Below are 57671 nucleotides of genomic sequence, written 5' to 3' on the forward strand. Positions count from 1 at the left end.
CCTCGAAACCCCGCCATTCGAGCGGACGGACGGACAGCAGGCGTACGTGGGGCTGGACGTCACACTGGCGTACGCGCGGGACGCGCTGCCACGCCGACGGACAACCGTCCGTCGCGCCACCGCCATGTCCGCATACGTTCGTCCCGCTGCGAGCCGCCGGACCAACGGCGGCTCCTCACACGGGAGATCGGGGGTGCACACGTGCGCATCGGACTGCTTACAGAGGGTGGGTATCCGTACGTGAGCGGTGACGCCAGGCTCTGGTGCGATCGGCTCGTGCGCGGGCTCGCGCAGCACGAGTTCCACCTCTACGCGCTCAGCCGCAGTGAGCACCAGGAGGACGAGGGCTGGGTTCCGCTGCCGCCCCAGGTCAGCCGTGTGCGCACCGCACCGCTGTGGGGCACCGAGGACGACGGGGTGGTGTACGGGCGGCGCGCGCGCCGGCGCTTTGCCGAGTGGTACGGCGAACTCGCGGACGTCCTGTGCGCGGGCGGCGCCTCCCGGGACTCGTCCGGCGCCTCCCGGGACTCGTCCGACGTCTCCCGGGACTCGTCCGGCGCCTCCCGGGACTCGTCCGACGCCTCCCGGAATCCCGCGGCCTCTCAGGCGGACCGTTTCACCAGTGCGCTCTACGGCCTCGCCGAACTCGCCCGCGACGAGGGAGGACTGACCGGCGCGCTCCGCTCCGACACCGCCGTACGCGCGTTGGAGCGCGCCTGCCGCGCACCCGGTGCGACGCGCCCCGCTCGCGAGGCGCGCGTGCCGGATCTCCTCGCCACCGCCGTGCATCTCGAACGCGCCCTGCGCCCCCTCTCGCTCGACTGGTACGGGCACGACGGACTCGGCGCGGTCGACCTGTGTCACGCGGCCTCCGGCGGTTCCGCCGCCCTGCCCGGCCTGCTCGCCCGGCACTTCTGCGGAGTGCCCCTGCTGGTGACCGAGTACGGCGTGCACCTGCGTACGCACTACCTGACCGCCCCGGAGTCCTCCCCGGCCGTACGGTCCCTGCTCGCCGCCTTCCACGGCCTGCTCGCCGCCGAGGTCTACCGGCAGGCCGCCCTCGTCACCCCGGGCAACGCGCATGCCCGCCGCTGGCAGGAGCGCTGCGGAGCCGACCGGGCCAGGATCCGCACGGTCTACCCGGGTATGGACGCGTCCCCCTTCGCCGAGGTGGGAGAGGCCCCGGAGCGCGCGGACGCGGACACCCTCGTCTGGGTCGGCCGCATCGAGCCGGCCAAGGACCTGGTGACCCTGCTGCACGCCTTCGCCGAGATCCGCGAGGAAGAGCCGAAGGCCCGGCTGCGGATCATCGGCGTCCCCGCCGGACCGGAGGGCGCCGCCTACCTCCGCCACTGCCGCGAGCTCGCGGACCGGCTGTTCCCCGGCGCGCCGCGGGATCCGCGCGCCGTCGGCGGCGACCCGGTGTCGTTCGAGGAGATCGGCGGACCGGAGTTCCCGGCACCCGCCGACGCGTACGCCGCCGGGGCCCTGGTCGTCCTCTCCAGCGCGGTCGAGGGCTTCCCGGCCGGCCTGGTCGAGGCCATGTTCTGCGGCCGGGCGACGGTGTCCACGGACGTCGGCGCGGTGACGGAGGCCATCGGCGGCACCGGACTCGTCGTCCCCTCGGGCGACCCGCGGGCGCTCGCCAAGGCGTGCGTGACGCTGCTGCGCGACCCCGAGCGCCGCGCGCGCCTGGGTGCCGCCGCGCGCTCCCGCGCCCTCGAACTGTTCACCGTCGAGCAGAACATCGCGGCGTTCCACGGCATCTACCTGGAGATCGTCTCGCGCGCCCCGGTCCGCCGTGTCCTCCTCGACGACACCGGCGAACCCCTCCCGTTCGCCACCCCCGCCGAGGCCCACGTCCTCGGCCACTGGGCCGGCTCCGCCTCCTCCGCGGCGGACCGGGGCGGCCCTCGCTGGGCCACGTATCCGCCGGTCGCCGCCACCGAGGGGGCGCGATGAGCGACCTCGGCGAACTGAACCGCTTCGGCGCCTCGTGGCGTCGCGGTGCCTCGGGTCATCCGGGTTCCTCGGGTCATCCGGGTTCCTCGGGTCATCCGGGTACCTGGGACGGCCGTTCGTGGCAGGGCCCGGACGACCGCCGTGCCCCGGACACCCGACCGGTCGGCGACCGCACCGCTGCCGCCTCCCGCCGCACCTCCGCGGACCCCGTAAAAGCACTGATGGAGCGGCACCGCGCGCTCTGTGAACGGGCCGTGGACCCGCTGGAGATCGCTGCGGGCCTGGAGGCCCACGGCATCACGGACCGGACCGCCGCACGCTTCCGCCACCGGGACGTCTTCTCCCTCGCGGAGGAGATGTACGCCCGCACCCCGCGCGGCGGTGCCTCCCGCCCGCCCACAGTCCCGCCGGCGCCCCGGACACCTGTCACCGCCTGGCTCGTCCTCACCCTGCTGCCCGGCGTCCTGTGTGCCGCGGCCGTCATCGGCCTGCGTCTCACCCACGGCCGGCCGCGCCTGGCCATCGCCGTCGCGGGTGTCCTCGCCGTCGGCCTGGCCGCCCGCGCGGCCGTCCGCCGCGGACCGCTCCGCGCCCCCGGCCGGCCGCAGCCCACCGGCCTCTGCACCTGGTGGCTCGCCGGCTACGCCCTCCTCGGCGAGGGGCTGCTGCGCACGGCGGTCGCCGGGGGCCCCGACGGCTTGCCCAACGGCACCGCCGACGGCCCCTGGCCGGTCACCGTCGCCCCGTTCCTGGCCCTCGCCCTGGCCTGCGCGCCCGCGGCCTGGACAGCCCATCTCTTCGCCAGGGGAGCACGCCGCAGACTGACGTCCAGCCGCGGCCTGGACGACTTCGCCGCCGCCGTACGGCCCCTGCTCCTGGGCGCCCTCGCCGTGTTCCTGGCCGCCCTGACGGCCCTGCTCGCTCTGACGGGCGCGGTCCTCGGCGAACCCGCCGCCTACCCGCAGGCGCTCACGCTCGGCGCCCTGCTCCTGCTCGCCCGCCTCCTCGCCGCCCACGGCTTCACCCACGCCCCCGCGGTCGTCCTCGCCGCCACCGCCACGGCCCAGGCGGCCGCCCTCGCCCTCCTCTTCACCGCCCGCCTCCCCGGCTGCGACGCCCTGGCCGCCCCGGTGGAAGCCCTGATCACCGCCTGGGGCCCCGCCGCGGTCCCCGCGACGACCTGCGGCATCGGCGCCCTGACGCTGTTCGTCCACGCGAACCGCCGCCTGGTCACGGCATCGGCCCACGCCCGGACGGAGTCCCCGTGCTGAAGGCACCTACGGGCAGAACGGCCCCGGTCCGCGCAGTCGCCCACGGCGGACAAGGGACGTTCCGGAGGACGCCCGCCCGCAGCGGCCGGCACGCCGGCCCGGGCACCTCTTCGGACGACCGGCCCCGCGCCGTCCCGACGACGTACATCCCCTGGCGCGACCCCGCACCACCCCCCTTAGGAGAACCCCACATGACCCCCACCCTCCCCGCCCCCACGGCCATCCTCCGGGGAGCCGCCCGATGAGAGTCCTGCTGATCGGAGCCAACGGTTACATCGGCCGTTTCGTCGCCGACCGTCTGCTCGCCGACCCGGCCGTCCAGCTCACCGCCCTCGGCCGGGGCGACGACGCCGACGTCCGCTTCGACCTCGCCACCGGCAGCCCCGGCGCGCTCACCCGCTTCCTCGACGCGGTCCAGCCTGGCGTCGTCATCAACTGCGCCGGCGCGACCCGGGGCGGCGCCCGGGAACTCACCCGCCACAACACCGTCGCGGTCGCCACCATCTGCGAGGCCCTGCGCCGCAGCAGTTGCAGCGCCCGCCTGGTGCAGATCGGCTGCAGCTCGGAGTACGGTCCCAGCCAGCCCGGCTCCTCCACCGCGGAGGACGCCGTCCCCCGCCCCGGCGGTCCCTACGGCGTCAGCAAACTCGCCGCCACGGAACTGGTCCTCGGCTCCGGCCTGGACGCCGTCGTCCTCCGCGTCTTCTCGCCCGCCGGGCCCGGCACCCCCGCCGGCTCCCCCCTGGGCCGCCTGGCGGAGGCCATGCGCCGTGCCATGCAGTCCGGCGACGGGGAGCTGAGGCTCGGCGGTCTCGGCATCCAGCGCGACTTCGTCGACGTACGCGATGTGGCCCGCGCCGTCCACGCCGCCTCGCTCTCCGCCGCGCAGGGCGTCATCAACATCGGCTCGGGCCGCGCCGTCCGCCTCCGCGACGCCGCCACCACCCTCGCCCGCGTGGCCGGTTACGGAGGCGCCCTGCACGAACTGGACGGGCCGCACGGCAACCCGCTCAGAGCGGCCATCGGCCACCCGCGCACCGAATCCCTGAGCCACCGCGCCGAGCCTCTGACCCACCCCCGCTCCGAACTCCTCGGCCACCTCGGCCACCCGGGACAGTCAGGCCACCCGGGCCACCCAGGGCATCCAGGACACCCGGGTCACCCCGCGGGCCCTCGCGCCGACGCCGACCACCCGATCGCGCCCCCGGCCGCCCACCCCTACCCGGACGGCTGCGGCAGCTGGCAGCAGGCCGACGTGCGCACCGCGCGGGACCGTCTGGGCTGGCGGCCCCGGATCAACCTCGAAGAGTCCCTCGCCGACATCTGGATGGAGGCGGCATGCCGTATCTGACCGGTGCGAGGGCGGGCACGTCGAAAGCCGGCGTCCGTACCGGCTTCGGCGTCCCCGGCCTGGCACATCCCCTCGTCGCTCCCGGCGAATGGGCCGGACTCGCCCACCCCGGCACCCCCCTGCACTGGGTCGTCCTGAACGTCGCCGACGGCCCCGGCACCCGCCCCGACCCGCAGTGCCTGGAGGCAGCCGGCCGTCTGCGCAACGCCGGCACCCGGGTCCTCGGCCACCTGGACACCGCGTTCGGGACCCGCCCCTTCGGCGAGTTGGCCTCCGAGGCGCACCGGTACGCCGACTGGTACCGAGTCGACGGATTCCTGCTGGACCGCTGCCCGTCCGGGCAGACGGAGCTCGCCGGGATCCACCGCACGGTCGCCATGCTCCGCGCGGTCCGTGACCACGCCCACATCGTGCTCGGCCACGGCATCCACCCCCACCCCGGCTACGCCGAGACCGCCGACCAACTGGTCACCTTCAGCGGGCCGTGGAGCGACTACCGCTGGTCCCAGGCGGCCGCGTGGACCACCGGCCACCCGCCCGAGCGCTTCTGCCACCTCGTCCACGGGGTACCCCGGCGCCATCTCGACGAGGCGCTGCGCATCGCGCGCCGGCAGGGAGCCGCGACGATCTACTTCACCGACCGCACGGACCGGGGCACGCGCGCGGACGGCTCCGACGGTGACGGTATCGACGGGTATATGGGGCACACGGGTCGCACGGGGCACACAGGTCCCATGGGGCACGTAGGACCCGTGGGGCGCGTAGGACCCGTGGGGCACGTAGGACCCGTGGGGCACGTAGGACCCGTGGGGCGCGTAGGACCCATGGGGCACGTGGGTCACACCACTCCCTGGGAGACCATGCCCGGCTACTGGGACGACATCGTCTCGCGCATTGGAACAGGTGTCTCGGAATGAAAAAGCCCATGGCAGTGTTACGGGGAGAACAACCGTAATGACTGACCGACCAACGGAGTCCCCGTGTCGCTGCCACCCCTGGTCGAGCCGGCCCCCGAGCTCACCGTAGACGAGGTCCGCAGGTACTCCCGCCACCTGATCATCCCCGACGTGGGGATGGACGGGCAGAAGCGGCTGAAGAACGCCAAGGTGCTCTGTGTGGGCGCCGGCGGCCTGGGTTCGCCGGCTCTGATGTACCTGGCCGCCGCGGGCGTCGGCACGCTCGGCATCGTGGAGTTCGACGAGGTCGACGAGTCGAACCTGCAGCGCCAGATCATCCACAGCCAGTCCGACATCGGCCGTTCCAAGGCGGAGTCCGCCCGTGACACCGTCAAGGGCATCAACCCGTACGTGAACGTGGTCCTTCACGAGGAGCGGCTCGAAGCCGACAACGTGATGGACATCTTCAGCCAGTACGACCTGATCATCGACGGTACGGACAACTTCGCGACCCGCTACCTGGTCAACGACGCCTGCGTGCTGCTGAACAAGCCGTACGTGTGGGGCTCGATCTACCGCTTCGACGGTCAGGCCTCCGTCTTCTGGTCCGAGCACGGTCCCTGCTACCGCTGCCTCTACCCGGAGCCCCCGCCCCCCGGCATGGTTCCCTCCTGCGCCGAGGGCGGCGTGCTGGGCGTGCTGTGCGCGTCCATCGGTTCCATCCAGGTCAACGAGGCCATCAAGCTCCTCGCGGGCATCGGCGATCCGCTGGTCGGCCGCCTGATGATCTACGACGCCCTGGAGATGCAGTACCGCCAGGTCAAGGTCCGCAAGGACCCGAACTGCGCGGTCTGCGGCGAGAACCCGACCGTCACCGAGCTCATCGACTACGAGGCCTTCTGCGGCGTCGTCTCCGAGGAGGCCCAGGCGGCGGCGGCCGACTCGACCATCACTCCCAAGCAGCTCAAGGAGTGGATCGACGACGGCGAGAACATCGAGATCATCGACGTCCGCGAGCAGAACGAGTACGAGATCGTCTCGATCCCGGGCGCCCGGCTGATCCCGAAGAACGAGTTCCTCATGGGAACCGCCCTGGAGACGCTGCCGCAGGACAAGAAGATCGTCTTGCATTGCAAGACGGGTGTCCGCAGTGCGGAAGTCCTGGCGGTCCTGAAGAACGCCGGTTTCGCGGACGCCGTGCACGTGGGCGGCGGCGTGATCGGCTGGGTCAACCAGATCGAGCCGCACAAGCCGGTGTACTGATCACCGGTCCGGCTCACCAGCGGGACTGAAGAAGCCCACGGCTCCGACCAGGTCGGATGCCGTGGGCTTCTGTCGTTGTCGGCCGGTGTTGAGCGCCCCCGCACCAAGCGACGACCGTAGTTCAGCTCACCCCGATCACGATCGGGATCGCGTCCGGTCGGCCGTAGGTGAGGATGCGCGTGAGTGCCTCTCTCATGTGAGCTACGTCCGCGGCCGGTGCATGTAGCACTGCCTCGACTACCGGATCATCCAGAAACAGGGCTTCCAAGGAATCGGGGTCGAACGTGACCCGCAGGATGTCTCCTTCCAGTTCCACCGTGCGCACGCATCCGTACGCGGTGCCTTGGTCGGGGGTGACAACGCAGTACGAGTCACAGCCGTTGCGGATGTTCTGCGCATCGGGCTCCTCGAAGCCGCACTGGAACTCAAGCGCGAAGCTCTCTTCGCCTTCCGACTCGGCAACTCCGGCAGTCAGGGCATAGATGTCTGGCCCCGGTTCGTGCCACCCGTAGGCGACATGCGCAGTGAATCTGTAGGTCACACGCGTGTTCTACCAGGGCCTGCAATAGCCGACCGCCCAGCCGTACCGGGTTTCTCTCCTTCGCCCGCATGCACGCAGCGCGCCGCCGGGCGCGGCCGGCCGGGGCGGCGACAGGGGGGCGGGCCGCGTCGTAGAGGCGGCGCGCGCCCGCGCCGTGCGCGGGCCTTGATGAAGTAGAGAAAGTTCTACCGCGCACCCATGGGACGCAGTCAGAGGTGCCACGTGCTGAGCTTGCCAAGAGCCTCGGCGCGCTCCTCGATGACCTTCATACGGGCGCGCCGCTCAACGTCGTCGTGATGCCCGCTCTGCGCGGTGCTCTGGCCGGGCCATTTGCGGTACAGCAGACCGCATTCCTCGATGAACCATCCGGTACTTACCGCGTTGAGGGCCATGAGGAGACCCGTGTCCTCCGAGGAGGGGAGCGCCATCCATCCGCCCAGCGCGGTCACCAAGTCGCGACGCGCGCACAGCGTCGCCGGGTGGACCTGTGCCCTGTAGTCGTGCGCCCGCCACCGTTCCAAGACGGCACCTTGTGCGATCGGCCCTGCCGGCGGATCGCCCTCGAAGCCGACCGTGGAACCGTCCGGCAGAAGGTCGAGAACACGCGAGGTCGTCCATGCGACGCCGTTCTGCTCGGTCAGGACCTCGATGTCTCGCCGCAGGGCTCCGGGTGTCAGTACGTCGTCGGCATCCAAGACCTTGATCAGGTCGCCCCGCGCCCGCGCGAGCGCCAGAGTCCGGGCCATGCCGGCGCGGCCCTGCCGTCCCTGCTCGAAGCTGATCCGCGGATCCGAGGGGACGTGTGGCCGTACGTCCGCCGTCTCGCCGTCCTCTTGGATGATCCATTCCCAGTCCCAGCCCGGAGGCATCTCCTGGCCGATGAGGGAAGCGTGGGCCTCCGTGAGGTAACGCGCGCTCGGCCCGTGGACCGGCGTGATCACCGATACGAGGTTCGTCATGCGCCCCTTCACCACCTTTCCAACGTGGTTACGCACTTCACGGCGTAGCGGTCTCCGGGTAGCACGACGTCTGCCACTTCCACGATCCGGCCGCCGGTGTCGTAGAGAGTCTTCCGGACGTCCATGACCGACACACCCGGCATGAGGCCGAGCTCCTCGATCTCCTCGGAGGTGGGGGCCGCGCGGTCACGACTTCTTCGAATCGGTCGATCTCGATGCCCACGGTGTGGAGTTGGTTCATCGTTCCGCCGGGCCAAGGTTCCTGCGCCGGATCGAGCAGGTCCGGGTTCTGCTGGGCGATCTCGTAGGGGATGTAGGAGCGGGCCACGTTCAAAGGCTCGTCCTCGTTCACGCTGCGCGTCCGGTACATCCGGTACGTTCGGTACGTCCGCTTCAGGACGGCATCGCCAGGCTCAAGGTTCAGTGCGGCGGCAAGGTCTTCAGGGGCTTCGATCTGCTCGTACTCAGCGTGGAACGCCAGCTGACCGTCTGCCAGTGACTGTTCTCTGTTCAACTGGCAGGTCACCGTGCAACTGTCCGGAGTGAACGGGCGGTTCGACCCCAGGGGGTGCACGGTGGCCTTGTCCCGGCATGGCCTGCTTCGCCTGCTTGCGTCGCTACGTCCGGCAGACGGTCTTGATACTCGTCCGCAGGGGCACGGAGGTGTGCGGCCGCTGGTCGACCGATACGCACGCGGCTCTGGGGGCTGTCCGGCCGCCGTGCGGGGAAGACTGGTACAAGGCCGTGACCGGCCTGGCAGGATAGAGCGACGGCTGAAGTCGTCGGCCCAGGGCGGTCAAGTCACCGCCTCCGGTACGGCAACGCACGAACTGACCGGCGCGGAACGTCCTCGACCGCGCTCACACAGCGGCGAACTGAAGGCTGCCAGCTTTGGCAGGGGAGCCACATGGAAGAGAACGTGTTAGTGGCGGTTATGGGTGCAGCCGCCGGTTCCTTGCCCTTGATCTTGACCACGATCAGAAAGTGGCTGCAAATGCGGCGACTGAATTCCGTGAACGTGGACAAGTCGGGCCTGAAAGTAACGGTTACCACACACCGACACGATCCCATCGAACTGGATCTGACCGACGAGGACGACGCGAAGCGGCTTAAAGATTACATCGATCGATACGACTCGCGAAGTGCCGGGTGATGTCGTGACGATCCCACCCCAGAGAAACGGCATCACCCAAGCCGGGCCACCTGTCCCCACCGCATTCAGAGCAGACAAGCTCATCGCGTCCCTCAGTGGCGCAGGTGCAGGGATGGCTCTAGCGGCCGTATTGAGTACGCAGGCCGCAGAAGAGACGCTGGGTAAGGTATTCCTCATCGCGTGCCCACTGCTGGCGGTTGTACTTTCCGCATTAAGTGAATGGATGCTCATTTCGATGGAGCGAATGAGTCGTGCCAAGAAGGCGAGAATCAGACACAAGCTCGTACAGGGCATGCTCACTCAACCCGCCCTGACTCCCGAGAGGAAAGAGGAGCTGACTCGGGAGTTGATCGATATTCAGAACGAAGCCCTCCGGTGGGGGTTCGCATTGGAGTGAACATCCACGAAGCAACGTCACCGGCTCAAGCAACTATTCGCTGGCGTGCGGGATTTGAACTACGGCCTCATCCTTATCGGGTCGACCATGCGCTGTCGGAGCGTCGGCCAAGGCGCTTCGTGCCTCGCCTGATCGTCCGCTGCTGTCCGGCTCGGTTCCCTGCTGTTCGCGCTTGTTGGTGTCAGCGGCTGATGTCAGCGCGGAGGGGCAGCCCTGACAGACCTGGCCTGGTGGTCCATGAGAACGGCGTATCTGAGTACCTGTGCTCATGTGCAGTGCCCGCTCGAACACCATGCTGATTGCATGCACTTGGCAGAACGTCACTTCAAGACGGGACGGCAGTTGGCATGGGGCAGGCGAATGAGCCATCAACCGGTCAGCAGATCGGAGTCAGCGTGGCGCTACTCGTCATCGACTTCCTGGTCATCGCCTGGACGGTGTACAGCTACGGGATAGCGGGATGGGCTGACAGCTACGACAGTGACAGTGCCAGTCCGTCGAGTGCGTCGGGGGTGGCATCGCAGGCATCGTGGCTATTGGTAGGCGGAGCAGTGGTCACAGGCGGTGGCCTCCTCGCCCTGGGCTGGCGTATTCCTGGCATCGTGCAACTGGTTGTCCTCGGCGGCGCGGCGGCACTGTTCTCCTCTGCCGGTGGATAGCGCGCGCCTGACCATCCGGAAAACCCCATCGCTCTCCCCGGCCCCCATCCCGTCCGCCGTCGCCCCACACACCGTGGAGCGGGCGTGGTCCCCGGCGTCCAGGTGGAGCGCGCCACTGTACGAACGATCTGGACGCCCTGGGCCGCGTCTGCTCGGCTCTGCCTGGGGCGGCGGTGGACGGGATGGGAGCTCCCCGCGCACGCCGCAATGTGCCCGCAGTCGGCGACGGTGCCCTGACGGGCGGGGCGGTTACGAGCAGACCGTGCCGTCCTTCGGTACCGCTCCGTTCAGCAGGTACGTGTCGACCGCCGCATCGACGCAGTCGCTGCCGCTGCCGTACGCCCCGTGTCCGTGGCCCTTCCAGGTGAGCACCACACCGACGTCCTCGCCCAGTTCGTCCGCCATCCTGCGTGCTCCCTCATAGGGCGTGGCCGGGTCGCCGGTGTTGCCGATCACCAGGACGGGCGGTGCGCCGGGCGCGCTGACCTCGGGGGTCCGGTGCTGTCCGGGGACCGGCCAGTCGTGGCACCAGCCGGCGGTGTCCCAGCCCATGAAGGCGCCGAAGACGGGCGAGATCTTCTCGAACCCGGGCAGCAGCCTCTTCGTCTCCTCCACGGTCGGCCGCCGCTTGTCGTCCAGGCACGATATGACGCGCTGTGAGTGGGCCGTCGTGCCGTAACGGCCCGACGCGTCGCGTTCGTTGTAGCCGTCGGCGAGCGCCAGCAGTTCCGAGCCGTCGCCCTCCTCGGCCGCCTTCAGCGCGCTGGTCAGAAGCGGCCAGCCGTCCTTGCCGTACAGCGGCAGGGCGATGCCGGTGACGGCGAGCGTCTGGGTCAGCTTCCGTCCGGGCGTGGACGTCGGCAGCGGCTTTGCGTCGATCCGTTTCAGCAGGCCGGCGATCTTCCGTGTGCCCCGGTCGGGGTCCTGGCCGGTGGACTTCAGGTAGTCGTCGAGCGCGCGCTGGAATCCCCGGGCCTGGTGCTCGGCGTGCCCGATGGTGTCGGCGGTGGGGTCGACGACCGCGTCGAGGACCATCCGCCCCACGTTCCGCGGGAACAGGTGGGCGTACACGCCGCCGAGTTCGGTGCCGTAGGAGATGCCGAGGTAGTGCAGCTTGTCGTCGCCGAGCACGTGCCGCATCAGGTCCATGTCGCGGGCGGTGTCCGTGGTGGAGACGTGCGCCAGCAGCTTGCCGGCGGCCTCCTGGCACCCCTGGCCGAAGTCCGCGGCGTTTTCGAGGAAGGCCCGTTCCTCCGCCGGGGTGTCCGGCGTGACGTCCACCGACTCGGCGGCCTGGATCTCCCGGTCGTCGCGGCAGCGGACGCCCTCGCTGGCGGCGACCCCGCGCGGATCCCAGCTCACCAGGTCGTACCGCTCCCGCAGCCGGTCGGCGGTGCCGGCGTACGACGGCATCATCGACACGCCCGAGCCGCCGGGGCCGCCGAAGTTGAACAGGAGGGAGCCGATGCGGTCGTCACCGCGGGCCTCGGCCCGGATCAGCGCGAGGCCGATCGTCTCGCCGTCGGGCTTCGCCCAGTCCAGCGGCACCTTGAGCGTGGCGCACTGCCAGTCGCGGCCCGGCGGGTCCGAGTCCGCGCCGGCCTCGCAGCGGCCCCAGTCGAGCTTCTGCGACACCAGGGAAGCGGGCAGTCCGGGTGGCGGGGCGGCCGAGGTCCGCGTCTTCCCGGGAACCCCCGGAGTCCTGCTGCCCGTACTCCCGCCGTCCTCGCCGCCGCCGGACGAGCCGCTGCAGCCCGTCACCAGCAGGACGGCCGCGGCCGTCACAGCCGTCCAGCGCATGAGACGCGCCATGGGCACTTCTCCCCCCACCTGGCCCTCCGCCGTGCCGCGGATGGCGGTCCTGCCATGGTAGGCGGACGCGTCAGACGCCCGTCGCGGCCTGTGGATAACGCATTGACCTGCTGTTTCGGTGGTGTCGTGTGGGGTTGAGGAGAGGGGGAAGGGGGTGGGGGCGGGTTTCCGGGTCAGGAGCACACGGTGTCGGCCGCCGGGACCTTCCCGTCCAGCAGATAGCCGTTCACGGCGTCCCGCACACACTTGTTCTTGCTGCCGTACGCGCCGTGCCCCTCGCCCCGGTACGTCAGATGCACGCCGACCCCCTCGCCCAGCGCGTCCGCCATCTTCCGGGCGCCCTCGTAGGGCGTGGCCGGGTCGCCGGTGTTGCCGATCACCAGGATGGGCGGCGCGCCGGGCGCGCCGACGTCGGGGCGGTCGGCGGCACCCTTCACGGGCCAGCCGGTGCAACCGAGCATGCCCCAGGCGAGGTGGTCGCCGAAGAGCCCGGACGCCCGGCGGAACTCGGGCAGCTTCCGCTGCACGTACGCGGTGTCGTAGCGCGGCTTGTCGTCGGCGCAGTTGATGGCCACGTTGGCCGCGGTGAGGCTGCTGTACTCGCCGTTCCGGCCGCGCCCGTTCATCGAGTCGGACAGCATCATCAGCATCTGGCCGTCGCCGTCGTACGCCTGCGCGAGGCCCGCGGTGAGGTACTCCCAGAAGTCCTTCGAGTACAGCGCCTGCGCGATGCCGTTCGTGGCGGCGGTCTGGGTGAGCTCGCGGGGGAAGATGCCGGGGATCGGGCGGGCGTCGAGGTCCTTCAGCAGCCGGGCGATGCGGTCCTCGACGTCCTGGGCGGTGTTCCCGACGGGGCAGCCCTCGGCCTTCGAGGCGCAGTCCTCGGCGTAGTTGTCGAGCGCGCGCTGGAAGCCCTCGGCCTGGCCGAGCGCACCCTGCTCGGACGTCTGCGTCGGGTCGACGACCGCGTCGAAGACGGCGCGGCCCACCTTCTTCGGGAACAGGTGGGCGTAGACGGCGCCGAGTTCGGTGCCGTAGGAGATGCCGAAGTAGTGCAGCTTGTCGTCGCCGAGCACCTGGCGCATCAGGTCCATGTCGCGGGCCGCGTCGGTGGTGCGCACATGCGGGAGGATCTTCTGGGAGTTCTTCTCGCAGGCCGCGTTGAACTCCCGGGTGTTCTTCAGCAGCTCGGCGCGTTCGGTGCCGTCGTCGGGGGTGGCGTCCTGCTGAAAGTAGGCGTCGAGCCGCCGGTCGTCCAGGCAGCGCACGGGGGCGCTGCGGCCCACACCGCGCGGGTCGAAGCCGACCAGGTCGTAGCGGGTGCGCAACTGCGCGTAGTCCTGGCCGAAGGCGGGCAGCGTGGTGACGCCGGAGCCGCCGGGGCCGCCGAAGTTGAAGACGAGGGAGCCGATCCGCCGGTTCTCCCCGCCGCTCGCCCGGGCCCGGATGAGTGCGAGGCCGATGGTGTCCCCGTCGGGCCGGTCCCAGTCGAGGGGGGCCTTCATCGTGGCGCACTGCCACGCGTCGCCGCCCGGCAGGGGCGAGGGGGAGGCGCCTCCGCCCTGGGCCGGGGACGGGGCCGGGCAGTCCTTCCAGTCGAGCCGCTGCCGCGTCAGGTCCTCCTCGCCGCCGGCGCCGTCGCCGCAGCCCGCCAGCAGGGGTGACAGGACGACGGCGGTGGCGGTGAGGACGGTGGCGCTCAGGCGGCGGGCGTTCCGGCGGCGGGGGTGCGGCATGGGTCCATCGTGCGGCCCGGTGCGGCCGGGCGCGCGGGGCCGGGGCCGTCTGTGGGACGGTCGAGGCAGTCTGTGGGACGGTTGAGGCAGTCTGTGGGACGGGGCCGTCCGTGGGCGGGCGTCACGGAAGAGAGGACACTCGCGCGGGTGCCGGGTGCCGGGTGCCGGGTGCCGGGTGCCGGGTGCCGGGTGCTACAGGGCTTCCTTCCGCGTCAGGTGGTTGAAGGCCAGCCAGCCCGGCAGCACCGGGAGCCAGAGCGTCAGCAGCCGGAACAGCAGGACCGCCGGTGCGGCGACCTCCTTGGGGAGGCCGACGGCGATCAGGCCGACCGTCAGGGTGGCCTCCACCGCGCCCACGCCGCCCGGCGTCGGCGCCGCGGAGCCGAGCGCGTTGCCCGCGAGGAAGACCACGGCGACGCTGGCGATGCTGATCGACGTCGACTCGTCGCCGAAGGCGCGGATCGAGGCGTCCAGGCACATCACGAAGCAAGCGGTCAGCAACAGCATGCCGCCGATGCCGGTGATCAGCTTCTGCGGGCGCTGGAGCACGTCGAGCATGCGCGGCACGACACCGGCGAACAGCGACCTCACGCGCGTGACGACGAATTTCCGCAGGAACGGCACCGAGGTGACCACGAGGACCAGGACCGCCACCGTCAGCAGACCCGCGATGACCGTCCGGGACGGCGACAGCGACGGCGTCTTCTCCGTGCCGGTCAGATAGCCGAAGGACAGCAGCATCAGGATGTGGCAGCCGAGCCCGAACAGCTGCGAGGCACCGACGCTCGCCACCGCGAGCCCCGGCCGCACCCCCGCGCGCTGCAGGAAGCGCGTGTTGAGGGCGACGCCGCCGACCGCCGCTGGGGCGACGATCTTCACGAACGACCCGGCGACCTGCGCCGCCACGGTCCGCAGGAACGGCACCCGCTCCGGCACGAACCCCAGCAGCGCCATCGCCGCCGCGAAGTAGCTGCCCGCCGAGAACAGCACGGCCGCGATCACCCAGCCCCACTCGGCGTTGGCGATCAGCGGCCCGAACTCGATGTGCGTGAGCTGGGTGAGCAGGAAGTACGCGCCGATCGCGCCGGCGATGAAACTGATCAGCGTCCGCGGACGCACCCGCTCCAGCCGGGCCGGCTCGATCGGCGCCTGCGGCCTGATCCGCAGCACCTCGTACCGGATCTGCGTGAGCAGGTCCTCCTCGCGTGCCTCCTCCAGCGCCTCGTCGATGGCCCGCTTCTCGGCCCGCTGCTCGGCGCGTACGGCCTTCTTGTCCTGCTTGTCCGGCTTGTTCTGCGCGGCCTCGGTGTCGGCCCCGGCCGCCTCCAGGCGGGCCTGCTTGGCCTGCCGCGACGCCTCCAGGACCGCGTCCCGCTCGCGCTGCGCCCGCTCCCGGGCCAGTCTGCGCAGCGTCGCGCGCGTGGAGCGGCTGAGCGCGATGGGCTGGAGCATCGGCAGGCAGTCGGCGACGGCATCGGGACCGAGCACGCTCACCGCCGAGGCCACCGCCCGCTCCGCCCCGACCCGCAGGCCGAGCGTCACCAGTAGCTGGGAGACGTCCATGCGCAGCAGCAGGTCACCGGCGGCGATCTCGCCGGCGCGCAGGTCGGTGAGGATCACCGTGCCGGAACGATCCACCAGGATCGCGTCGCCCACCAGCCTGCGGTGCGCGATCCGCCGGGACTGCAGCGCCCGCACCTGGTGCCAGGTGTCGCGCAGCAGGTCGTCGGTGATCTCCTCGTCCGCCAGCGAGTCCAGGGTGCGTCCGCCGGTGTGCTCGTAGACCAGCATCACGGCGTCGGGGCCCAGCTCCGAGGTGGCGATCAGCTTGGGCGCGTGGGCGCCGGCCGCGATCGCCGCGTAGGCGAGCAGCGCCTCCTGCTCCAGGGCCTGGCGCAGTGACGGGAGGCTGCTGCGGGTGGCGAAGCCGCGCAGGGTCAGGTTGCGCCACGCGCGGTAGAAGAAGCCCTGCGCCTGCTGTTCCCGGTCGACGACCGTCACGTCCAGCGGAGGCCCGTCCTCCAGGGTGACGAAGTAGCGCCGGCCGCGGTCGCCGCTCTCGGCTGTGTCCGACGGCACCGCCTCCACGCGGGACGCGGTCACCGGGTGGAAGCCGACGGTCCGCAGGCCCGCCATGAGGGTCCGGCCGGTGGGCCGGACGTTGGGGGAGCCGACCGCGTACAGCGTCCCGTAGGCGACCGTCCAGCCGATCAGCACCGTCAGGATGATCGAGAACGGCGTGGTGTAGCCGGTGACGAGCATCGAGAAGGCGTCGAGGAGCAGCACGATCCACAGCACCGCGCGCCAGCGCGGCCTGCGTGACATGCCCACCGCCGTCATATAGGCGATGACGGGGGCGAGGTAGCCGTGCACGGGGTCGGTGAGGGCGTGGATGTCGCCGGGGGAGGGCTGGGTGAGCGCCTCCTGGATGGAGTCGGGGGCGGCCTTGGCGACCCAGAGGTCGGTGGCGAGGGTCACACCGTGTGCGAGGACCGCCGCGAGGACGCCGTCGGCGATGCGCAGCCCGTCCCGTTTGATCAGGCGTTCGATCGCGAACGCGACCGGTACGAGGAGGATCGCGATGCTGGAGGCCAGGCCCGCGATCTTGATCAGCAGGTCGGGCGCCTGCCCGGTGCCCTTGTTGATGTCCTGTTCCAGGCCCGAGGTGGTGCCGTGCGCGAACGCGGCGATGGCCAGCAGCACGACGACGGCGAGGACGCCGATCAGCAGCCGCATCAGGTCCGAGGGGCGGTGCACGCGCGCGGGGAGCAGCGGTTCGTCGCCCTCGACCTCGTCGATGTGCGTGATCTCCGCGTGCTCGGCGTCCGGTGGGGTTCCGCTCCCGGCGGCTTGATCGTCGGTCGTTCCGGCGGTGACGGGGCGCGGCGAAGCGTCAGAGGTACCCTCCGTGCTCCCAGGGTCCCCGGGCTGCACACCCTGCTGCTTCATCGTCTCTTCTTGCTCTCGTATCACTGGTCACCGCCCGCATGATGGTGGCATGCCGCACCGACACACGGGGGCATCAGGGTGCGCACGCGGGGCCGCACAGTCTGCCCGAAGCGCTGCTCGCGGGCGAGAGCCCGGCACGGCCGGGAAGGCGCCGCGTTGTCGGTGGGGTGGTGCAGGATGGGGCGGATGAACGAGGAGCGCCTTCCGGACGACGACGCCCGCGCGGACGACGCGGGCGCCCTGCCCGAGTACGCCGAGCGGGTCCTCGAGGTCACCGAGCTGATTCCGCCGGGCCGGGTCATGACGTACGGGGACGTCGCCGAGTGGCTGGGAGAGGGCGGCCCCCGTCAGGTCGGCCGCGTGATGGCCCTCTACGGCGGGGCCGTCCCGTGGTGGCGCGTGGTCCGGGCGGACGGCGTGCTGCTCGCGGGCCACGAGCTGGAGGCCCTCGACCGCTACCGCCGGGAGGGCACCCCGCTGAAGGAGGCCGGCAGGGCCGCGGAGGGCCACCTGCCGCGCCTCGACCTGAGACGCGCCCGGTGGGACGGTGCTGCGTGCGCGGAGGGTCACACCTGACAGCTTCCGCCATCGGGCCGACCGGTGTGTGACGCGTGATCCGTATGAGGGAACCGGGACATTTCGGAGACCTTCGTGGCATGACGTACGTTCGTGGGTCGAGGGACACACGTGCCGTGAGGAGCCTGAGGGTTCTGAGAGACCTGAGGGTCCTGAGGGAAGAAGGGGAAACCCTGCTTCCGCCTCATCCATCGGCGTAGCGTCGGCTGCGCGTGCCACCCTCACCCCGCGGCCACCGCACTCCCCGAAGGGCGGTCGCACTCCCAGCACACCCACCAGGACCGGCGAACCACGTGAGCTCCTCCTCCACCACCAGGCGCCCGCCGCACCCCCAGGCGCGGCGGGGGACCCGTGGCGCCTACCGTCTGGTCCGTACCCCGCCCGCGCGGGTGGATCCCCCTCGTCTGGACGCAGCGCAGCGCGCCGTGGTTGACCACAGGACCGGGCCCCTGCTGGTTCTCGCGGGGCCCGGCACCGGGAAGACCACCACGCTCGTCGAGTCCGTGGCGGCCCGGATCGACCGGGGCGGCGACCCGGAGCGGATCCTGGTGCTGACCTTCAGCCGCAAGGCGGCCGTCGAGCTGCGGGACCGCATGGCCCTGCGCATCGGCGCGGCCCGCGCCCCCCGGGCGACCACCTTCCACTCCTTCGGCTACGCCTTGGTCCGCGCTCACCACGGCGGCGACCGGTCCGCGGAGCCGCCGCGGCTGCTGTCCGGCCCCGAGCAGGACGTCACCGTGCGCGAGCTGCTCGCCGGCCAGACGGACCTGGAGCGGCTCGGGCTCGCGCACGTGCGCTGGCCCGACGAGCTGCGTGCCTGCCTGACCACCCGCGGCTTCGCCGACGAGGTCCGCGCGGTCCTCGCCCGCAGCCGCGAGCTCGGCCTGGGCCCCGGCGCCCTGGACGCCTTCGCGCGGCGCATCGGCCGTCCCGACTGGCGGGCCGCCGCCGCCTTCCTCGCCGAGTACCTCGACGTCCTCGACCTGCAGGGCGTCCTCGACTACGCCGAACTGGTCCACCGCGCGGTGCTCCTCGCCCGCCGCCCCCAGGTCGCCGAGCGGCTCGCCGCGCAGTACGACGCCGTCTACGTCGACGAGTACCAGGACACCGATCCGGCCCAGGTACGGCTGCTGCGGGCCCTGGCCGGCGGCGGCCGCACCCTGGTCGCCTTCGGCGACCCCGACCAGTCGATCTACGCCTTCCGCGGCGCCGACGTGAACGGCATCCTGGACTTCCCGCACGCTTTCCCTCGCGTGGACGGCCGCCCCGCCCCCGTGCAGGTCCTGCGCACCTCCCGCCGCTCCGGCGCCGTCCTGCTGGACGCCACCCGGCGGCTGGCCCAGCGCATGCCGCTGCCCCGGCTGCCCGCCGACAAAGCGCGCGCCCACCGCGAGCTGTCCCCCGTACGGGACGGGGGCCGCGTCGAGGCGTACACGTACCCGACGCCCGGCACGGAACTGGACAACATCGCCGACGTCCTGCGCCGGGCCCACCTGGAGGACGGCGTCCCCTGGAGCGAGATGGCCGTCCTGGTACGCGCCGGCTCCCGCATCCCCACGCTCCGCCGCACCCTGACGGCGGCCGGCGTCCCGCTGGACGTGGACGGCGACGACCTGCCCCTGCGGCACGAGCCCGCGGTGGCACCGCTGCTGACGGCACTGCGCGCGGTGGCGACGGCGGAGGCGGCGACGGCGGCCCGGCGGCCCGGCACCGGCACCGGCGGGCCCGGATTTGGCGCCGACGGCCCTGGGGCGAGTGCCGACGGTTCTGGGTCGGGTGTCGATGGTGCTGGGCTGAGTGTCGACGGTGCTGGATCGGGTGTCGATGGTGCTGGGTCGGGTGTCGACGGTTCTGGGTTGGGTGTCGATGGTGCTGGGGCGGGCGTAGATGGTCCTGGGTCGGGCGTAGATGGTCCTGGCGGGTTGGGCGTTGATGGCGCTGGGGCGGGCGTCGACGGTCCTGAGCCGGGCGCCGATGGTTCCGGGCCGGTTGCCGACGGTCCCGAGCCGGGCGCCGATGGTTCCGGGCCGGTTGCCGACGGCCCTGAACCGAGCAGCGAGGGTCCCGGAGCCGACGCCTGCTGGCTCGACACCGAGACCGCCCTGACCCTGCTCACCTCCCCCCTCGCCGGCATGGACGCCGCCGACCTGCGCCGCCTCGGCCGGGCCCTGCGCGACGAGGAGCGCGCGGCGGGCAATCCGCTGCCGCCGCCCTCGGACGAGCTGCTCGCGCGGGCGCTGGCCGAGCCCGAGCGTCTCGCCGTGCACGACCCCGCGTACGCGCGGGGCGCCCAGCGCCTCGGCGCGCTGCTCCGCACGGCCCGCGAGCGCCTCGCGGCCGGCGGCACGGCCGAGGAGGCGCTGTGGGACCTGTGGGAGGGCACGCCGTGGCCCGGGCGCCTGGAGCGGGCCGCGAGGCGCGGCGGCGCGGCCGGGCGCAACGCCGACCGCGACCTGGACGCCGTATGCGCGCTGTTCGCGACCGCCGCGCGCGCGGAGGAGCGCACCGGCGGCCGGGGCGCCCTGAACTTCCTGGAGGAGATCGAGGCCCAGGACATCGCCGCCGACACCCTCACGCGGCGTGCCCTGCGCCCCGAGGCCGTCCGCCTGATGACCGCCCACCGTGCCAAGGGCCTGCAGTGGCGCCTGGTCGTCGTCGCGGGCGTCCAGGAGGGCCTGTGGCCGGACCTGCGGCGCCGCGGCTCCCTGCTGGAGGCCGACCGGATCGGCCGGGACGGACTGGCCGAACCGCTCACCCCGGGCGCGCTGCTCGCCGAGGAGCGCCGCCTGTTCTACGTGGCCGCCACGCGCGCGCGTGAGCGTCTCGTCGTGACGGCGGTGAAGGCACCGGCCGACGACGGCGACCAGCCCTCCCGCTTCCTGGCCGAGCTCGGCGTCGAGCCGAAGGACGTCACCGGCCGCCCCCGCCGCCCGCTGTCGGTCGCGGCACTCGTGGCCGAGCTGCGCGCCACCACGGTCGACCCGCACGCGTCCGACGCCCTGCGGGAGGCCGCCGCCCACCGGCTCGCCCGCCTCGCCGCGCTCGCCGACGAGGACGGCCGCCCCTTGGTGCCGGCCGCCCACCCCTACCGCTGGTGGGGCATGTTCGAGCCCACCGAGAGCAAGGTGCCGCTGCGCGACCGCGACAAGCCCGTCGTGCTGTCCGGCAGCGCCCTGGAGCAGCTCGCGCGTACCTGCGCCCTGCAGTGGTTCCTGGGCCGCGAGGTGAAGGCCGACGCGCCCGCGACCGCCGCCCAGGGCTTCGGCAACGTGGTGCACGTCCTGGCCGACGAGGTCGCCTCCGGGCGCACCCCGGCCGACCTCGACGTCCTCATGGAACGCCTGGACTCCGTGTGGAACGCGCTCGCCTTCGACGCGCCGTGGAAGTCGGCCCAGGAGAAGGAGAACGCGCGCCTGGCGCTCGAACGCTTCCTGAAGTGGCACGTCGACGCGAACGGCGCCCGCGCGGGGCGCAGGCCGGTCGCCACCGAGCACGACTTCGACGTGACCCTGGAGGCCGGCGACTACGAGGTGCGCATCCGCGGCCAGATGGACCGCGTCGAGACCGACGGCGAGGGCCGCGCCTACGTCGTCGACTTCAAGACCGGCAAACAGGCGCCCAGCGCGGCCGACGTGGCCCGCCACCCGCAGCTCGCCGTCTACCAGCTCGCCGTCCGTGAGGGAGCCGTCGACGACGTCTTCGACGGGGTGCGCCCCGAGCCGGGCGGCGCCGAACTCGTCCAGCTGCGCCTGGGCGCGGCCAAGAAGGACGGCGGCGAGACGCTGCCCAAGGTGCAGGCGCAGCAGGCCCTGGAGGGGGAGGCCGGGGAGTGGGTCGGCGAGCTGCTGGCCACGGCCGCCGGCAAGGTCCTGGATGAACGGTTCACTCCCGCCACGGGCCAGCACTGCACGCACTGCGCCTTCCGGGCGTCGTGCAGCGCGCGGCCCGAGGGCCGGCACGTCGTGGAGTAGGGCAGTGGAGTAGAGCGGCGGAACGCGGAGCCCCCAATGGGCGGAGAGCCCTCAATGTGCGGGGAGCCCTCAATGTGCGGGGAGCCCTCAATGTGCGGGGAGCCCCCAATGGGCGGAGAGCCCCCAATGTGCGGGGAGCCACCGGTGCGCGGGGAGCCACCGGTGTGACGGATGGCACCACCCGTTCCGACCTGCGCTTGTTCCCGCTCCCGAGGCCGCCGCGGCCTCCCCTGTCAGTGGCCGCGGCTAGCCTCTTGGACGTGCCCGCCCGTATCACCGATCCCGAGCAGCTCAAGGAGCTCCTCGGGATCCCGTTCACCCCCGAGCAGACGGCCTGCATCACCGCGCCGCCCGCTCCGCAGGTGATCGTGGCCGGCGCCGGGTCGGGCAAGACGACGGTGATGGCGGCGCGCGTGGTGTGGCTGGTCGGCACCGGCCAGGTCGCGCCCGAACAGGTACTCGGCCTCACCTTCACCAACAAGGCCGCCGGCGAGCTCGCCGAGCGCGTCCGCAAGGCACTGGTCAAGGCCGGCGTCACCGACCCCGACGTCATCGACCCGGACAACCCGCCGGGCGAACCGGTGATCTCCACCTACCACGCCTTCGCCGGGCGCCTCCTGGCCGACCACGGCCTGCGCATCGGACTGGAGCCGACCTCCCGCCTGCTCGCCGACGCCACCCGCTACCAGCTCGCCGCGCGGGTGCTGCGCGAGGCCCCCGGCCCCTACCCGGCGCTCACCCGCTCCTTCCCCGACCTGGTCGGCGACCTCCTCGCCCTCGACGCCGAGCTCGCCGAGCACCTCGTACGGCCCGAGGACCTGCGCGCGTGGGACGCCGGGCTGCTGCGCACCCTGGAGAGCGCCAAGCTGACCAACGCCGACCTGCGCAAGGTCCCCGAGGCCGCCGCCGCCCGCCGGGAACTCGCCGACCTGGTGATCCGCTACCGGGCCGCCAAACGCGAACGCGACCTGCTCGACTTCGGCGACCAGATCGCCCTGTCGGCGCGGCTCGCCGCGGTCCCCGAGGTGGGCCGCATCCTGCGCGACGAGTTCCGCGTCGTCCTCCTCGACGAGTACCAGGACACCTCGGTCGCCCAGCGCATCCTCCTCGCGGGCCTCTTCGGCGGCGGCACCGGCCACCCCGTGACCGCCGTCGGCGACCCCTGCCAGGCCATCTACGGCTGGCGCGGCGCCTCCGTCGCCAACCTCGACGACTTCCCCGAGCACTTCCCCCACGCCGACGGCCGCCCCGCCACCCGCCAGGCGCTCAGCGAGAACCGCCGCAGCGGCGGACGCCTCCTCGACCTCGCCAACGGCCTCGCCGAGCCCCTGCGCGCCATGCACGCGGGCGTGGAGGCCCTCCGCCCCGCCCCCGGCGCCGAACGCGACGGGACGGTCCGCTGCGCCCTGCTGCGCACCCACGCCGAGGAGATCGACTGGATCGCCGACTCCATCGCCCATCTCGTACGGACCGGCAAGGCACCCGGCGAGATCGCCGTCCTGTGCCGCACGGCCACCGACTTCGCCGAGATCCAGGGCGCCCTGGTCGCCCGCGACGTGCCCGTCGAGGTGGTGGGCCTGTCCGGCCTGCTGCACCTGCCCGAGGTGGCCGACCTGGTCGCCGTCTGCGAAGTCCTCCAGGACCCCGGCGCCAACGCCGCCCTCGTCCGCCTGCTCACCGGTCCGCGCTGGCGCATCGGACCGCGCGACCTCGCCCTCCTCGGCCGCCGCGCCCGCCTGCTCGTCTCCCACGCGCGCGTGGACGGCGACGACGACCCCGACCGCCGGCTCGCCGCGGCCGTCGAGGGCGTCGACCCGGCCGAGGTGATCTCGCTCGCCGACGCCCTCGACACCTTCCTGGAGACGCCGCTGGACGGCACGGGGGACGACGACGGGCTGCCGTTCTCCCCGGAGGCGCGCGTGCGGTTCGCCCGCCTCGCCGCCGAGCTGCGCGACCTGCGCCGCTCCCTGTCCGACCCGCTGATGGACGTCCTGCACCGCGTCCTGGCCGTCACCGGCCTGGAGGTCGAGCTGTCGGCGTCCCCGCACGCCCTGGCCGCCCGCCGCCGCGAAACCCTGTCGAACTTCCTGGACATCGCCGCCTCCTTCGCCGCGAGCGACAACGAGGCCACCCTGCTCGCCTTCCTCGGCTTCCTGCGCACCGCCGCCCAGTACGAGAAGGGCCTCGACAACGCCCTCCCCGGCGGCGAGAACACCGTCAAGGTGCTCACCGCTCACAAGTCCAAGGGCCTGGAGTGGGACGTCGTCGCCGTCCCCGGCCTGGTCACCGGCACCTTCCCCAGCGGCCAGGGCCGCGAGAAGTGGACCGCCCAGGGCAAGGTGCTGCCGCACGAACTGCGCGGCGACGCCGACACCCTGCCCGACGTCGCCTCCTGGGACGCCAAAGGGCTCAAGGCCTTCCACGAGGCCATGAAGGACCACCAGCACACCGAGGAGCTCCGCCTCGGCTACGTCACCTTCACCCGCCCCCGCTCCCTCCTCCTGGGCTCCGGGCACTGGTGGGGGCCCACCCAGAAGAAGCCCCGCGGACCGTCCGCCTTCCTCCAGGCTCTGTACGACCACTGCGCCGCCGGATACGGCGAGATCGAGGTCTGGGCGGACGAACCCGCCGAGGACGAGGAGAACCCCGCCCTGCACCAGGCGGCCGCCGACCAGGTCTGGCCACTGCCCCTCGACGAGGCGTCCCTGGCCCGGCGCCGGGCCGCCGCCGAGACGGTCCTGGCCCACCTGGACGCGCTCGCCGCCCGTCCGGACGGGCAGCGGGCCGCCGTACACGACCCGGACGGCCACGACGACCCGGACTGGCCGCCACCCCCGGACGACGAGACTCCGTTCGACGGCGAGGACCCGTTCGCCGACGCCCTTCACGGCGAGGACCCGTTCGACGATGAGGTCCTCCGCGATGAGGACCCGTTCGACGACGAGGTCCTCCGCGGCGGGGACCCGTTCGACGACGAGTCCCTCCGCGACGGGGACCCGTTCGACAGTGAGGTCCTTCACGGCGAGGTCTTCCACGGTGAGGACCCGTTCGCCGACGACGCCCTCCGTGGCGAGGACCCGTTCGCCGGTGACACCCGGTACGAGGAGCACGGCACGCCCGCCGGCCGTGACTCCTGGGCCACCGCGCGTCCGACCGTTCCCCACCAGGCCACGGCTCCGGAGCAGCCCGCCGGAGCCGACATCCCGCGCCCCCACCCTCCGCACCCGGAACCGGCCCCGGCCCGCCGCCGGACCACCGCCCCGGCCGGTCTCACCCCGGAGGAGGCCCGCACCGTCGCGTCCTGGGACCGTGACCTCGACGCCCTCACCGGAGAACTCCTGCGGGCCCGGCAGAGCGTCACCGAGGTGCCCCTGCCGGCGTCGCTGACCGCGTCGCAGCTGCTGCGCCTGGCCGCCGACCCCGACGGCTTCGCCCAGGAGCTGGCCCGCCCCATGCCCCGCCCGCCGCAGCCCGCCGCGCGCCGCGGCACCCGCTTCCACAGCTGGGTCGAGGCCCGCTTCGAGGAGCTGACGCTGCCCCTGCCGGAGCCGGACGAGCCGCCCGCCGACGACGCCGAGATCGCCGACGAACGCGACCTGGAGGCCCTCAAGGACGCCTTCGAGCGCACCGCGTACGCCCACCGCACGCCCTACCGCGTCGAGGCGCCCTTCCAGCTCGCCCTCGCCGGCCGCGTCGTACGGGGCCGTATCGACGCCGTCTACAAGGAGGGCGACGGCCCGGAGGCGACGTACGAGATCGTCGACTGGAAGACCGGCCGCACCCCCACCGCGGACCCGCTCCAGCTCGCGGTGTACCGCCTGGCCTGGGCGGAGCAGCAGGGAGTGCCGCTGGAGTCGGTGACGGCCGCCTTCCTCTACGTGCGCACCGGTGACGTCGTACGCCCCGACGGCCTCCCGGACCGTCCCGCGCTGGAACGTCTGCTGCTGGGCGAGCCGCCCGGTGACGAACCGCACGACCGGGTCACCGGTGCGGGCCGATAGGCTCGTGGGTATGAGCCAGCCCGTTGACAGTGCCGTCAGCGCCGTCCGTACGTACATCGCGCAGCACCGCGTCGCCTTCCTCGACGACCTCGCCGAGTGGCTGCGCATCCCGTCCGTGTCGGCGCAGCCCGCCCACGCGCCCGACGTCCGGCGCAGCGCCGACTGGCTCACCGCCAAACTGAGGGAGACCGGTTTCCCGGTCGCCGAGGTCTGGGAGACGCCGGGCGCCCCGGCCGTCTTCGCCGAGTGGCCCGCCGCCGATCCCGCGGCGCCCACCGTCCTCGTCTACGGCCACCACGACGTGCAGCCCGCCGCCCGTGAGGACGGCTGGGACAGCGAGCCCTTCGAGCCCGTGGTGCGCGGGAACCGCCTCTACGCGCGCGGGGCGGCCGACGACAAGGGCCAGGTGTTCTTCCACACCCTCGGCGTCCGCGCCCACCTGGCCGCCACCGGCCGCACCGCCCCCGCCGTGCACCTGAAGCTGCTGATCGAGGGGGAGGAGGAGTCCGGCTCCCCGCACTTCCGCGCCCTCGTCGAGCAGCGCGCCGAGCGGCTCGCCGCCGACGCCGTGATCGTCTCCGACACCGGCATGTGGTCCGAGGACACCCCCACGGTGTGCACCGGCATGCGCGGCCTGGCCGAGTGCGAGATCCGGCTGTACGGTCCCGACCAGGACATCCACTCCGGTTCCTTCGGCGGCGCGGTGCCCAACCCGGCCACGGCCGCCGCCCGCCTGGTCGCCGCCCTGCACGACGAGCACGCGCGCGTGGCGATCCCCGGCTTCTACGACGGTGTCGTCGAGCTCACCGACCGCGAACGGGCGCTCTTCGCCGAGCTGCCCTTCGACGAGCGGCGATGGCTGCGCACGGCGAAGTCCCACGCCGCCCACGGCGAGGCAGGGCACACCACCCTGGAACGCATCTGGGCCCGCCCCACCGCCGAGGTCAACGGCATCGGCGGCGGCTACCAGGGCCCCGGCAGCAAGACGATCATCCCCTCCTCGGCCATGGTGAAGCTCTCCTTCCGGCTGGTCGCCGGCCAGGACCCCGGCCATGTCGAGAAGGCCGTCCGCGCCTGGGCGGCCGAGCAGGTGCCCGCCGGCATCCGGCACGAGGTCACGTTCGGCGCGGCCACCCGCCCGTGCCTGACGCCGCTGGACCACCCGGCCCTGCAGTCGGTGGTCCGCGTCATGGGCCGCGCCTTCGGCAAACCGGTCCTCTTCACCCGTGAGGGCGGTTCCGGACCGGCCGCCGACCTCCAGGAGGTCCTCGGCGCACCGGTGCTCTTCCTGGGCATCTCCGTCCCCTCCGACGGCTGGCACGCCCCCAACGAGAAGGTGGAGCTCGACCTGCTGCTCAAGGGCGTCGAGACCTCCGCGTACCTGTGGGGCGACCTCGCGGAGCACTGGCGCCATGCGCCCTGAGCCCGGCGCCCCCGCCGGGCGGGCCTCCCGCGCGGGGCACACTGGAAGAACCGCCCCGTACCGCCCGTACCGCCTGTACCACTCGTCCCGCCCGGCCCGCCCGGCCCGCCCGGGCCCGATCGCCTCCCGCCGTACGTCCCGCCGAACCGCCGCCGAACCACAACCGCCGCACCGGGGGAGTTGGAAGCACCCGTGACCACCTGGACCGACGACCACACCACCGATCGCCCCATCTCGCTCACCGCCCCGAGCGGCATCGACCGCGCCGCGCACCACCGGCTCGACGAGGCATGGCTCGCGGCGGCCTGGAGCCACCCCTCGACGCGCTGCTTCGTGGTCTCCGGCGGCCAGGTCCTCATCGACGAGACGCCCGACGGGCGCACCGAACTCGTCATGACGCCCTCCTTCGAGGCCCCCCTCACCGAGGCACACCGCTACTTCCTCGGCATCGACGAGGACGGCGTGAGCTACTTCGCCCTCCAGAAGGACGCGCTGCCCGGCCGCATCGACCAGTCCGCCCGCCCGGCGGGACTGCGTGAGGCGGGGCTGCTGCTGTCGCCGCGCGACGCGGGCCTGATGGTGCACGCCGTCGGCCTGGAGAACTGGCAGCGCACCCACCGCTTCTGCTCCCGCTGCGGCGAGCGCACCGTCATCGCCGCGGCCGGCCACATCCGCCGCTGCCCCGCCTGCGGCGCCGAGCACTACCCCCGCACCGACCCCGCGGTGATCATGGCCGTCACGGACGAGGACGACCGCATCCTGCTGGGCCGCCAGGTCCACTGGCCCGAGGGCCGCTTCTCGACCCTCGCCGGCTTCGTGGAACCCGGCGAGTCCATCGAGCAGGCCGTGCGCCGCGAGGTCCACGAGGAGGCCGGTATCGCCGTCGGCCCCGTCGAGTACGTCGCCAGCCAGCCGTGGCCCTTCCCCTCCAGCCTCATGCTGGGCTTCATGGCCCGCGCCGTCTCCACCGACATCGACGTCGACGGCGACGAGATCCACGAGGCCCGCTGGTTCTCCCGCGACGAGCTCACCGCCGCCTTCGAGTCCGGCGAGGTGCTGCCGCCCTACGGCATCTCCATCGCGGCCCGCCTGATCGAGCTGTGGTACGGCAAGCCGCTGCCGACACGCGGCTTCGTCTGACACACGACCGAGGGGTGGCCGTCCCGCACCGGGACGGCCACCCCTCGGCCTTGTCTGAACCGCAGAACCGCAGAACTGCTGAACCGCAGAACTGCTGAACCGCAGAACCGCTGGATCGCAGAACCACTGAACCGCAGGACTGCTGGACCGCTTACGCGCCGATCTTCTGCTTCACCTGCGCCAGCGACGGGTTCGTGAGCGTCGTGCCGTCCGGGAACAGCACGGTCGGCACGGTCTGGTTTCCGCCATTCGCCTTCTCCACGAACGCGGCGGACTCCGGGTCCTGCTCGATGTTGATCTCGGTGTATTCGATGCCCTCGCGGTCCATCTGGCTCTTCAGCCGACGGCAGTAGCCGCACCACGTGGTGCTGTACATCGTCACAGTGCCCGGCATGTCTTTCGCGCTCCTTCGGCGACGGGGATGTCTCGCAGGGAGGGGAACGCCCGGGAGAGCGGCACCATTCCCGCACCGTTCCCGGGGCGGGAGCGACTCCCACCGCGTCGGTACGACTATCACACCCTGCCTGTGGACAACCGGCGCACCCGTCACCGGCGACCTGGCAGCATGGCTGTGTGACAGCAGCAACGCATTCCACCCTCTTCCCGCAGGTACCGGACTCGGCCGACGCGGTGCTCGAAGGGCTCGACCCCGAGCAGCGCGAGGTGGCCACCGCCCTGCACGGTCCGGTGTGCGTGCTCGCGGGCGCCGGCACGGGAAAGACCCGGGCGATCACCCACCGCATCGCCTACGGGGTGCGGGCCGGCGTCCTCCAGCCCTCCAGCGTGCTCGCCGTCACCTTCACCAACCGTGCCGCCGGGGAGATGCGCGGACGGCTGCGCCAGCTCGGCGCCGCCGGCGTCCAGGCGCGTACGTTCCACTCGGCGGCCCTGCGTCAGCTCCAGTACTTCTGGCCGAAAGCGATCGGTGGCGCCATGCCCCGGCTCGTCGACCGCAAGGTCCAGCTCGTCGCCGACGCGGCGGCCTCCTGCGGTTTCCGGCTCGACCGGGGCGAGCTGCGGGACGTCACCGCCGAGATCGAGTGGTCCAAGGTCACCCAGACCGTCCCCGCCGACTACGTCCTCGCCGCCGGGAAGGCCGGCCGGGAGGCGCCCCGCGACCCGGCCGAGATCGCCCAGGTGTACGCCGCCTACGAGGACCTCAAGCGCGGGCGCGGCGTCATCGACTTCGAGGACGTGCTGCTGCTGACGGTGGCCGTCCTCCAGGACCGGTCCGACGTCGCGGAACAGGTCCGCGCCCAGTACCAGCACTTCGTGGTCGACGAGTACCAGGACGTCAGCCCCCTCCAGCAGCGGCTGCTGGAGCTGTGGCTCGGCGACCGCGACAGCCTGTGCGTGGTCGGTGACGCCAGCCAGACGATCTACTCGTTCACGGGAGCAACCCCGGATCATCTGCTCGACTTCCGCGCCCGCCACCCGGACGCCACCGTCATCAAGCTGGTCCGTGACTACCGCTCCACCCCGCAGATCGTCCGGCTCGCCAACGGGCTGCTCGCCCAGGCCCGCGGCCGGGCGGCCGACCACCGCCTGGAGCTGATCTCCCAGCGCCCGCCGGGCCCCGAACCGGTCTGCACCGAGTACGCCGACGAGCCCGCCGAGGCGGAGGGCGCCGCCCGCCGCATCCGCGAGCTGATCGACTCGGGCGTCCCGGCCGGCGAGATCGCGGTCCTGTTCCGCACCAACGCCCAGTCGGAGACCTACGAACAGGCCCTCGCCGACGCCGGAATCCCCTACCAGCTGCGGGGCGCGGAACGGTTCTTCGACCGCCCCGAGGTGCGCAGAGCCGGGGTCGCCCTGCGCGGTGCGGCCCGCTTCGGCGGCAACGACTCCCTCCTCGACGACGCCGTCGACCTGCCCTCCCAGGTGCGGGCCGTGCTGTCGGGGGAGGGCTGGACCCCGCGTCCGCCGGCCGGTTCGGGGGCCGTCCGGGAACGCTGGGAGTCTCTGGCCGCCCTGGCGAACCTCGCGCAGGACCTCGCCGCCGTCCGGCCCGACGCCACCCTGAGCGACTTCGTCACGGAACTCGACGAGCGGGCGAGCGCCCAGCACGCGCCGACCGTGCAGGGCGTCACCCTCGCCTCCCTGCACTCGGCCAAGGGCCTGGAGTGGGACGTCGTCTTCCTGGTCGGGGTCGCCGAGGGCATGATCCCGATCACCTACGCAAAGACGGACGAGCAGATCGAGGAGGAGCGCCGCCTCCTCTACGTCGGCGTCACCCGCGCGCGCGAACGCCTGCACCTGTCCTGGGCGCTGTCCCGCTCGCCCGGCGGCCGCCCCGGCCGCCGTCCCAGCCGCTTCCTCGACGGGCTGCGCCCCGGTTCCTCCGCCGTGGGCGGCCGCCCGGCCGCGGGCGGCCCGGGAGGTGTGGAGCGCGGCCGGGCGGGCGGCGCGCCCTTCGGTGCCGCCGCCCCGCGGCGGACCCAGCGCACCCCGGCCCGCTGCCGGGTCTGCGGCCGTCCCCTCACCGACGGGGGCGAGATGAAACTGATGCGCTGCGAGGACTGCCCCTCCGACATGGACGAGGGCGTCTACGAGCGGTTGCGCGCCTGGCGCGAGGTCCAGGCGCGGCGCAGCGGGCAGCCCGCCTTCTGTGTCTTCACCGACAAGACGCTCATGGCCATCGCCGAGACCGTCCCCGAGGACGAGCGCGAACTCGCGCGGATCCCCGGCGTCGGCGCGCGCAAACTCACCCGCTACGGAGCCGACGTCCTCGCCATCTGCGCAGGCCGGAACGTCGACGGGCTTGACGAACCGGGCTGATGCCGACTCGTCGAAAAAATAGTTTGCGCATGCCCCAGCAATCCCCATAGGTTCTTGGGCACGGGAACAGCGGCCTTCCCGGAGGCCCTGATTCCGTGTTGTACTTGCATATCCGCGGACTGGCTCACCCCAGTCCCCCGAGACGCCGAGAGGAGGCGAGTCCAGTGATCAGCATCAACGCCAGCACCAGCACCACCGTCAAAATGACCGATCGCTCGGCCGTCTCCCTGCGCATGCTCGGCGTTTCCGCCCTGGGCACCGGTCTGTCCGGCATTCGTGCCGTGCGTCCGGCGTCCTCCCCTGCCCTGACGGACCTCCCTGTCCGTGAGTGCAATGAGCGACCGACCAAGGCACTGGAAGCAGTAGCGGCGCAGGCCCAGGCCTATGCCTTTGCGGCGACCGGTGCCGGATTCCGGAAGCAGACGACGCAGCACCACCTGATGTGGGCCTTCCGTGGGCCAGAACCCTGGAGTGATCCAGCCTGATCGCCGATCAGGCCGGCGCCTTCAGGGCCGCGGAACCCCATCCGGGATCCGCGGCCCTTCTGTTTTCCCCGAACGGGGCGAGCAGACCGAAGGAGCCTCGGGACAGCAAGAGAACCCGGTACCAAGCCGCCCACCGGCCAACCGGCCGGAACGACCAGACGAGGAAGACCAGCCGTGCAACTCGAAGCGCACGCCCCGTCCGTACCGCCTTCCGACACGATCCCCAAGCCCGGCTCCACGGAGGACTCCACCTTGACCCCGCTGACCGCGCTCACCGCGCTCGACGACGCCATCGAGAACCTCGGTGTACCCGTCCCCTGCCGTTCCTACGACCCGGAGGTCTTCTTCGCCGAGTCGCCGGCGGACGTGGAGTACGCCAAGTCCCTCTGCCGCACCTGCCCGCTGATCGAGGCCTGCCTCGCCGGCGCCAAGGAGCGGCGTGAGCCCTGGGGCGTCTGGGGCGGCGAGCTGTTCGTCCAGGGTGTCGTCGTCGCCCGGAAGCGGCCGCGTGGCCGCCCGCGCAAGAACCCGGTCACGGCATGAACACCGCAGGAACGATCGACCGCCCTCTCACGCACGACCCCAAGAAGCAGGCCCCGATGAAGCCGTCCACCCACGAACCCGCCGCAGGCTCCGCGCCTGAAGACTTCACCACCAGCGGTGCGAAGGACTCGCGCCAGAACAGGACACGAGAGATGCAACTCATCCCAGAAGCCCTGGCCCGTGCGCATATGCACGACCGCCTGCGCGAGGCGGAGCGGGAACGCCAGGCCGTACGCCTGGCGACCGCCCGCCGGATGCAGCGCCGGGCCGAGCGCGCCTCGATGCGCGCCCGCCGCGCGCTCGCCATGGCGGTCATGCAGTAGCCGGCCGTATCACGCCTGAAGCGGTGGCCTCCCGGTCCAGGGAGGCGAAGCTCTCCCCGTGGGGGCCGGTCCGTCCGGACGGACCGGCCCCCACGGCGTGTTCCGTCCGTCCGGGCCCGGCGGAGGGGGCCTTCTCAGCGGAGGACGGGCCGACCGTCCGCCGCTCCCCTCACGCCTGTGCCGCCGAGTCCTCGGGCCCCTCCTCGTCGACGACGAATCCCGGCAGCCACTCCTCCAACTCTTCACGCAGCCGCACCGTCGCCCCCAGCTGGCACAGCACCCCGATGGTGCTCAGGGTCACCCGGTGGATCAGCAGATACGCCGGGGGCAGGTTGAGCTGCTTGCCGAGCTGGTAGGCGGGGGAGCGGGGGTCGGCGATCCGGGCGGCCTGACTGCGCATCCACCCCCGGGTGAAGGTGAACGCGTCGACCCGGGCCGGCTCGATGATCGGCAGGAGGTAGTCGAGCACGGCGTCGGGGTCCAGCTCTATCGACTCCTTGACGAAGCCCTCCGCGCAGAGCAGCTCGTAGACGGTCTCCGCCTCGCCGTCCAGCGTCATGCGCAAGGACTCGCCGATGGGGGCCGGCAGACCGCCGGGCAGGCGGTCCACGGTGCCGAAGTCCAGGACGCCCAGGCGCCAGTCGTCCTCGCCGTCCGGGCCGCCGGGCAGCAGACGGAAGTTGCCCGGGTGCGGATCGGCGTGCAGCAGGCCGGTACGGGCCGGGCCGGAGAACAGGAAGTGGGCCAGGAGCTGACCGGCCCGGTCCCGCTGCTCCGGCGTGCCGTCCGCGATGATCTCCGACAGCGGGACGCCGTCGATCCACTCGGTGATCAGGACCTGCTCGCACTGGTGGACCACGCCCGGGACCACGATGTCCGGGTCGTCCGCGAACTCCTCGGCGTGGGCCCGTTGGGCCTGGGCCTCCAGGGCGTAGTCCAGTTCCTCCGAGACCCGGTCCTTCAACTCCGTGATCAGCGGCTTGATGTCCAGGCCCGGGACCAGCGGGCCCAGCAGGCGGGCGAAGCGGCTGAGCTGGTTCAGGTCGGACACCAGGGCCTCGCCGGCGCCCGGGTACTGCACCTTGACGGCCACCTCGCGGCCGTCGTGCCACACGCCCCGGTGCACCTGGCCGATCGAGGCCGCCGCGGCGGGCTTGTCCTCGAACTCCAGGAACAGGTCGTGCCAGTCCTCGCCGAGCCGCTGCGCGAGCACCGTGTGCACGGTCCGCGTCGGCATCGGCGGCGCCGCCTCCTGCAGCTTGGTCAACGCCGCCCGGTAGGGGCCGGCGACCTCCTCGGGCAGGGCCGACTCGAAGACGGACAGGGCCTGCCCGAACTTCATCGCCCCGCCCTTGAGCTCGCCGAGCACCTTGAACAGCTGCTCGGCCGTGCGCTGCTGCAGCTGCTGGCCGACGAGCTCGGCGGATTCACCGACGATCCGCTTGCCCAGTCCCCAGGTCGCCCGTCCGGCGAAGCCGAGCGGGAGCGCGGCGAGCTTGGCGGTACGGGTGACCGCCTTGCGGGGAAGATCAGACATGCGCCCTCCAAGTCCCAGCCGGCCGGGCCGTCCCTGCCTCACGGCGTACTCGTGCCGACGGCCGTTGCTCCGCCATTGTCTCGCGCCGCCCCCCGTCCTCGGAGGCGTGATCCTCCCCGCATTCCCCCGTGCTCTTCTCCCCGCCTTCTCCCACGCCTTCCTCCGCGGCCCCGCACGAGCACCCCGGATGCGGCCACACCGGCCGTGCGTGCCAATGGAGAGCGGGCAGCGCGACCTCCCAGCGGGCGCCCGCGCTCGACGGCATCCGGCCGTCCAGGAAGGCGAGCGCGTGGGCGGCTGCGAGACCGGCGACGGCCGTGGCCAGCGTGAGGTCGCAGGAACGCACGTGGCGCGGTCTGCCCGAGCGCCACTGGGCGACCAGACGGGGCCAGGCCGCGTCCCGGTCGGTGCGGGCCTCGTGCAGACAGCCCGCGCAGCCCGTCTCACCAGGCAGGACGAGCGGGCCGACGACGCCTGTCGCCTCCACCACCCCGGCGTACAGGTGCGGGGTGCCCGAGGCGACGAGGTCCTCGGGCAGGGCGGGAGCGTGCACGGCGACGTCATCCCGCGGGGCGAGGACCACCAGGGAGAACCCGGGGTCGCCCTCCCCGGACGGTGGTGTGACGGGGCCGCGGCGCGGCGTGCGGCCGGGGGCGGCGCGGCGCACGGCCCGGCGTGCGGCCTCGTCACGGCGGTCGCCCACGGCGTCGGCGGGCAGCCCGCCCGGGGCGACGTCCCACGCCTCGACCCGGCCGACGTCACGCACGTCGACCTCCCCGACCCCGGCACCCGACAAGAGCGAGGCCAGGACCGCGCCCACCCGCCCGGCGCCCCGCACCTGCACGCGCAGGGAGCGCCGGGCGGCCAGGCGCCGCAGCGCGTCACCCGGTTCCGACGTGGTCAGGGACAGCGAGGCCAGCTCCGGGCGGAGCCGGTCGAGCACGTCCGTCCTCTCGCGCAGGGCGTCGGCGTCCGGGCCGCCACCGCGGGCGTCGTCGAGCAGACCGGCCCCCGCCAGCCGCTCCACCAGCCCGTCGACATGGCCGTCGGGCAGGTCCGACCCGCGTGCCTCCTCGCGCAGCAGCGGCAGCCCGCGGGTGCCGTCGAGCAGGTCGAGGAAGCTGCCCGTCGCCGTGTCCATCGGGCCGAGGGTCATCGCGTGCGCCGGCGTCATCCCGAACTGCACGGTGTTGAGATCGCGCCAGCCGCGCCGAAACGCAGGCTTCACCATCGGATGCATGACAGACCCCCGTACCTCGTGTGACTCCCCGTGTGCCGGCTGTACCGCGGCCGGCTGTGGGCGCGGCGGCTTCGCCGGTGACAGCCAGCATGCCCGGCCCCGGCGCCGGGCGTCGAAAGTTGTCCACAGGCGACCGCGATAGTCGTACTAATCCATCCGCAGCCTGTTCTGTCCGCGGCCTGTTCTGTCCGCGGCCTGTTCCGTCCGCGGCCTGTTCTGTCCGCGGTCTGATCCGCCCACTGCCTGCCGATCCGCCCACCGCCTGATCCGTCCGCGGCGCCGAACCGCCCCGGAGCCGGGACTTCCCCGTGCGCAACGGGTACCGTCGGGGCGTGTCCGCCGACCCACTGCACCGCGCCGGAACACCGCAGCGCAGCACGACGCCCCCGCTCCCGGGCGGCTCGAAGGAGAGCGCGATCGAGGTCCGCAGGAGCACCCGTCGACGCAGGACGGTCTCCGCGTACCGTGAGGGCGATCGCACCGTCGTGCTCATCCCCGCCCGGATGTCCGAGGCGGAGGAGCAGCGCTGGGTGCGTGTCATGCTCGACAAACTGGCCGCACAGGAGAGCAAGCGGCTCCTCGGCGACGCCGAGCTGGCCGAGCGAGCCGAGCGGCTGTCGGCCCAGTACCTCGGCGGGCGGGCCCGGCCCCGTTCGGTCCGCTGGGTCACGAACCAGAACACCCGGTGGGGCTCGTGCACCCCCGCCGAGGGCAGCATCCGCCTGTCGCACCGCTTGCAGGGCATGCCCGAGTACGTCGTCGACTACGTCCTCCTCCACGAGCTGGCCCACCTGCTCGTACCGGGGCACGGGCCCGGCTTCTGGCGGCTGCTGGAGCCCTACCCGCGGACCGAGCGGGCGCGGGGCTACCTGGAGGGCGTGGTCGCCGCCGGCCGGCTGCCGCACGTCCCCGGCGCGCGCGGCGAGTAGGCCCGGTCCGTCCCGGCGGGACCGGGCACCGGCGCCGTCCCCACGCGTGCGTGCGTGGCTTCTACGCCCGCATCCTGCGCGCCATCGGCTTCGAGCCGTCCCCACGCGCGCGTGCGTGGCTTCCCCTGCGGACCAGCCAGGGCTCAGCCGGTGCCCGGCCGGGAACCAGCCGGGGCCCAGCCGGGAACCAGCCGGTGCCCGGCCGGTGCCCGGCCGGGTGTTCTGTACCGGATCCGTACCGACTTCGTCCGGTGTCCGGGATTGCCGTTAGCCTGACGCGACGCACTCGCACTCGGATGGGGGACGGTCGTTACGCATGGCCAGGGAATTCCAACGCGGCCACAAGGCCAGGATCAGTGACCTCACTGCCGGTACGGACCTGTACGTAGGCGTGCAGATCTCCGGCCCCGGACTGACCTTCGACATCAGCTGCTTCGGTCTGGACGCCGACGAACGGCTCTCGGACGACCGGTACTTCGTGTTCTACAACCAGCCGAAGTCCCCCGAGGAGTCCGTGCAGCTCCTGGGCGCGCAGGCGGGCGACACCGAATCCTTCCGGGTCACGCTGGACCGGATCCCGCCGCAGATCCACAAGCTGTCCTTCACGGCGACGATCGACGGCGCCGGGCAGATGTCCCAGATCGCTCCCGGGTACCTGCGCATCGTCGCGGGCGGCGAGGAGGTGGCCCGGTACCCCTTCGACGGCTCGGAGTTCTCCACCGAACGGGCCGTGATGCTGGGCGACTTCTACCTGAAGGACGTGTGGCGGTTCGCCGCCGTCGGACAGGGCTTCGACGGCGGCCTGGAGGCGCTGCTGAAGCACTTCGGCGGCGAGGTGGCCGAGGAAACCGGGGAAGCGGGGGAAGCCGGGGAAGCCGGGGAGGCGACCCCCGCCGCACCTCCGTCGCAGCCGGGCGCCGCGCCCGGCTTCGCACCGCCCCCGCCCGCCCCCGCCCCGGCCACGCACCCCCCCTCCCCGCCCGCGTTCGGCATGCCGCCCGCCCCCGCGCAGGCCCCCGTCCCGCCGCCCGCCCCCGCGCCGCAGCAGCCCCAGCCGCAGCCGGCCGCGCAGGGGTACGCGGCCCCCGCGGGAGCCGTCCCGCCGCAGGCCCCCGGCTCCTCGGTGCACGCCGCGCCGACCGTCGCGGCGGGCGTACCGACGCCGCCCGCCGGCACCGTGCCCCCTCCCGCCCCGGCACCACAGAGCGCCCCCTTCACGCCCCCCGGCGGCCCGTTCACGCCGCCCTCGGGCACCTCCCAGGCACCCGGCGGCCCGTTCACGCCGCCCCCGGGCACCCCGGCACCCGGCGGCCCCTTCACCCCTCCGCCCGGCGCTCCCGCCTTCCCCGGCGCTCCCGCCTTCCCCGGCCAGGCCCCGGCCTTCGGGGGTGCCACGGCGCTCGCGCCCGTCCCCGCGGAGGCCGGCCTGCGCGCCGTCCTGACGAAGTACGCCGAGGCCCCCGTGGGCGACCGCTGGACCGAGCAGAACCCGCAGCTGGTCCGGGCGACCCTCACCAAGGGCGCCAACATCCTCGCCAAGCAGGGCAGCATGGTCGCCTACCAGGGCGACATCGACTTCGCCCACAAGGGCTCCGGGCTGCTCGGCAAGCTGACCGGGCAGCTCACCGGCCAGGGCATGTCCCTGATGCGGTGCTCCGGTGACGGCGAGGTGTTCCTCGCCGACGAGGCCAGCCGCCTGTTCGTCATCCGGCTCCAGGGCGAGCAGCTCTACACCAGCGCGCGCGGGGTCCTCGCCTTCGACGAGGGGCTGGAGACCGAGGTGCGCCGCATCGAGGGCGCGGGCCTGCCGGGCGGCGGCCTGTTCAGCATGCTCTTCTCCGGCACGGGCGCGGTCGTCGTCAAGACGCGGGGCACCCCCGTGGTGCTGCCGGTCGGCCCGGCGACCTACGTCGACGGCAACGCCGTCATCGCCTGGTCCGCGGGGGCGCAGGCCGTGACCACGACGTCGGTGCGGCTGCGCCGTTCCGGGTACGCACGGCAGTCCTCGGAGGCCGTGAACCTCCAGTTCCGGGGCGCCCCGGGCAATTTCGTCGTCGTCCAGCCCTTCGAGGTGTGAGGCAGTCCATGGACCTCCAGACACTCAACGCGCACCGCCCCGCGGCCACCGGCGTCCGGATGAGCGTGCACAGCTCCAAGACCCTCAAGGTCACCATGGTCAGCGGGCAGGACCTGTACGCGAAGGCCGGCTCGATGATCGCCTACGACGGTTACGTCCAGTTCGAGGCCGCCCCGGCCGGCCTGCGCCGCACGGCGGAGGAGATGGTGACCGGCGAGGGCGGCAAGCTGATGCTCTGCCGCGGCGACGGCGACCTGTACCTGGCCGACTACGGCGGCGAGATCCTCGTCGCCCACCTGGACAACGAGGCCCTGTCCGTCAACGGCCCCACCCTGCTGGCCTGCGACGCCTCCCTCCAGCTCGCCATCGAACCGGTCAAGGGCCTGGCCAAGCTGTCCGGCTCGGGCCTGACCAACCTCGTGGTCCGGGGGACCGGATGGGTGGCCCTGGTCAGCCGGGGCATGCCGATCTCCCTCGACTGCGCCGAGCGGGAGACCTACGTCGACCCGGACGCGCTGATCGCCTGGACCGACGGTCTCGACATGAAGGCCCGGCGCACGATCAAGGCGAGCGCCCTGATCGGCCGGGGGAGCGGCGAGGCGTTCCAGGTCGGTTTCAAGGGACAGGGCTTCGTGGTCGTCCAGCCCAGCGAGGACACCGGCGACCGCTTCAAGATCCGTGGCTGACCGGGGCTGAGGGGAGCACCAGCACACATGCACAGCACACTCTTCGCGCACATCCCGGTGGAGTCCACCGGACGCTACACGCTGCAGAACCCGCAACTGCTCAAGACCGCCGTCGACCAGGGCGGCAATCCCGTCCTGGCCCGCCAGGGCGCCATGGTCGCCTTCGAGGGGCACATCGAGTTCGACAGCCAGTACCGCAACCGCAGCTGGCGCAACGTCGAACGCATGACCGGCGAGCAGCTGGAGCTGATGCGCTGCAAGGGCAACGGCGTCGTCTACCTCGCCAACTTCGCCCAGTACCTGCACATCATGGACGTCGGCCGCGGCATCACCGTCGACTCCTCGGCGGTCCTGGCCTTCGACGGTTCCCTCAACGTCGGGATCGTCGCCGTGGACAGCGCCGTCGAGATCGCCTCCGCGGGCTCGTACAACCTGGAACTGTCCGGCTCGGGGCAGGTCGTCCTGATGACGTCCGGCGAGCCGCTGGTCCTGGAGGTGACGCCGGAGAAGAACGTCTGCTGCGACGCCGACGCGGTCATCGCCTGGTCGACGTCCCTGCGGACCCAGCTCCAGGCACCCACCTCCACGTCCGCCGTGTGGCGCCGCCGCGGCTCCACCGGCGAGGGCTGGGAGATGCAGTTCTCCGGCAACGGGTACGTCCTGGTGCAGCCCAGCGAACTGCTGCCGCCGCAGCACCTGCGCGGTTCCGGCCTGCTCGGCCAGTTCGGCATGGGCTCCGGCGGGCTCAGCGGGAACTCGCTCGGCGGCAGCCGCAGCTGAGCGGCGCCTTCCCGCACACGGGTGAGGCGCCTTCCCGCACACGGGTAAGGGGCGACCGCCAAGGCGGTCGCCCCTTACCTAACGGCTCACCGCCGGTTCAGGCACCGAGCCGCTCGCGCGTCGCCTCCACCAGCCGTACGACCGACTCGTCGGCCACGTCCGCGACCCGGGCGTACGGGAACCAGCGCAGGTCCAGGGACTCGTCGCTGATCGCCTCGACGGCCCCGGCCGGAGCCAGCGCCGCGTACTGCACGTCCAGGTGCCAGGCACAGGGCGTGTGATGACGGTCCAGCCGCACCGGACCGCCGGGCAGCAGGGCCAGCCCGGTGATGCCCGACTCCTCGGTCGCCTCCCGCAGGGCGGACGCGGCCAGACTCGTGTCACCGGGCTCGCAGTGGCCGCCCATCTGGAGCCACATGCGCAGCTTGCGGTGCAGGGTGAGCAGCACCCGTCCGCGCTCGGGGTCCACGACCAGCGCGCTCGCCGTGATGTGCCCGTCCGCGCAGGACTTCCACATGCCGTCCGGGTGGGCCGCCAGGTGGTCCAGGTACGTCTGGCGCAGCTCCGCCTGACCTGCGTGCCGGTCCTCGTACTCCTTCAGCACGAGGACCGCGTCGTCGTACAGGCTCACTCGGCGCCGTCACCCTTGCCGTCGCCCTCGTCCGTGCCCTCGGCCTTGTCCGTGCCTCCGGCCGCGGCGTCGTCCTCGGACGGCTTCTTCTTCAGGTCGGGCTTCCTGCCGGCGGCCTCGCCGAGCATCTTGTCCAGCTCGGAGAAGTCCAGCTGCTCGCGGTGGACGAAGCCGTCCGGGTCGTCCAGGTCGGTCGCCGTCGGCAGCATGTCCGGGTGGGCCCACAGGCCGTCCCGGCCGTCGACGCCGCGCGCGTCCGTCAGGGACGCCCACAGGCGGGAGGCGTCGCGCAGCCGGCGCGGGCGCAGCTCCAGGCCGATCAGCGTGGCGAACGTCTGCTCGGCCGGGCCACCCGAGGCACGGCGGCGGCGCAGCGTCTCGCGCAGCGCGTCGGCCGAGCCCAGGCGCGGCTTGGCGGCGGCGTGCACCACCGCGTCCACCCAGCCCTCGACGAGCGCCAGCGCCGTCTCCAGACGGGCCAGGGCCGCCTTCTGCTCCGGCGTGTCCTCCGGCTGGAACATGCCCTGCTGGAGTGCTTCCTGCAGCTGCTCGGGGTTCTGCGGGTCGAACTGGCCGACCACGTCCTCCAGCTTGGCCGTGTCGACCTTGATGCCGCGGGCATAGCCCTCGACGGCGCCGAACAGGTGCGAGCGCAGCCACGGCACGTGCGCGAACAGGCGCTGGTGGGCGGCCTCGCGCAGGGCCAGGTACAGCCGCACCTCGTCCTTCGGCACGCCCAGGTCCTTGCCGAACGTCTCGATGTTCGCGGGCAGCAGCGCGGCCTTGCCGGCCGGGCCGAGCGGCAGGCCGATGTCGGACGAGCCGACGACCTCGCCGGCGAGCACGCCGACGGCCTGCCCGATCTGCGTGCCGAACATGGCGCCGCCCATGGAGCGCATCATGCCGATCAGCGGGCCGGCCATGGCCTGCATCTCCTCCGGCAGGACGTCGCCCATGGCGTTGCCGACGCGCTCGGCCACCGGGTCGACCAGCTCCCGCCAGGCGGGCAGGGTCGCCTCGACCCACTCCGCGCGGCTCCACGCCACCGCGGAGCCCGCACCGGAGGGCAGGGCGGTCACGTCGTCCAGCCACAGGTCGGCCAGGCGGACGGCCTCCTGGACGGCGGTGCGCTCGGCCGGGCCGACGCTCGCGTCCTTGGTGCCGTCCGGAGTGCCCTGGGCGACGGTCTGGCGGGCGATCTGCTTGGCCATGTCCCAGTTCACCGGGCCGCCCTCGTAGGAGAGCATCTGGCCCAGCTGCTGGAACGCGGCGCCCAGGTCGGTGGGGTTCAGCGAACCGAACATGGCGGCGAACGGATTGTCCGCACCGGGGCCACCCAGGCCTCCGGCGCCGGGCAGCGACCCGAAACCGAACGGATTGGCCGGTCCCTGCCCACCACCGCTCTGCTGGTCCTTCTTCTTGCCCTCGTCGCCGTCGTCCGGCTCCTCCGGCGGAAGGCCGAATCCGAATGGGGTGTCACTCACGGGGTTCCTCGGCTGGTAGGGCCACCGGTTCTTTCCGGCGGCACGGCTGCCCGACAACACCACCCAGCGTAGACACCCGCGGCGCATCGGGCCTCGGTGCTTGGCCGGCCGGCGGCCTGCGGCAGGATGGATGCCACCTGGTACGTACGCGTCACTCGCGCCCGTACTGAAGACAACCGCTGGAGACGCCCGGTGAGTTCCCCAGATCCGCAGGTTCGCGCAGCGCGAAACCAGTCAACCAGTCCCCCCGGCCCCGGCGCACGCGGACCCGTCGTCGCGGTCACCGGTGCCGCGTCCGGCGTCGGCGCGCTGCTCACCGCGCGGCTCGCGGCATCGCCCGAGGTCAGGCAGGTCGTCGCCCTCGACGAGCGGCGCGGCGAGTGCGCGGACGCACAGTGGCACGTCCTGGACGTGCGGGACCCGGCCATCGCGGACAAGCTGCGCGGCGCGGACGTGGTCGTGCACCTGGCGCTCGACCTCGATCTGGAGACCGACGCAGCCGCCCGGACGGCCTACAACGTCCGGGGGACGCAGACCGTGCTGACCGCCGCGGCGGCGGCCGGCGTCCACCGGGTCGTGCTGTGCACCTCGGCGATGGTCTACGGCGCGCTGCCCGACAACGAGCTGCCGCTGTCGGAGGACGCCGAGCTGCGCGCCACGGCCGAGGCCACCGGCGTCGGGGACCTGCTGGAGATCGAGCGGCTGGCCCGCCGCGCCCCGCGCGCCCACCCGGGGCTCAACGTCACCGTGGTCCGGCCGGCCATCCTGGTCGGCGGCACGGACACCGCGCTGACCAGGTACTTCGAGTCGCCCCGGCTGCTGGTCGTGGCCGGGTCGCGGCCCGCGTGGCAGTTCTGCCACGTCGAGGACCTGTGCAGCGCCCTGGAGTACGCCGTGCTGGAGAAGGCCGAGGGGGAGCTGGCCGTCGGCTGCGACGGCTGGCTGGAGCAGGAGGAGGTCGAGGAGCTCAGCGGCATCCGGCGCATGGAGCTGCCGTCGGCGGTCGCCCTGGGGGCGGCGGCCCGGCTGCACCGGATCGGGCTCACGCCCTCCCCGGCCGGGGACCTGGCGTACACGATGTACCCCTGGGTGGTGAGCGGGAGCCGGCTGCACGACGCCGGGTGGCGGCCCAAGTACACCAACGAGCAGGTGCTCGCCGAGCTGCTGGAGGAGGTCTCCGGGCGGCACACGGTGGCCGGGCGGCGCCTGGGCCGCAAGGACGCCACGGCGGCGGGCGCCGCGGGCGCGACGGTGGCGCTGCTGGGCGCGGCGGCGGTGGTGCGGCGGGCGCGGAAGGCGCGGCGGCGCATCTGAGGCGGGGCGCCGGCGGCCGGGCGCGCAGGGGCCGGTCCGGCCTGCGCCGCGCTCCCGGTTCCCCGCCCGCCCGGCCGGCGCACTCCCGAAGGCCCGCGGAGGCTCCGGGGGCTCGGAGGAAGGTCCTGTAGGAGGCTCCAAACACGCACGCGCGCGTGCCGGGCGATAACGCTATTCCGCGCCCCCGCCGCCGTGGGGCACGATGGCCCCATGGCATCCACGAACGACCACCCCGGCGAGTCGGCCGCGCAGGACCCCGTCAAGCTGATCGGCATCCGCGAGACACCCCTGTCCGTGGACGAGGTCTTCCGGGCCGTCGGGGACGACGCGGCCGGAGGGACCGCGCTGTTCGTGGGCACCGTGCGCAACCACGACGGGGGCGCCGACGTGGACGCGCTCGGCTACTCCTGCCACCCCAGCGCCGAGGCCGAGATGCGGCGGATCGCCGAGAAGGTCGCCGCCGAGTACCCCGTGCGGGCGCTGGCCGCCGTGCACCGCGTGGGAGACCTCGGGGTCGGTGACCTCGCCGTCGTCGTCGCCGTCTCCTGCCCCCACCGCGGCGAGGCCTTCGAGGCCTGCCGCAAGCTGATCGACGACCTGAAGCACGAGGTGCCGATCTGGAAGCACCAGAAGTTCTCCGACGGCACCGAGGAGTGGGTGGGCGCCTGCTGACCCGCCCACGCGGGTCTCCGCCGTACGCCTTCCTCCCCGCCGGCCCCCTGATGCCCCGGGCCCTTGGTGTCACGGCCCCCTGATGCTTCGGGTCCCTGATGCCCCGGGGCCCTGGTGTCACGGACCTCTGGTGTCACGGACCTCTGGTGTCACGGAGGCCGCGGGAGTTTTCCCCCGGCCCTCCGGTTGCGTAACCGCACCCCGGACGTGAGCGTTGTCACTGTGGATGGTTAATCTGCTGATCAGTCAGTAGCGGATGCTCTGTGGGGTTGGGAGGCCGGCATGGGGGCACTTGCCTGGTTGCTGATTCCGCTTGTGGCTGCGATCGGCGCGGGTCTGTGGGGCAGCTGGGCCAACCGGACCCGGAAGATCCGCGGCGACGGCCCTGAGCTCGACGGATACGCCCGGTTCCGCGCGGCGATGGAGAAGTCTCACTCCCGCACCTGAGCGGACGGCCCTGACGGTGCGCCGACAGGAGCGTCCCTTAGTGTCGTGGCATGCCACGCCGCACCGCGACGATGCTCGCCTCCACCCTGATGCTGATCGCGCTCCTGTGCGCGGGAGTGTTCATCCCCGTGCCGTACGCGGAGATGTCCCCGGGGCCGACGGTGAACACGCTCGGGGAGCACGACGGCGAGCCGGTGCTGCAGATCTCGGGACACAAGACCTACCCGGCCGACGGCCACCTCAACATGACCACCGTCAGGGTCACCAGCGCCGACTACCGGATGAACCTCGTCGAGGCCGTCTACGGCTGGCTCGCGCACGACGACAAGGTCGTGCCGCACGACACGCTCTACCCGGACGGCAAGACCGAGGAGGAGTCCTCCCAGGAGAACGCCGAGGAGTTCAGCCAGTCCCAGGAGAGCGCCAAGGTCGCCGCCCTGAAGCAGCTCGGCATCCCGGTGAAGACCTGGGTGGTCGTCTCCACCGTCGTCAAGGGGTCCCCGGCGGAGGGCAGGCTGCACGCCGGTGACGTGATCAAGGCCGTCGACGGCGCGGCGGTGAAGCAGCCCGGGGACGTGGCGAAGCTGGTGACCCGGCACAAGCCCGGCCAGGACGTCGTCTTCACCATCGTGCCCGCCGAGGAGCAGGCCGCCGCCGAGAAGGAGAACCGCGCGGCGACGGCGACGCGGAAGGTCACGATCACCACCAGGGCCTCCGACGACGGCGGCGAGAAGCGTGCCGTCGTCGGCATCTCCGCCGGGACCGACCACACGTTCCCGTTCACCGTCGACATCAAGCTCGCCGACGTCGGCGGCCCGAGCGCCGGCCTGATGTTCGCGCTCGGCATCTACGACAAGCTCACCCCGGGCAGCCTGACCGGCGGCGCGTTCGTCGCCGGCACCGGCACCATCGACGACGACGGCAAGGTCGGGCCGATCGGCGGCATCGAGATGAAGACCGTCGGCGCGCGCGGCAAGGGCGCCCGGTACTTCCTGACGCCCGCCGACAACTGCGAGACCGCCGCCAGGGACACCCCGAAGGGGCTCACCCTCGTCAAGGTGAACACCATCGGCGACGCCCTCGACGCGCTCGCGGACATCCGCGCCGGGAAGACCGCCGGCCTGCCGCGCTGCACGGCCGGGTAGCGGCAGGCGCGCTACTCCTCGAAGGTCGCCGCCAGCGCCTGGGCCAGACCCGGCACCAGGTCGGAGCCGGTGAGGACCTCGGTGGGGGAGTCCTTCTCCCGCAGCCGCAGCGCCGACTCGCGGGCGCCGTCGCGCAGCACCGCGACCGTCATGCGGACCTCCTGGCGCTCGGGGTGCTCGGCCACCCACTGCGCCAGCTTCGCCTCGTCCAGTCCCTGGGGGACCTGGGCCTCGGCGGACGGCGGCAGCATCAGGCGCTCCACGGTGAGCGCGCAGCCGGTCACCGCGTCCGGCCAGGCGATGGTGCCGAGGAACTCGTCCAGCGGCCGGTCCGCCGGAATCTCCTCCTGTTCGATCGGGGTGAGACCGGGAGCGGTCTCCTGCTCGCTCCCGGCGAGACCGAGACGGTCCGCGAGCGAGGGCTGCTCGGCGCGCAGCCGCGCGGTGTCGACGAGGGCGAAGAGGCGGGCGGGCTGGTCCCAGCCGAGGCCGGAGACGTACTCGTCGATCTCGAGCACGGCCCGGGTCAGCGGGCTCGCCGCCATGGGTGTGTTGGACATGGTCACAATCCTGCCTCGTTCCGGCCCGGAATCGGGAACCGAGTAAACGGTGAGTAAGTTGCATAGGTGTGGGCCCACGATCAGGAGGGCGCACGGGAGGTCCACGAACCCGGGGGCCTGACGGATCAACAGCGAACTTCGAGGTGCGCACCTTGGCTTTCCAGATGCCGGACCGCGGCGGAGGCCCGACAGGGCCGCGGATCAGAGTGGGCCGCCCGTCCCGGCGTGCCCGGACCCTGCTCATGACACTGGGTGTCCTCGCCGTCCTCGGCATGGCGTTCACCATGTTCGCGGGCTTCTGGACGGACTGGCTCTGGTACCGGTCGGTCAGGTACTCGTCGGTGTTCACGACGACCCTGTGGACCAAGATCGGTCTCTTCTTCGTCTTCGGCCTGCTGATGGCGCTCGCCGTCGGATTCAACATCTGGCTGGCCCACCGGCTCCGGCCGCCGCTGAGCGCGATGTCGACGGAGCAGCAGAACCTCGACCGCTACCGTATGGGCATCGCCCCCTTCAAGAAGTGGCTGCTGCTCGGCATCACCGCCCTGGTCGGCCTGATCGCCGGCGCCTCCGCCGCCGGCCAGTGGCGGACCTGGCTGATGTGGGTCAACGGCGTCTCCTTCGGGCGGAAGGACCCCCAGTTCAAGCTGGACGTCTCCTTCTTCGCCTTCGACCTGCCCTGGTACCGGTTCCTGCTCGGCTTCGGCTTCGCCGCCGTGATCCTGTCGGTGATCGCCGCCGCGCTCACCCACTACCTGTACGGCGGGCTGCGCCTGACCAGCCCCGGCGGACGCGCCACCGCCGCGGCCACCGGCCACCTGTCGGTGCTCATCGGCGTCTTCGTCGCCTTCAAGGCGGTCGCGTACTGGCTCGACCGGTACGGGCTCGCGGTCAAGTCCAGCGACTTCAAGGCCACCGACAACTGGACGGGCCTGCGGTACGTCGACGCCAACGCCTACCTGCCGGCCAAGACGATCCTGTTCTGCATCGCCGTGATCTGCGCGCTGCTGTTCTTCGCCACCATCTGGCGGCGCACCTGGCAGCTGCCCGTGATCGGCTTCGGCCTGATGGTCCTGTCGGCCATCCTCATCGGCGGCCTGTACCCGGCGATCGTGCAGAAGTTCCAGGTCCAGCCCAACGAACAGGCCAAGGAAGCCCCGTACGTCGAGAAGAACCTCCAGGCGACGCGTGAGGCGTACGGCATCGACGGCACCCAGGTCACCGAGTACCCGGGCCGGAGCCGGACCGAGGACAAGACCGAGCTGCGCGACGACGCCGACGCCGCGGCGAGCGTCCGGATCATGGACCCGAACATCGTCTCGCCGACGTTCCAGCAGCTCCAGCAGATGCGGAACTACTACGCGTTCCCGACCAACCTGGACGTCGACCGGTACTCCAAGGACGGCAAGGACCAGGACACGGTCATCGGCCTGCGCGAGCTGAACCTGGCCGGCATCCCGAAGAAGAACTGGATCAACAACCACTTCCGCTACACCCACGGCTACGGCGTGGTCGCGGCCAAGGGCACCGAGGTCGACTCCGAGGGCCGCCCGGTGTTCACCGAGTCCGACCTGCCGTCCAAGGGCGAGCTCCCGCGGTACGAGCAGCGGATCTACTACGGCGAGAAGACCACCACGTACTCGATCGTCGGCGGTCCCCAGGAGGAGATCGACTACTCCGACGACAGCGGTGAGAAGCCCACCCGCTACCAGGGCGACGGCGGGGTCGACCTCTCCAACCCGGTCAACCGGGCCGCGTACGCGGTGGCGTTCAACGAACCGCAGATCCTGTACTCGGGCGCGATCGGCGACGGTTCGCGCATCCTGTACAACCGCACCCCCAAGGAGCGCGTCGAGGCGGTCGCCCCCTGGCTGACCATCGACGGCGACGCCTACCCGGCGGTGGTGGACGGGAAGATCCAGTGGATCGTCGACGCCTACACGACGACCAACGGCTACCCGTACGCCTCCCGTACGACGCTCGGCGACACCACGGCCGACTCGCTGACCGCGACCAACGACAACCGCGCGGTGGTGGCCCAGCAGAACCAGGTCAACTACATCCGCAACTCGGTGAAGGCGACCGTCGACGCGTACACCGGCGACGTCAAGCTCTACCAGTGGGACACCGAGGACCCCGTCCTGAAGACCTGGATGAAGGCCTTCCCGGACACGGTCCAGCCCAGGAGCGAGATCTCCGACGCGCTGATGGCCCATCTGCGCTACCCGCAGGACCTGTTCAAGGTCCAGCGCGAGCTGCTCACCCGCTACCACGTCAAGGACGCCGACACCTTCCTCAGCGGCAGCGAGGTGTGGCAGGTGCCGGACGACCCGACCAACAAGACGGGCGACGCGGTGCCGCCGTACTACCTCAGCATGAAGATGCCCGACCAGAAGGAACAGGCGTTCTCGCTGACGACGACGTTCACGCCCAACGGGCGGGACAACCTCAGCGCGTTCATGGCGGTCGACGCCGAGGCGGGCACGGACGGCTACGGCAAGATCAGGATCCTGAAGGTGCCGACGAGCACGACCGTCGACGGGCCCAAGCAGGTGCAGAGCCAGTTCAACTCCGAGCAGGACATCGCCGAGTCCATCCGGCTGCTCAGGGGCGGTGACTCCGAGGTCGAGTACGGCAACCTGCTGACGGTGCCGCTCGACGGAGGACTGCTGTACGTGGAGCCGGTCTACGTACGCGGTGGCGGCCTCAAGTACCCGCTGCTGCGCAAGGTGCTGGTCACCTACGGCGGCAACACCGCCTTCGAGAACACCCTGGGGGAGGCCCTCGACAAGGTCTTCGGGGCGCAGGGCAAGGCCCCCGAGCCGCCGGACGAGGGCCGGGACGAGGGCACCACGCGGCCGCCGGCGACCGGCGACCCGACGGTCCAGGAGGCGCTGGACGACGCCCAGAAGGCCTTCGAAGCCGGCCAGGAAGCCCTGAGGAAGAACGACTGGGCGGCGTACGGCGAGGCGCAGAAGGACCTCCAGGACGCGCTGAGCCGGGCCGAGGAGGCCCAGTCCCGGGCCGGCCGGAGCGGCGGTGCGGAGAACAGCGGCGACAAGAACGGCGAGAAGAACGGTGAGAAGGCCGGGGAGGGCGAGTCCGGTTCCGGCTCCGGTCCCCGGCCGAGCGACAGCCCCGCCGGCGGCTCGGGCGGCGGGTGATCCGGCCCGTCACCCGCTCCCCCCGCGCCGTGATACGGTTGAAAACACAACGGCGCGGGGTGGAGCAGCTCGGTAGCTCGCTGGGCTCATAACCCAGAGGTCGCAGGTTCAAATCCTGTCCCCGCTACTGGAGTCGGACGCAGCACGCGAACGACCGCGAAGGCCCGGGTCCCGAAAGGGATCCGGGCCTTCGCGTTGCGCGAGCGCGTGGACCGGTGCCCTCGACGGCCGTGCCGACGGGGAGAGTTGGGGGATCTGTGTTTGACTTGTCTCTCTGTGGGCATGTCGACAAAACGCTGAAGTGACCTCACTGACTGCGGTGTGCCAGGTGTACCCGGGTTGCAGGTGGTGCGACGATGGACGTTATGGGGGACAAGGCAAAACTGTTCGAGACGGGGCGATTTGCGCAGCAGTCCGATCTGGACGAGACCGGGGACGAGGCCGGTGAGGCCGCGGACGAGGCGGCCGAGGAAGTACGCCGGCGGCTCGCCGCCGAAGCCGGTGACGTCGAGGCGATGAGCGTCCTCGGCGCGATGCTGCTGCGCCGCGGCGATCTCGACGGAGCCGAGCCCCATCTGCGCGCCGCGACCGCCGCCGGTGACCGCGCCGCCGCCAACAACCTGGGCGTCCTCCTCCACCAGCGGGGGTACGCCGACGAGGCCGCCGGGTGGTGGCGCATCGCCGCCGTCGCGGGGTCCGCCCCGGCCGCCCACGCACTGGGCCGGCACCACCGCGAGCGGGGCGACGAGCCCGCCGCCGAGTACTGGCTGCGCCAGTCCGCCGAGCAGGGCCACGTCCTGGGCGCCTACGCGCTCGCGGATCTCCTGGAGCACCGCGGCGACCCGGGCGCCGAGCGGTGGATGCGGGCCGCGGCGGAACGCGGACACCGGGAGGCCGCGTACCGGCTGGCGCGGGCGCTGGAGCGGCGGACCGTGCGGAAGACCGACGGCGACAACGGTGTCAAGGCCGCCGAGGAGGCCGAGCAGTGGTACCGGCAGGCCGCCGCGCGCGGCCACCGGCGGGCCGCGCTGCACCTCGGGACCATCCTGGAGAAGCGGGGCGAGGTGCAGGAGGCCGCGCGCTGGTACCTGATGTCCGCCAAGGACGGGGAGCCGCGGGCCGCCTGCGCGCTGGGGTTCCTGCTGCGGGACGCCGGGGACTGTGAGAGCGCCGCCGTGTGGTGGCTGCGCGCCGCGCAGGAGGGCGACGGCAACGCGGCCAACGCGCTCGGGGCGCTGCACGCCGAGCGCGGGGAGACCCAGACCGCCGAGCGCTGGTACCGGGCGGCGCTGGACGCCGGGGACGACAACGGCGCCTACAACCTCGGGCTGCTCTGCGCCGAGCAGGGACGGACCGCGCAGGCCGAGCAGTGGTACCGGCGCGCGGCCTACGCCGGGCACCGCGAGGCCGCGAACGCGCTCGCCATCCTGCTGCTGCGCGGCGGGGACGAGACCGGCGCCGAGCCCTGGTTCTCCAAGGCCGCGGAGGCCGGGAGCGTCGACGCCGCCTTCAACCTGGGCATCCTGTACGCCGGGCGCGGCGAGGAGGAGGCGGCCCTGCGGTGGTACGAGCGGGCCGCCGCGGCCGGGCACACGGAGGCGGCCCTCCAGGTCGGCATCGCCCGGCTGCGCGAGGGGGACGAACCGGAGGCCGAGCGGTACCTGCGGTGCGCGGCCGGGGGCGGCAGCGCCGAGGCGGCGTACCGGCTGGCCACCGTGCTCGACGCGCGCCGTCCGCCGGAGCCCGCGCACGAGCTGGGGGAGCCGGTGCACCGCAAGACGGAGTGCGAGGAGTGGTACGAGCGGGCCGCCTCGCAGGGTCACCGGCGGGCACAGGTCCGGGTCGGGATGCTGGCCGCGGCGCGCGGGGACGTGGTCGAGGCGGCGCGGTGGTACCGCCAGGCGGCGGAGTCCGGCTCCCGCAACGGGGCCTTCAACCTGGGACTGCTGCTGGCCCGCGAGGGCAGCGAGCCCGAGGCCGCCGTGTGGTGGACCCGGGCGGCCGACGCCGGGCACGGCCGGGCGGCGCTGCGGCTCGCCCTGGTCTACGCGCGTCGGGGTGAGCTGGACGAAGGGCAGCGGTGGGCCGGCCGGGCGGTGGAGCTGGGACCGGCGGAGGTGGCGGAGCGGGCGGCCCGGCTGCGGGACGCGCTGCGGCAGGAACTGTCGGCGTGAGGCTCCCGCGCCCTGATGTACCGGCGAGGGTGATTTGCTTTTGTCTGCACCGTTGACGTAACGTGGGGTTCACCGACGCGGGGTGGAGCAGCTCGGTAGCTCGCTGGGCTCATAACCCAGAGGTCGCAGGTTCAAATCCTGTCCCCGCTACTGAAGACCGAGGGCCGGAATCCGAAAGGGTTCCGGCCCTCGGTGCGTTTGTATCCCTTGCATCCCTTTGCCCGATGCGGCCCGAAGCCCTCCGCGGCTCGATGTCCTCCGCGCGCACGCAGGGGAAAGCCCCGGCACGCATCGGGTGCCGGGGCTTTCCGCGAAGGCTTACGCCGACGCGCAGTTCGGGCAGACGCCGCGGTACGTCACCTCGACGTCCGAGACGGTGAAGCCGAAGCGCTCCGAGTCGGGGAGGTCGGTCAGCGGGTTGCCCGTCGGGTGCACGTCGCGGATCGTGCCGCACCGGGCGCACACCAGGTGGTGGTGCGGGCGGTGGGCGTTCGGGTCGTACCGCTTGGCGCGCTTGTCGGTGGCGACCTCGAGCACCTCGCCGAGCGAGACGAGCTCACCCAGCGTGTTGTACACGGTCGCCCGGGAGATCTCGGGCAGCTTGGCGACGGCCCGCGCATGCACCTCGTCGGCCGTCAGGTGGACGTGTTCGCCGTCGAGGACCTCGGCCACGACGCGCCGCTGCGCGGTCATGCGCCATCCGCGTCCGCGCAGCCGTTCCAGTAGGTCACTCATGCGAACCAGCCTAACAGCAAGGGGACCAAGTCCCGAGCGGATGTGACTTTGGAGGTTTACTTGACTTAGACAATGTCCATTGTAGGATCGGCACCGGCATTAGCCAAGGGACAGGACCAGCAGGAATGGCGCAGGAGGCCCACGTGACTCAGGGACCGCTCACTACGGAAGCCGGTGCTCCGGTAGCCGACAACCAGAACAGCGAGACCGCGGGCGTCGGTGGCCCCGTGCTCGTCCAGGACCAGCTCCTTCTGGAGAAGCTGGCCCACTTCAACCGTGAGCGCATCCCGGAGCGTGTGGTCCACGCCCGCGGTGCCGGTGCCTACGGCACCTTCACGGTCACCGCCGATGTCACCAAGTACACGCGCGCCAAGTTCCTCTCCGAGGTCGGCAAGGAGACGGAGGTCTTCCTCCGCTTCTCGACCGTGGCCGGCAACCTGGGCGCGGCGGACGCCGTCCGCGACCCGCGCGGTTTCGCGGTGAAGTTCTACACCGAGGAGGGCAACTACGACCTCGTCGGCAACAACACCCCGGTGTTCTTCATCAAGGACGCCATCAAGTTCCCGGACTTCATCCACACCCAGAAGCGCGACCCGTACACCGGTTCGCAGGAGCCGGACAACGTCTGGGACTTCTGGAGCCTGTCGCCCGAGTCGACCCACCAGGTGACCTGGCTCTTCGGTGACCGCGGCATCCCGGCGTCGTACCGCCACATGGACGGCTTCGGCTCGCACACCTTCCAGTGGAACAACGAGGCCGGCGAGGTCTTCTGGGTCAAGTACCACTTCAAGACCGACCAGGGCATCAAGTGCCTGACCCAGGAAGAGGCCAACAAGCTCGCCGGTGAGGACCCCGACTCCCACCAGCGCGACCTGCGCCAGGCCATCGAGCGCGGCGAGTACCCGTCCTGGACCGTGGGCGTGCAGATCATGCCGGCGGCCGAGGCGGCGACCTACCGCTTCAACCCGTTCGACCTGACCAAGGTGTGGCCGCACGCGGACTACCCGGTCATCGAGATCGGCAAGCTGGAGCTCAACCGCAACCCGCAGAACATCTTCGCCGAGGTCGAGCAGTCGATCTTCTCCCCGGCACACTTCGTGCCCGGCATCGGCCCGTCCCCGGACAAGATGCTCCAGGGCCGTCTGTTCGCCTACGGCGACGCCCACCGCTACCGCGTCGGCATCAACGCCGACCACCTGCCGGTGAACCGCCCGCACGCCACCGAGGCGCGGTCGCACGGCCGGGACGGCTTCCTGTACGACGGCCGCCACGGCGGTGCGAAGAACTACGAGCCGAACAGCTTCGGCGGCCCGTTCCAGACCAACCGCCCGCTGTGGCAGCCGGTTCCGGTCACCGGCGTCACCGGCGACCACGAGGCCCCGGTCCACGCGGAGGACAACGACTTCGTGCAGGCGGGCAACCTCTACCGGCTCATGACGGACGAGGAGAAGGAGCGCCTGGTCAACAACCTGGCGGGCTCCATCTCCCAGGTCTCGCGCGAGGACATCATCGAGCGCGCGATCAACAACTTCCGTCAGGCGGACGCCGACTTCGGCAAGCGGCTGGAGGCCGCGGTCCAGGCCCTGCGCGGCTGACCCCTTCCCGTACGGGACCGCTTGTCGTGGCGGGTGGGCTGGATCTCCCTCGTGGAGGTCCGGCCCACCCGTGTTTCAGGCCGGGACCTGCTGCGGGGCCGGCCGTGCCGGGGGCCGGGCCGGCACCCAGCAGCGGACGAGGTCGCGCACCGAGACGATGCCGGCCGGCTCGCCGCGCTCCAGGACGACGAGGTGGCGGAAGCCGCCGTGCGCCATCGCCCGTGCCGCCTCCTCCAGGGTCCAGGAGGGGGTGGCGAAGACGACGTCGGTGGTGGTGTGGGCGTGGGCGTGCTCCGTGTCCGGGTCCTGGCCCAGGCCGACGGAGTCGAGGATGTCGCGCTCGGTGAGGATGCCGATGCCGCCGGCGTCGGGGTCGTGGACCACGGCCGCGCCGACCCGCCGGGCGGACATCAGGGCCGCGGCCTGACGGAGCGTGTGGGCGGGGCCGATGGTGAGGACGATCGTGCTCATGGCGTCACGGACGAGCATGGATGGAGCCACCTCCTGCCGAATCCACGGATAGTTCATGGATTCACAAGTTCACAAGTGGGGGGGCTCTCAGAGTCGCAGGTAAAGCGAGGGTCAACAAGAGGGCGCGCGTGGCCGGTTGACCGTGCCACGCGCGCCCCGTGCGCCTCAGTAGCGCTGGTTGAGGTATCCCAGCAACTCGTCGTGCAGCAGGCCGTTCGACGCCGCCGCGTTGCCGCTGTGCGGGCCAGGGCGGCCGTCGAGGCCGGTGAAGGTGCCGCCCGCCTCCGTCACGATGATCGCGTTCGCGGCCATGTCCCACAGGGACAGCTCCGGCTCGGCGCACAGGTCGACCGAGCCCTCGGCGACCATCATGTACGGCCAGAAGTCGCCGTACGCGCGCGTGCGCCACACCGCGCGGGTCAGGTCCAGGAAGCCGTCCAGCCGGCCCTGCTCCTCCCAGCCGCCGAGCGAGGAGTAGGCGAAGGAGGCGTCGGCCAGCCGGGAGACGCGGGAGACCTGGAGCCGGGAGGCCGAGGTGAGGCTGCGGCCGGAGAAGGCGCCGTGGCCCTTCGCGGCCCACCAGCGGCGGCCGAGGGCGGGGGCGGAGACGACGCCGACGACGGGCCGGTAACCCCCCTCCCCGGCCTCCATCAGGGCGATCAGGGTGGCCCAGACGGGGACGCCGCGGACGTAGTTCTTGGTGCCGTCGATCGGGTCGATCACCCAGCGGCGGGGGCCGGTGCCCTCGACGCCGTACTCCTCGCCCAGGATCGCGTCCCGGGGGCGGGCGCGCTGCAGATGGCCGCGGATGAGTTCTTCGGCCGCCTTGTCCGCCTCGCTCACGGGCGTCATGTCCGGCTTCGTCTCGACCTTCAGGTCCAGAGCCTTGAAGCGGTCCATGGTCGCCGCGTCGGCGGCGTCCGCGAGGACGTGGGCGAGGCGGAGGTCGTCGAGGTAGTCGGGCATGTGCTGAACGGTATCCGCCGGGGCGGGGGTGGGGCCAGCGGGGTCCGGGGGAGGCAGGGGTGGGCGGCCCTTACCGCTCCGTGTTCTCCGCGCCCTCCGTGTCGGCCGTGGTGCGGTCGGCCAGGCGTTCGTAGCGCTGCCTGGCGGCCTGCGGAGTGCCCAGCCCCAGCCCGAAGGCGATCTCGTGCCAGGTCATGCCGCGGCCCCGGGCCATCCGCAGGAGTCCGGCCTCCAGCTCGTCCATCTCGCCGCGCACCAGCGGGACGAGACTCAGCGCGGCCGTGATGTCGGCGTGGTCCACCTCCGGTTCCCCGGACTCCAGCTGGGCGGCTCCGCTCAGCAGGAACGACACGAGCCGGACGGCCTCGTGCGGCCCGATGACCGAGGGGTGGACCTGGCGGCGGCGCTGCTCGTCCGTGGCCGCGTGGCGCTCGGCGATGCGGAACAGGGAGGTGTACACCCGCTGGACCCGCGCCTGCTCGGGCTGCGGGGGTGTGAAGGGGTCGGTGGGCTCGGAAGTCGACGGCATGGAGCAAGGGTGACCGGAGCACGGGACGGTGTCAACCAGTTGTTGTAAACGGATTGTTCAATCGCCGTGTGTCCTGGGAGCGGGAGCTCCCGCCCTGACCGCTCCCGCACACCCTTGACAGTGCACCGGGGCGCGTCAAACCTGGGCCGAGAGCCGCTCGCCCCGAGGGAGGCGACGATGCCCGCAGCCCGGGAATCCCTGCTCGACGCCGCCTACGCGGCCCTGGCGCGCCGGCCGTGGTCCGCCGTGCGGATGGTGGACGTGGCCGCCTCCGCGGGTCTCTCCCGGCAGACGCTGTACAACGAGTTCGGCGGCGAGGACGGGCTCGCCCGGGCGCTCGTCCGCAGGGAGGCCGACGGCTGCCTCGCCGGCGTCGACCGCGCCCTCGCCGGCCCCAGCGACCCCAGCGACCCCTGCGACCGGCTCACCGCGACCGCCGAGTGGACGGCGTCGGCGGCCCGTGACAACGCGCTGGTGCGGGCCCTGCTCACCGGCTGCTGGAGCGAGTGGCTGCCCTCCCCGGCGCCGAGGGCGGTACCGGCCTCCCCGGGCGCGGCGGCGCGGCGGCGGGCGGACGGCGCGCCGCCCTCGCCCGGCGACCTCGTCGCCCTCGTGCGCGACCGTGCCGTGGCGGTGCTGGCGGAGCCCGGTGCGCCGCGGCCGGACACCGGCGACCTGGCCCACTCCTGCGAACTCGCCGTCCGTCTCGCCCTGTCCTGCGTCGCGGCGCCGCCGGCCGAGGGCGGCGTGGCGGACCTCGTACGGACCGTGCTGCCCGGCGGCCGGCGTCCTGACGCCGTGCGCCCCGGTCCTAGTGGGCCGAGCCCGACAGCTGGAGCCCGATCACGCCGATGATCACCAGGCTGATCGAGACGATCTTCAGGGTGGACACCAGGTCGCCGAGGAACACCATCCCGTAGATGGCGGTGCCCGCCGCGCCGATGCCGGTCCACACCGCGTAGGCCGGGCCGACGTCGAGCTTCTTCAGGGAGAGCGTCAGCAGGCCGAAGCTGCCCAGGGCGAAGGCCGCGAAGGCGATCGTCGGCCACAGCCGGGTGAAGCCGTGCGACAGCTTCAGGCACACGGCGAAGCCGGTCTCGAGCAACCCGGCCACGATGACCAGCAGCCACGCCATGGGTCGTCCTCCTGTGTCCACGTGTCGGCGCTCCGACGTCCTGTGACCGTTCGTCAGACTCTGGTCGTGCTCGGGGTCCGGCTCGGTGCGATTATGCACTTACCTGCCCCCCGCCGGGGCAAACAACGCGAAGACCGGCCGCCTTCCCGCGGCGCTGGGGTCAGTCGCCCTCCGTGCGCTCCCGCGTGGACAGCAGCCGGCGCAGCGAGTACAGCCGCGCCGGATCGGCGTGGCCGTCGGCCACCCACTGGTCCAGGGCGCAGTCCGGCTCGTCGTGGCTGCACGCGCGGGGGCAGCCCTCCGTGCCCGGCTCCAGGTCGGGGAAGGCGTGGATCACGCGGGACGGATCGATGTGGGCGAGCCCGAAGGACCGTACGCCCGGGGTGTCGACGACCCAGCCCTCCGCGCCCGACAGCGGGAGCGCCAGCGCCGACGTCGTCGTGTGGCGGCCGCGGCCCGTCACCGCGTTCACATGACCCGTGATGCGGCGGCGCTCCTTGGAGACGAGCGCGTTGACCAGCGTGGTCTTGCCGACGCCCGAGTGGCCGACGAAGGCCGTGATCCTGCCGTCCAGGTGCTCGCGCACCCGGTCGGCCGCGTCGCCGTTCTCCAGCTCCTCGCGGCTGGTGACGACGTACGGGATGTCCAGCGCGCCGTACAGCTCCAGCAGCTGGTCCGGCGGGGCGAGGTCCGACTTGGTCATGACCAGCAGCGGGGTCAGGCCGCCGTCGTACGCCGCGACCAGGCAGCGGTCGATCAGGCGAGGGCGCGGCTCGGGGTCGGCGAGGGCGGTGACGATGGCCAGCTGGTCGGCGTTGGCGACGACCACGCGCTCGTAGGGGTCGTCGTCGTCCGCCGTGCGGCGCAGGACGGAGGTGCGCTCCTCGATGCGGACGATGCGGGCGAGGGTGTCCTTCTTGCCGGACAGGTCGCCGACCAGGGCGACCCGGTCGCCCACGACGGCCGCCTTGCGGCCCAGTTCGCGGGCCTTCATCGCCAGCACGATCCGGTCGTCCACGAGGCAGGTCAGCCGGCCCCGGTCGACGGTGAGGACCATGCCCTCGGCGGCGTCCTCGTGCTTGGGCCGGATGCTGGTGCGCGGCCGGGTGTTCCGCCGTCCCGGGCGGGTGCGGATGTCGTCCTCGTCGGTGTGCTTGCCGTAGCGGCGCATGGCGTCGTCCCCTACGCCCCGGCGCTCCCGAGCATCCCGG

At 72.4% G+C, this 57671-nt stretch carries 47 protein-coding genes and 2 tRNA genes (1 of these 49 running past the window's edge); 30 read left to right on the forward strand and 19 right to left on the reverse strand.

Annotated elements, in window-relative coordinates; all coding sequences use genetic code 11:
- The first annotated feature begins 201 nt into the window (after positions 1-201).
- The 5 genes from ABZ340_RS08745 (at position 202) to moeZ (ending at position 6743) form a co-directional block, all read left to right on the forward strand.
- Positions 202-1962 carry a DUF3492 domain-containing protein gene (locus ABZ340_RS08745; RefSeq protein WP_358781034.1) on the forward strand — a complete coding sequence of 587 codons (1761 nt, stop codon included), beginning with the start codon at positions 202-204 and terminating at the stop codon, positions 1960-1962.
- The gene (locus ABZ340_RS08750; protein ID WP_358781035.1) at positions 1959-3233 is read left to right on the forward strand and encodes a hypothetical protein; all 1275 of its coding nucleotides are present in this window, start codon (positions 1959-1961) and stop codon (positions 3231-3233) included. The genes ABZ340_RS08745 and ABZ340_RS08750 overlap by 4 nt, the downstream gene beginning before the upstream one ends.
- Positions 3234-3474: 241 nt before the next feature.
- Positions 3475-4584, forward strand: coding sequence for an NAD-dependent epimerase/dehydratase family protein (locus ABZ340_RS08755; protein ID WP_358781036.1), 1110 nt, complete (start codon positions 3475-3477; stop codon positions 4582-4584).
- A complete protein-coding gene (locus ABZ340_RS08760; protein WP_358781037.1) occupies positions 4572-5501 on the forward strand; it encodes a spherulation-specific family 4 protein in 930 nt (309 codons plus the stop codon). The genes ABZ340_RS08755 and ABZ340_RS08760 overlap by 13 nt, the downstream gene beginning before the upstream one ends.
- Positions 5502-5564: 63 nt before the next feature.
- A complete protein-coding gene (moeZ, locus tag ABZ340_RS08765; protein ID WP_358781038.1) occupies positions 5565-6743 on the forward strand; it encodes an adenylyltransferase/sulfurtransferase MoeZ in 1179 nt (392 codons plus the stop codon).
- A gap of 121 nt (positions 6744-6864) precedes the next feature.
- Here the strand turns inward: moeZ and ABZ340_RS08770 are convergent, their stop codons facing one another.
- The 3 genes from ABZ340_RS08770 to ABZ340_RS08780 form a co-directional block, all read right to left on the reverse strand.
- A complete protein-coding gene (locus tag ABZ340_RS08770; protein WP_358781039.1) occupies positions 6865-7284 on the reverse strand; it encodes an Imm10 family immunity protein in 420 nt (139 codons plus the stop codon).
- 209 nt (positions 7285-7493) lie between these two features.
- On the reverse strand, positions 7494-8243 hold the full coding sequence (locus tag ABZ340_RS08775) for a glycosyltransferase (RefSeq protein ID WP_358781040.1): 750 nt from the start codon (positions 8241-8243) through the stop codon (positions 7494-7496).
- Positions 8244-8280: 37 nt separating this feature from the next.
- Positions 8281-8769: a UTRA domain-containing protein gene (locus tag ABZ340_RS08780; RefSeq protein WP_358781041.1), complete on the reverse strand. Its 489-nt coding sequence runs from the start codon at positions 8767-8769 to the stop codon at positions 8281-8283.
- A gap of 381 nt (positions 8770-9150) precedes the next feature.
- Between ABZ340_RS08780 and ABZ340_RS08785 the strand changes: the two genes are divergently transcribed.
- From ABZ340_RS08785 to ABZ340_RS08795, 3 genes are all read left to right on the forward strand, one after another.
- On the forward strand, positions 9151-9396 hold the full coding sequence (locus ABZ340_RS08785) for a hypothetical protein (RefSeq protein ID WP_358781042.1): 246 nt from the start codon (positions 9151-9153) through the stop codon (positions 9394-9396).
- A gap of 4 nt (positions 9397-9400) precedes the next feature.
- Positions 9401-9793 carry a hypothetical protein gene (locus ABZ340_RS08790; protein WP_358781043.1) on the forward strand — a complete coding sequence of 131 codons (393 nt, stop codon included), beginning with the start codon at positions 9401-9403 and terminating at the stop codon, positions 9791-9793.
- 347 nt (positions 9794-10140) lie between these two features.
- Positions 10141-10452, forward strand: coding sequence for a hypothetical protein (locus ABZ340_RS08795; protein ID WP_358781044.1), 312 nt, complete (start codon positions 10141-10143; stop codon positions 10450-10452).
- Positions 10453-10701: 249 nt separating this feature from the next.
- Here ABZ340_RS08795 and ABZ340_RS08800 read toward each other — a convergent pair whose 3' ends face one another.
- From ABZ340_RS08800 to ABZ340_RS08810, 3 genes are all read right to left on the reverse strand, one after another.
- Positions 10702-12264: an alpha/beta hydrolase gene (locus ABZ340_RS08800; protein WP_358781045.1), complete on the reverse strand. Its 1563-nt coding sequence runs from the start codon at positions 12262-12264 to the stop codon at positions 10702-10704.
- A 173-nt stretch (positions 12265-12437) separates the two neighbouring features.
- On the reverse strand, positions 12438-14000 hold the full coding sequence (locus ABZ340_RS08805; protein ID WP_358781046.1) for an alpha/beta hydrolase: 1563 nt from the start codon (positions 13998-14000) through the stop codon (positions 12438-12440).
- Between the two features lie 192 nt (positions 14001-14192).
- The gene (locus ABZ340_RS08810) at positions 14193-16949 is read right to left on the reverse strand and encodes a lysylphosphatidylglycerol synthase domain-containing protein (protein WP_358781047.1); all 2757 of its coding nucleotides are present in this window, start codon (positions 16947-16949) and stop codon (positions 14193-14195) included.
- Positions 16950-17135: 186 nt separating this feature from the next.
- Here ABZ340_RS08810 and ABZ340_RS08815 point away from each other — a divergent pair, with 186 nt between their 5' ends.
- The 5 genes from ABZ340_RS08815 (at position 17136) to nudC (ending at position 28060) form a co-directional block, all read left to right on the forward strand.
- The gene (locus ABZ340_RS08815) at positions 17136-17525 is read left to right on the forward strand and encodes an MGMT family protein (RefSeq protein WP_358781048.1); all 390 of its coding nucleotides are present in this window, start codon (positions 17136-17138) and stop codon (positions 17523-17525) included.
- Positions 17526-17818: 293 nt separating this feature from the next.
- Entirely contained in the window at positions 17819-21496 is a 3678-nt protein-coding gene (locus tag ABZ340_RS08820; RefSeq protein WP_358781049.1) for a UvrD-helicase domain-containing protein, read from the forward strand.
- Positions 21497-21756: 260 nt separating this feature from the next.
- Complete coding sequence (locus ABZ340_RS08825; protein ID WP_358781050.1) at positions 21757-25497, forward strand: ATP-dependent DNA helicase; 3741 nt, start codon at positions 21757-21759, stop codon at positions 25495-25497.
- A gap of 10 nt (positions 25498-25507) precedes the next feature.
- Complete coding sequence (locus ABZ340_RS08830) at positions 25508-26920, forward strand: dipeptidase (protein WP_358781051.1); 1413 nt, start codon at positions 25508-25510, stop codon at positions 26918-26920.
- A 192-nt stretch (positions 26921-27112) separates the two neighbouring features.
- Complete coding sequence (gene nudC, locus ABZ340_RS08835) at positions 27113-28060, forward strand: NAD(+) diphosphatase (RefSeq protein ID WP_358781052.1); 948 nt, start codon at positions 27113-27115, stop codon at positions 28058-28060.
- A 151-nt stretch (positions 28061-28211) separates the two neighbouring features.
- Here the strand turns inward: nudC and ABZ340_RS08840 are convergent, their stop codons facing one another.
- Positions 28212-28454: a mycoredoxin gene (locus ABZ340_RS08840; RefSeq protein ID WP_358781053.1), complete on the reverse strand. Its 243-nt coding sequence runs from the start codon at positions 28452-28454 to the stop codon at positions 28212-28214.
- 179 nt (positions 28455-28633) lie between these two features.
- Between ABZ340_RS08840 and ABZ340_RS08845 the strand changes: the two genes are divergently transcribed.
- The 4 genes from ABZ340_RS08845 to ABZ340_RS08860 all read left to right on the forward strand — a co-directional run bounded on the left by ABZ340_RS08845 (position 28634) and on the right by ABZ340_RS08860 (position 32189).
- Complete coding sequence (locus tag ABZ340_RS08845) at positions 28634-30838, forward strand: ATP-dependent DNA helicase UvrD2 (protein WP_358781054.1); 2205 nt, start codon at positions 28634-28636, stop codon at positions 30836-30838.
- Between the two features lie 164 nt (positions 30839-31002).
- Positions 31003-31323 carry a hypothetical protein gene (locus ABZ340_RS08850; protein WP_358781055.1) on the forward strand — a complete coding sequence of 107 codons (321 nt, stop codon included), beginning with the start codon at positions 31003-31005 and terminating at the stop codon, positions 31321-31323.
- A 174-nt stretch (positions 31324-31497) separates the two neighbouring features.
- On the forward strand, positions 31498-31866 hold the full coding sequence (locus ABZ340_RS08855; protein WP_103781313.1) for a WhiB family transcriptional regulator: 369 nt from the start codon (positions 31498-31500) through the stop codon (positions 31864-31866).
- Positions 31863-32189: a hypothetical protein gene (locus ABZ340_RS08860; protein ID WP_358781056.1), complete on the forward strand. Its 327-nt coding sequence runs from the start codon at positions 31863-31865 to the stop codon at positions 32187-32189. Before ABZ340_RS08855 ends, ABZ340_RS08860 begins: the two co-directional genes overlap by 4 nt.
- Before the next feature lie 169 nt (positions 32190-32358).
- On the opposite strand, the gene ABZ340_RS08865 is transcribed toward ABZ340_RS08860, so the two are convergent.
- On the reverse strand, positions 32359-33726 hold the full coding sequence (locus tag ABZ340_RS08865) for an AarF/ABC1/UbiB kinase family protein (protein ID WP_358781057.1): 1368 nt from the start codon (positions 33724-33726) through the stop codon (positions 32359-32361).
- Positions 33719-34966 (reverse strand): TOMM precursor leader peptide-binding protein, encoded by a 1248-nt coding sequence (locus tag ABZ340_RS08870; RefSeq protein ID WP_358781058.1) that lies wholly within the window; start codon positions 34964-34966, stop codon positions 33719-33721. Before ABZ340_RS08870 ends, ABZ340_RS08865 begins: the two co-directional genes overlap by 8 nt.
- Before the next feature lie 332 nt (positions 34967-35298).
- Between ABZ340_RS08870 and ABZ340_RS08875 the strand changes: the two genes are divergently transcribed.
- The 4 genes from ABZ340_RS08875 (at position 35299) to ABZ340_RS08890 (ending at position 39438) form a co-directional block, all read left to right on the forward strand.
- The gene (locus ABZ340_RS08875; RefSeq protein ID WP_358781059.1) at positions 35299-35895 is read left to right on the forward strand and encodes a M48 family metallopeptidase; all 597 of its coding nucleotides are present in this window, start codon (positions 35299-35301) and stop codon (positions 35893-35895) included.
- A 316-nt stretch (positions 35896-36211) separates the two neighbouring features.
- On the forward strand, positions 36212-37972 hold the full coding sequence (locus tag ABZ340_RS08880) for a TerD family protein (protein ID WP_358781060.1): 1761 nt from the start codon (positions 36212-36214) through the stop codon (positions 37970-37972).
- 8 nt (positions 37973-37980) lie between these two features.
- Positions 37981-38658, forward strand: coding sequence for an AIM24 family protein (locus ABZ340_RS08885; RefSeq protein ID WP_358781061.1), 678 nt, complete (start codon positions 37981-37983; stop codon positions 38656-38658).
- 27 nt (positions 38659-38685) lie between these two features.
- On the forward strand, positions 38686-39438 hold the full coding sequence (locus ABZ340_RS08890; RefSeq protein ID WP_358781062.1) for an AIM24 family protein: 753 nt from the start codon (positions 38686-38688) through the stop codon (positions 39436-39438).
- Positions 39439-39535: 97 nt separating this feature from the next.
- On the opposite strand, the gene ABZ340_RS08895 is transcribed toward ABZ340_RS08890, so the two are convergent.
- Together ABZ340_RS08895 and ABZ340_RS08900 are read right to left on the reverse strand one after the other, a co-directional pair.
- Positions 39536-40069, reverse strand: a complete 534-nt coding sequence (locus ABZ340_RS08895; protein WP_358781063.1) for an NUDIX hydrolase — start codon at positions 40067-40069, stop codon at positions 39536-39538.
- Positions 40066-41553 carry a zinc-dependent metalloprotease gene (locus ABZ340_RS08900; protein ID WP_358781064.1) on the reverse strand — a complete coding sequence of 496 codons (1488 nt, stop codon included), beginning with the start codon at positions 41551-41553 and terminating at the stop codon, positions 40066-40068. Before ABZ340_RS08900 ends, ABZ340_RS08895 begins: the two co-directional genes overlap by 4 nt.
- Positions 41554-41745: 192 nt before the next feature.
- Here ABZ340_RS08900 and ABZ340_RS08905 point away from each other — a divergent pair, with 192 nt between their 5' ends.
- From ABZ340_RS08905 to ABZ340_RS08915, 3 genes are all read left to right on the forward strand, one after another.
- On the forward strand, positions 41746-42867 hold the full coding sequence (locus ABZ340_RS08905) for an SDR family oxidoreductase (protein ID WP_358781065.1): 1122 nt from the start codon (positions 41746-41748) through the stop codon (positions 42865-42867).
- A 210-nt stretch (positions 42868-43077) separates the two neighbouring features.
- Positions 43078-43539 carry a molybdenum cofactor biosynthesis protein MoaE gene (locus ABZ340_RS08910; protein ID WP_358781066.1) on the forward strand — a complete coding sequence of 154 codons (462 nt, stop codon included), beginning with the start codon at positions 43078-43080 and terminating at the stop codon, positions 43537-43539.
- 497 nt (positions 43540-44036) lie between these two features.
- A complete protein-coding gene (locus tag ABZ340_RS08915) occupies positions 44037-45131 on the forward strand; it encodes a PDZ domain-containing protein (RefSeq protein ID WP_358781067.1) in 1095 nt (364 codons plus the stop codon).
- 11 nt (positions 45132-45142) lie between these two features.
- Here ABZ340_RS08915 and ABZ340_RS08920 read toward each other — a convergent pair whose 3' ends face one another.
- Positions 45143-45691 (reverse strand): PPA1309 family protein, encoded by a 549-nt coding sequence (locus ABZ340_RS08920; RefSeq protein WP_358781068.1) that lies wholly within the window; start codon positions 45689-45691, stop codon positions 45143-45145.
- 164 nt (positions 45692-45855) lie between these two features.
- On the opposite strand from ABZ340_RS08920, the gene ABZ340_RS08925 reads away from it, so the two are divergent.
- The 4 genes from ABZ340_RS08925 to ABZ340_RS08940 all read left to right on the forward strand — a co-directional run bounded on the left by ABZ340_RS08925 (position 45856) and on the right by ABZ340_RS08940 (position 51179).
- Positions 45856-48855: a UPF0182 family protein gene (locus ABZ340_RS08925; RefSeq protein WP_358781164.1), complete on the forward strand. Its 3000-nt coding sequence runs from the start codon at positions 45856-45858 to the stop codon at positions 48853-48855.
- A 53-nt stretch (positions 48856-48908) separates the two neighbouring features.
- Positions 48909-48982, forward strand: a tRNA-Met gene (locus ABZ340_RS08930).
- 229 nt (positions 48983-49211) lie between these two features.
- Entirely contained in the window at positions 49212-51029 is a 1818-nt protein-coding gene (locus tag ABZ340_RS08935) for a tetratricopeptide repeat protein (RefSeq protein ID WP_358781069.1), read from the forward strand.
- A 76-nt stretch (positions 51030-51105) separates the two neighbouring features.
- Positions 51106-51179, forward strand: a tRNA-Met gene (locus ABZ340_RS08940).
- A gap of 168 nt (positions 51180-51347) precedes the next feature.
- Here ABZ340_RS08940 and ABZ340_RS08945 read toward each other — a convergent pair.
- Positions 51348-51764, reverse strand: a complete 417-nt coding sequence (locus ABZ340_RS08945; RefSeq protein ID WP_358781070.1) for a Fur family transcriptional regulator — start codon at positions 51762-51764, stop codon at positions 51348-51350.
- Positions 51765-51907: 143 nt separating this feature from the next.
- On the opposite strand from ABZ340_RS08945, the gene ABZ340_RS08950 reads away from it, so the two are divergent.
- Positions 51908-53359, forward strand: a complete 1452-nt coding sequence (locus tag ABZ340_RS08950; protein WP_358781071.1) for a catalase — start codon at positions 51908-51910, stop codon at positions 53357-53359.
- A gap of 75 nt (positions 53360-53434) precedes the next feature.
- Here the strand turns inward: ABZ340_RS08950 and ABZ340_RS08955 are convergent, their stop codons facing one another.
- From ABZ340_RS08955 to ABZ340_RS08965, 3 genes are all read right to left on the reverse strand, one after another.
- On the reverse strand, positions 53435-53848 hold the full coding sequence (locus ABZ340_RS08955; protein ID WP_358781072.1) for a CBS domain-containing protein: 414 nt from the start codon (positions 53846-53848) through the stop codon (positions 53435-53437).
- 147 nt (positions 53849-53995) lie between these two features.
- Positions 53996-54796: a histidinol-phosphatase gene (hisN, locus tag ABZ340_RS08960; protein WP_358781073.1), complete on the reverse strand. Its 801-nt coding sequence runs from the start codon at positions 54794-54796 to the stop codon at positions 53996-53998.
- A gap of 70 nt (positions 54797-54866) precedes the next feature.
- Positions 54867-55325 carry a DNA-binding protein gene (locus ABZ340_RS08965; RefSeq protein ID WP_358781074.1) on the reverse strand — a complete coding sequence of 153 codons (459 nt, stop codon included), beginning with the start codon at positions 55323-55325 and terminating at the stop codon, positions 54867-54869.
- A 177-nt stretch (positions 55326-55502) separates the two neighbouring features.
- On the opposite strand from ABZ340_RS08965, the gene ABZ340_RS08970 reads away from it, so the two are divergent.
- On the forward strand, positions 55503-56180 hold the full coding sequence (locus tag ABZ340_RS08970) for a TetR/AcrR family transcriptional regulator (protein ID WP_358781075.1): 678 nt from the start codon (positions 55503-55505) through the stop codon (positions 56178-56180).
- Here ABZ340_RS08970 and ABZ340_RS08975 read toward each other — a convergent pair.
- From ABZ340_RS08975 to aroA, 3 genes are all read right to left on the reverse strand, one after another.
- Complete coding sequence (locus ABZ340_RS08975; protein WP_358781076.1) at positions 56137-56460, reverse strand: multidrug efflux SMR transporter; 324 nt, start codon at positions 56458-56460, stop codon at positions 56137-56139. The two genes, ABZ340_RS08970 and ABZ340_RS08975, sit on opposite strands and share 44 nt — an antisense overlap.
- Before the next feature lie 160 nt (positions 56461-56620).
- Positions 56621-57631, reverse strand: a complete 1011-nt coding sequence (rsgA, locus tag ABZ340_RS08980; protein WP_358781077.1) for a ribosome small subunit-dependent GTPase A — start codon at positions 57629-57631, stop codon at positions 56621-56623.
- Between the two features lie 11 nt (positions 57632-57642).
- Positions 57643-57671, reverse strand: partial view of a 3-phosphoshikimate 1-carboxyvinyltransferase gene (gene aroA / locus ABZ340_RS08985; RefSeq protein WP_358781078.1) — the 3' portion only. It continues 1297 nt past the right edge of the window; 29 of the gene's 1326 nt are visible here — the last part of the coding sequence; its start codon lies off the right edge, out of view; it ends in the stop codon at positions 57643-57645.

Source organism: Streptomyces sp. NPDC006134 (assembly GCF_040628835.1).
Lineage (GTDB): Bacteria > Actinomycetota > Actinomycetes > Streptomycetales > Streptomycetaceae > Streptomyces.

Coding starts and splice junctions, on each gene's coding strand:
- ABZ340_RS08750 (WP_358781035.1), top strand. CDS start 1,959: ATGAGCGACCTCGGCGAACTGAACCGCTTCGGCGCCTCGTGGCGTCGC.
- ABZ340_RS08755 (WP_358781036.1), top strand. CDS start 3,475: ATGAGAGTCCTGCTGATCGGAGCCAACGGTTACATCGGCCGTTTCGTC.
- ABZ340_RS08760 (WP_358781037.1), top strand. CDS start 4,572: ATGCCGTATCTGACCGGTGCGAGGGCGGGCACGTCGAAAGCCGGCGTC.
- ABZ340_RS08775 (WP_358781040.1), bottom strand. CDS start 8,243: ATGACGAACCTCGTATCGGTGATCACGCCGGTCCACGGGCCGAGCGCG.
- ABZ340_RS08785 (WP_358781042.1), top strand. CDS start 9,151: ATGGAAGAGAACGTGTTAGTGGCGGTTATGGGTGCAGCCGCCGGTTCC.
- ABZ340_RS08795 (WP_358781044.1), top strand. CDS start 10,141: ATGGGGCAGGCGAATGAGCCATCAACCGGTCAGCAGATCGGAGTCAGC.
- ABZ340_RS08800 (WP_358781045.1), bottom strand. CDS start 12,264: ATGGCGCGTCTCATGCGCTGGACGGCTGTGACGGCCGCGGCCGTCCTG.
- ABZ340_RS08805 (WP_358781046.1), bottom strand. CDS start 14,000: ATGCCGCACCCCCGCCGCCGGAACGCCCGCCGCCTGAGCGCCACCGTC.
- ABZ340_RS08810 (WP_358781047.1), bottom strand. CDS start 16,949: ATGAAGCAGCAGGGTGTGCAGCCCGGGGACCCTGGGAGCACGGAGGGT.
- ABZ340_RS08815 (WP_358781048.1), top strand. CDS start 17,136: ATGAACGAGGAGCGCCTTCCGGACGACGACGCCCGCGCGGACGACGCG.
- ABZ340_RS08830 (WP_358781051.1), top strand. CDS start 25,508: ATGAGCCAGCCCGTTGACAGTGCCGTCAGCGCCGTCCGTACGTACATC.
- ABZ340_RS08840 (WP_358781053.1), bottom strand. CDS start 28,454: ATGCCGGGCACTGTGACGATGTACAGCACCACGTGGTGCGGCTACTGC.
- ABZ340_RS08860 (WP_358781056.1), top strand. CDS start 31,863: ATGAACACCGCAGGAACGATCGACCGCCCTCTCACGCACGACCCCAAG.
- ABZ340_RS08865 (WP_358781057.1), bottom strand. CDS start 33,726: ATGTCTGATCTTCCCCGCAAGGCGGTCACCCGTACCGCCAAGCTCGCC.
- ABZ340_RS08870 (WP_358781058.1), bottom strand. CDS start 34,966: ATGCATCCGATGGTGAAGCCTGCGTTTCGGCGCGGCTGGCGCGATCTC.
- ABZ340_RS08880 (WP_358781060.1), top strand. CDS start 36,212: ATGGCCAGGGAATTCCAACGCGGCCACAAGGCCAGGATCAGTGACCTC.
- ABZ340_RS08885 (WP_358781061.1), top strand. CDS start 37,981: ATGGACCTCCAGACACTCAACGCGCACCGCCCCGCGGCCACCGGCGTC.
- ABZ340_RS08890 (WP_358781062.1), top strand. CDS start 38,686: ATGCACAGCACACTCTTCGCGCACATCCCGGTGGAGTCCACCGGACGC.
- ABZ340_RS08910 (WP_358781066.1), top strand. CDS start 43,078: ATGGCATCCACGAACGACCACCCCGGCGAGTCGGCCGCGCAGGACCCC.
- ABZ340_RS08915 (WP_358781067.1), top strand. CDS start 44,037: ATGCCACGCCGCACCGCGACGATGCTCGCCTCCACCCTGATGCTGATC.
- ABZ340_RS08920 (WP_358781068.1), bottom strand. CDS start 45,691: ATGTCCAACACACCCATGGCGGCGAGCCCGCTGACCCGGGCCGTGCTC.
- ABZ340_RS08925 (WP_358781164.1), top strand. CDS start 45,856: ATGCCGGACCGCGGCGGAGGCCCGACAGGGCCGCGGATCAGAGTGGGC.
- ABZ340_RS08935 (WP_358781069.1), top strand. CDS start 49,212: ATGGACGTTATGGGGGACAAGGCAAAACTGTTCGAGACGGGGCGATTT.
- ABZ340_RS08945 (WP_358781070.1), bottom strand. CDS start 51,764: ATGAGTGACCTACTGGAACGGCTGCGCGGACGCGGATGGCGCATGACC.
- ABZ340_RS08955 (WP_358781072.1), bottom strand. CDS start 53,848: ATGCTCGTCCGTGACGCCATGAGCACGATCGTCCTCACCATCGGCCCC.
- hisN (WP_358781073.1), bottom strand. CDS start 54,796: ATGCCCGACTACCTCGACGACCTCCGCCTCGCCCACGTCCTCGCGGAC.
- ABZ340_RS08965 (WP_358781074.1), bottom strand. CDS start 55,325: ATGCCGTCGACTTCCGAGCCCACCGACCCCTTCACACCCCCGCAGCCC.
- ABZ340_RS08970 (WP_358781075.1), top strand. CDS start 55,503: ATGCCCGCAGCCCGGGAATCCCTGCTCGACGCCGCCTACGCGGCCCTG.
- ABZ340_RS08975 (WP_358781076.1), bottom strand. CDS start 56,460: ATGGCGTGGCTGCTGGTCATCGTGGCCGGGTTGCTCGAGACCGGCTTC.
- rsgA (WP_358781077.1), bottom strand. CDS start 57,631: ATGCGCCGCTACGGCAAGCACACCGACGAGGACGACATCCGCACCCGC.